Raw genomic sequence first — 56,402 nt, forward strand, 5'->3', positions numbered from 1 at the left:
CCGACGTCGGGGTCGCCCCACGGGGTGGGCCGCGACGGCACCGCCGCCACTGGCCGTCGCACCCACGTCCAGGGCGGTGTCGACCGATGTCACCGGGCCACCCTCGGCGACCGCGGTGCCCAAGTCCAGGTGTTGCGCAACCCCCGCGGTGCGGCGGGGTTCACCGGTTCGGCGCAGGCGGGGTGGGCGTCGGCGGCGGGCCGCGCGCCGGGAGACTGGACGCGGAGCCGGGCCGTCCTCGCCGCGCGGCACGTCCGGGCCGGGGCGGTCGGGTGGCGGTCCGGCCGGTGGGCGGCCCCGGCGCGACGCCGGTACCCCCAGGTCGGGTGCGTGGAGGAGCCCGCAACGGTCACTACAGCGTCGGCCGTGGCGCACCGGCGGGAGAGTGTCATGGACGGCGTCTCCTGTTCGCAGCCATACTGTTCATATATGTGAAGTGCGGTCGTACTTGTGAACGTGTTGGGCGGACTGTAAGAATCGGCGCAGCGACGTGTCAAGTGCGTGTTGCCGGAACGTTTCCCGTGGAGGATTTGGTGACTGGATCCGCGTCACCCGCTCGGCCGAACGCGGTCAAGTCGGCCGATCGGACTGTGGAACTGCTCGAAGTGCTGTCGGCGTCGGACCGCCCGCTGACGCTGACCGAACTGCACCGCGAGCTGAGCTACCCGAAGTCGAGCCTCTACATGCTCCTGCAGACGCTCGTCGCCCGCGGGTGGGTCGAACTCGACCCGACGCGCGGCACCTACGGCATCGGCGTGCGCGCCCTGCTCGTCGGCACGTCCTACCTCGACCACGACCCGGTGGTGCAGGTCGCCATCCGGGTGATGGAGCAGGTGCGGCGGGAGATCAACGAGACGGTCCACCTGGCCCGCCTCGACGGCGCGGACGTGGTGTACCTCGCCAGCCGCGAGTCCGAGCACCACCTGCGCGTGGTGTCCCGCGTCGGCCGCCGCCTGCCCGCGCACTCGACGTCGCTGGGCAAGGCGCTGCTGGCCGCGCGCACGCCCGCCGAGGTCGACGCGATCCTGCCCGCCCGGCTGACGCCGTTGACGCCGAACACCGTCGTCGAACGGCCCGCGCTGCACGCGCAGCTCGCCGGGTTCCGCGCGGTCGGCTACGCCCACGAGCGCGAGGAGAACACGCCCGGCCTGGGCTGCTTCGCCGTCGCCCTCCCCTACCGCAACCCGGTGCTCGACGCGATGAGCTGCTCGGTGCCGCTGGGCAGGCTCGACCCCGACCACGAGCGCCAGGTCGTCGAGGCGCTGCTGCACGCCGCGCGCACGATCACCGAACTGCTGCGCCAGTTCGGCCGCTGATTCCGCAATCGCGAAAGGGCTCGATGTGACCGCACGAATCCTGATCACCGGCGCCGCCGGGATAGTCGGCACGCTCATGCGCACCCGACTGGCCGCGCCGGACCGGACCCTGCGCCTGCTCGACATCGCGCCGCTGCCGCCCGCCGCCGACGGCGAGCGGGTGGAGCCGGTCACGGCGTCGGTCACCGACCAGGCCGCGATGGACGAGGCGTGCGCGGGCGTCGACGCGGTGATCCACCTCGGCGGGCACAGCCTGGAGCGGCCGTGGGCGGAGATCCTGGACGTCAACATCAACGGCACGCACGTGGTGCTGGAGGCGGCGCGGCGGGCGGGCGTCCGCCGGGTCGTGCTGGCCAGCTCGAACCACGCGGTCGGGTACTACCGGCGGTCGTCGGGCGAGGCGGGCGACTACCTGTTCCCGCAGCCGGACACGTACTACGGCGTGAGCAAGGTGGCGTTGGAGGCGTTGGGCAGCCTGTACGCGTCGCGGTACGGGATGGACGTGATCGCGGTGCGGATCGGGTCGTGCTTCGAGAAGCCGCGCGACGCGCGGATGCTGTCGACGTGGCTGTCGCCCGACGACGGGGCGCGGCTGTTCGAGGCGTGCCTGTCCGCGCCGTCGCCCGGGTTCCGCGTGATCTGGGGCGTTTCGGACAACACGCGCCGGTGGTTCTCGCTGAGCGAGGCGGAGGCGTTGGGGTACAAGTCGGAGGACGACTCGGAGGTGTTCGCCGAGGAGGTGCTGGCCGCCGCCGGCGAGCCGGCCGCCGATTCCCCCGCCATGACCTACCTCGGTGGCGCGTGGTGCACGCCCGAGTTCGACACCGCGGTGAAGGAGGCCGGTCGATGAGCGAGCAGGGTTACGACCCGCGGACCGGGCAGCCGGTCGGCGAGGCCGTGCCGGAGACGTCGGCGGTCGAGGTCGACGCGGTGGCGCGGGCGGGTGAGGCGGCGTTCCCGGCGTGGGCGGCGTTGCCGGCGGCCGAGCGGGCCTCGGTGCTGGAGGCCGTGGCGGACGCGTTGGACGCCGCTTCCGGGCCGTTGGTGGAGATCGCGGACGCGGAGACGGCGCTGGGCGTGCCGCGGCTGACGACGGAGCTGAAGCGGACCACGAACCAGTTGCGGCTGTTCGGCGAGGTGCTGCGCGAGGGCAGCTACGTCGAGGCCACGCTGGACTCGGCGAACCCGGACATCATCCCGCCGCGGCCCGTGCTGCGGCGCATGCTCCGTCCACTCGGGACGGTCGGGGTGTTCTCGGCCTCGAACTTCCCGTTCGCGTTCTCCGTGGCGGGCGGCGACACGGCGTCCGCGCTGGCCGCCGGCTGCCCCGTGGTGGTGAAGGCGCACCCGTCGCACCCCGGCACGTCGCAGGCGACCGCGCGCATCGTGGCGTCGGTCGTGCCGGCGGGGGTGTTCGGCATCGTGCACGGCCAGGAGGCCGGCGTGGCGCTGGTGAAGCACCCGGCGATCAAGGCGGTGGGCTTCACGGGCTCCACCGCCGGCGGCCGCGCCCTGTTCGACCTGGCCAACGCCCGCCCCGACCCGATCCCGTTCTACGGCGAGCTGGGCAGCGTCAACCCGACCGTCGTCCTGCCCGACGCCGCCGCCGCGCGCCCCGAGGGGTTCGCCGCGGAGTTCGTCGGCTCGCTGACCCTCGGCGTGGGCCAGTTCTGCACCAACCCCGGCCTGCTGTTCGCCCCGTCCACCCTGGTCCCGGCCCTGGCCGACGCCGTCAAGGCCGCCACGGGCGGGCCGATGCTGAACGAGCGCATGTGCGACTCGTACCGCTCGGGCACCTCCGCGCTGGCGGCGTCGGGCCTGGTGGACCTGGTCGCCGAGGGCACCGCCCCCGCCGAGGGCTGGAGCGTCGAGCCGCGCCTCTTCCAGGTGCCGCTCACGACGTTCGCGGACAACCTGGAGAAACTCACCGAGGAGCACTTCGGCCCGGCGGCGATCGTGGTGACCTACACCGATCCGGCCGAGCTGGACCCGGTGCTCCGCCGCCTGCCGGGTTCGCTCACCGGCACCGTGCACGCGGCCGGGAGCGAGCACGGCCAGGCGGGTCGGGTGGCGGAGGCGCTGCGGCCGGTGGTGGGTCGGCTGATCTTCAACGGCTGGCCGACCGGGGTGGCCGTGGCGTGGGGCATGCACCACGGCGGGCCGTGGCCGGCCACGACGAACCCGCTGCACACGTCCGTCGGCGCGACCTCGATCCGGCGGTGGGTGACCCCGGTTACCTACCAGTCCTGGCCGGACGAGCTGCTGCCCGCCGAGCTGCGCGAGGGCAACCCGCTGGGCATCCCGCGGCGCGTGGACGGGGTGCTCGGCGTCCACTGACCGCGGTCGCCCGACGCGTTCGCCGACCGCGGTCGCCCGACCTGTCCGCTGACGGCGTTCGCCCCGACCGAGCCCGGCGTTCGCCCCGACCGAGCCGGCCCGCAACGCGTTCGCCGACCGCGGTCGCCCGGCCCGTCCGCTGACGGCGGGTGCTCACCCCGACGCGTTCGCTGATCGTGGTCGCCCAGCGCGTTGGCTGACGGTGGGCGTTCGTCGGTGGCGGTCGCCGAGCACGGTCGCCCGGAGGTTCGCTGGTGTGACCGGGCAGCTGCGAGGCTCGTGCGGGGGCGGACGGCCGGTCGGGGCGGCACCGGGTTGCCGGCCGATGGTTGGCGGTGTGGGTGGTGAGGGTCGCCGGTCGGGTGGTCCTCCTGTGGGGGTCACTGGTCGGCCTCCTGTCAGGGGTCGCTGGTCGGGTGGTCCTCCCTGTGGGGGTTGCGGGCCGGCTCGGTGGTTGCCGGGTGGTGGGGTGCGGTGGCCGTCGGGCCGGCTCAGGCGTGCGGGGTTGCTCGGGTTTCCTCTTCGTTTCAACCGACGTTCGAGGCCGTGGATAACGGCGTTTTGGTTGATGGCGATTGCGAAGTTCACCCGGTAGTGGTCCGATGATCTTCGGGGCCGAGGTCGGGGTAGTGGTGTGGGAGAGTGTCCGACACTCGGGGAAACCGCTGGTCAAGCGCCCAGACGGGCCACCGCCGAGGCACCTGGCTCCCCACGCGCGGTGAAGTCGGTGAACTGGTCGGCGGTCGGGCTCATGGTGTTCAGAGCCCTCGCCTCGCGGAAGCGGCGCTCCACCGTCGCCCTCGTGCTCGGTCCCAGGTCCGCGGCCAGGGCCAGCGCCTGGTCCGTGACCACGACCAGCGCCTCGGCGGTGTGCACGGCCAGGTGGCACAGCTTCCGCCTGGCCCGGTCGGGTTCCCAGTCGACCGCGGCCACGGCGTCCTCGCGCAGCACCCGCACCGCGTCGGCGCGCAGGCGGAGGCGCAGCGAGTCGGAGGGGCCGACGTGCGGGGCCACGGCTTCGATCGCCCCCGCCATCACGCCCAACGCCGCCGACGCGCCCAGCACGACCCACCACGGCAGCACGTGGTGGACGACGGTGTCGAACGACCGCCCGTCCTCGCCCAGCAGGCAGTCCACGGGCACGTGCGCGGGATCCGCCCACACCGTGTTGGCCGCCACCCCGCGCAGTCCGAGGCCCGGCCGGTCGACCGGGACGAACAGCCCCGGCGCGTTGCCCGGCACCGACCACAGCGTGGTGGTGCCGGGCGCGCCGAGGGGTGTGCTCGACCAGACGTGGCTGTCGGCCTCCCCCGCCGCGACGACGCCGCTCTTGCGGTCGCGCAGGTCCACCACGTCGCCCCGCCGCACGGCCGTGCCGGAGGGCAGCGCGAAGTGCGCGCCGGGCGAGAACACGGCGATCGTGCCCAGGTGCCCGCCGGCCGCGACGGTGGTCCGCAGCGCCCGGCGGCCCAGCCGGTCCACCGCGGTCGCGGCGGCGAAGTGCGACCGCAGCACCACGGCCGTGCTGCCGCACGCGGCGGCGACGTGTTCCACCACGTCGGCCACCTCGGCGAGGCCGCGGCCGTGCCCGCCGACGCCGCGGGACATGCTCGTGCCGAGCAGTCCGCCGAGCGCCGCGACCGCGGCCCTGGGGAAGGCGCCGTCCCGGTCGACGGCCGGCGCGGCGGGGGCGACCACGTCGCGGACGATCCGGTTCACACCAGCGGGCATCCGTGCCTCCGCGTCAGGTGGGCGGGTAGAGGGAGTAGGACGGGAAGTTGCCGTGGAGGCGTTCGCCGGGCGGGCCTTGGGTGACGGCGTGCACGAGCAGTTCGCCGCCGACGAACGCGCCGCGCCAGGACGCGCCCCGGCCGCCGAACACCTCGGCGCGGTCGCCGCGCGACCGGGCCCGGTTGTGCCCGAACTTGAACGCGTTGACCTCTGGCGCGAGCCGTCGTGCGGTGGCTTCGTCGTCGCACGACAGGGACGCGACGAGCGCGCCGTTGCCGGCGTTCATGGCGGCGAGCAGTTCGGCTTCGGTGTCGACCAGCACGACGGTGTCGACGGGGCCGAACGGTTCGGCGTGGTGCAGCGGGGAGGACGGGGGTGGCGCGAGGACGGCGACCGGCGGGAAGTAGGCGGACGTCCGCTGGTCGGGCAGGAACCGGCCGTCGTCGAGCGAGCCGCGGTGCAGGGGCACGCCGCCCTTGGCGATCGCCTCGTCCACGACGTCGGCGAGTTCCTTGGCCTTGGCGTCGGTGATCAGCGGGCCGTAGTCGAGGTCCGGCGGGTCGTCGTCCGGTGAGGACACGGCGAGCGGGTGGCCGAACGTCACCTCGCGCACGGCCTCCAGGTACACCGCGAGGAACGCGTCGAACAGCGACCGCTGCACCACGTACCGCGGGTAGGCGGTGCAGCGCTGCTTGCCGTAGTCGAACGACTTGCGCAGTTGCGGTCGCAGCGCGTCCCAGTCGCCGAACTCCCAGACGCCCCAGCAGTTCAGCCCTTCCAGTTCGAGCACGTGGCGCCGGGTGGGGTCGAGCGCGGTGACGATCTCGGCGCCGGCGCCGCGCCCGCCGACGAACGACACACAGCCGAGGTCGGGTGAGCCGACGAGCACGGGCGACAGCTCGCGGCCGCCGCCGCTGACGAGGGTGAGCGGCAGGCCGTGGCGGACGGCGAGGGCGCAGGCCAGCGTCAGGCAGGCCACGCCGCCGTCGGTGGGGGCCTTGGCGATGACGGCGTTGCCGGCGAGCGACTGCACGAGCATGGCGTGCAGGAGGACGCTCATGGGGTAGTTCCAGCTGGCGATGTTGCTGACCGGGCCGGGCAGGGGTGTGCGGCCGTGGAGCATGGGGTCGATCCGCTCGACGTACCACTCGACGCCGTCGATGCACCGGTCGACGTCGGCGGTGGCGAGCCGCCAGGGTTTGCCGATCTCCCAGACCAGCAGCAACGCGAGCAGGTCGCGGTGGGCGCGCAGGTCGGCGAGCGCGGCGAGCGTGCGGGCTTTGCGCTCGGGCAGCGGCACGCCGGCCCACGTGCGGTGCCGGTCGGAGGCGGCGGCGACGGCGTGGGCGGCCTGGGCCGCGTCGAGGCGGGGTGGTGCGGCGATGGCGGAGCCGTCCACGGGTGAGGTGGCGTGGCCGGGTGTGCCGAGGCGCTGCCACCGGCCGTCGACGTGGTTGAGCAGCCGGTCGGGGTGGAACGCCTCGGGTGCGGCGTGCGCGCACCGGTCGTACAGCTCGGGCCACGAGGTGCCCGGCTTGAGGATCGGGGTCATGTCGGTCCTCTCAACTGGCGGCGGTGAGGGCTTGGCGCGCGAGCAGGTCGACGGCGGCGTGGACGCTGCGCAGGGTGGGCGCGGCGACGCCGGTGAGCCGGGCGATCTCGACGACGGCGCCGATGATCGCGTCGGTTTCCAGCGCCTTGCCGGCTTCGAGGTCCTGGAGCATCGAGGTCTTGTGGTGGCCGACGCGCCGGGCGCCGTCGATGCGCTTCTCGATGGAGACGCGGGGTGCGCAGCCGACGGCGCGGGCGACGGCGACGGTCTCGGCCATCATGAGGGCGACCAGTTCGCGGGTGTCGCGGTGCTCGCAGATCTCGGCCATGGTGGCGCGGGTGAGGGCGCTGAGCGGGTTGAAGGCGACGTTGCCCATGAGCTTGACCCAGATGTCGTCGCGCAGGTCCGGTTCGACGGGGGCTTTGAGGCCGCCCGCGACGAGGGCGTCGCTGAGGTCGCGGCACCGGGTGGAGACGGTGCGGTCGGGTTCGCCGAGGGAGAAGCGGGTGCCTTCGACGTGCCGGACGACGCCGGGCGCCTCGATCTCGGTGGAGCAGTAGACGACGCAGCCGATGGCGCGGCGGGTGTCGAGGACGGCGCTGACGCGGCCGCCGGGGTCGACGGCTTCGATGCGGGCGTTCTCCAGGGGGTGGCCGGCGAGGCCGTGGAAGTACCACCAGGGGATGCCGTTCTGGGCGGCCACGATGGCGGTGTCCGGGCCGAGCAGGGGCGTGATGAGCGGGCCGCAGGTGGCGTATTGGTGGGCTTTGAGGCCCAGGAACACGTAGTCGACCGGGCCGATGTCGGTCGGGTCGTCGGTGGCGTGGGGTGCGGCGGTGAAGTCGCCGCGGGGGCTGTGGACCCGGACGCCGTGGCGGCGCAGGGCGTCCAGGTGCGCGCCGCGGGCGACGAGGTGCACCTCCGTCCCGGCGCGGTGCAGCGCCGCGCCGACGTAGGCGCCGATGGCCCCGGCTCCGAGAACTGCGACTTTCATGTCGTCCCCTCACCTTCCGAGTAATTGCATACAGTATGTTGTATGAAGCTTGCCGGCGATAGCCCGTCCGGGCCGGCACGGCGAGGAACCCGAAAGGTCGGGACGGTCAGGCCGAGCACGCGGTTGACGTGCGGCGACACGACCGGGCGCGGCAGATTGCTTTTTGCATACGAAAATCTGTATGCTGAGCATCGGGCATTCCAGACATCATCCCCACCCGTGCCCGAGGAGGCGACCGTGAGCCAGTCCAACACGCCGCTGATCGGCGCGGGCGGCGCCCGTCGCGCCGGCCGCGAGTCGCTGAGCGGCGCGGCCACGCGCAAGGTCGAGCGGCCCGCCCCGTTGCGCCAGGCGGTCTACGAGGCGCTGCTCGACCTGATCGTCAACCGTACCCTCAAGCCGGGTCAGCACCTCGTCGAGATCGAGCTGGCCGAGCACCTGGGCGTGAGCCGGCAGCCGGTGCGCGAGGCGCTGCAACGGCTGCAGACCGAGGGGTGGGTGGACCTGCGCCCGGCGCAGGGCGCGTTCGTGCACACGCCCACCGACGAAGAGGCCGACCAGCTCCTCGCCGTGCGCAACGTGCTGGAGACCTACTCCGCGAAGCTCGCCGCCGAGCACGCCGGCGAGGACGACGTCAAGCAGCTCAAGAAGCTCCAGCAGGAGGGCGTCGCCGCGCTCAAGGCCAAGGACGTGGAACGGGTCGTCGCCGCGAACGCCGCGCTGCACACGTTCATCACGCGGCTGTCCGGCAACGCGGTGCTGTCCGAGATGATCGCGACGGTGGACCGCCGCGTCCGCTGGTACTACGCCCCGCTCGCGCTGACCCGCGGCAAGGACGCCTGGACCGAGCACGCGGAGATCATCGACGCCATCACGCGGCGGGAGCCGGAGCGGGCGGCCGAGCTGATGAGCCGGCACACCGAGCGCACGCGCGCCGCGTACCGCGAGCACCTGGACGCCGCGCGGTCGACGTGACCGGGACCGCCGGTGGACGTCGCCGGCCGATCCGCCGAGGTCCAGCTCAGGGCGCCTGGATCGAGTCCACGTGACAGGGCTCACCTCGCGGGCCTTTTGTATACGATAGTCTGTATTCTGGATGTAGCACCTCCGGCCGGTGGTCCACTGGACGAGCGAGTCCCGCCCCGACGACGCGGGCGGGCACCCCGCCCGAGAACGAGCGAGGAAGGCAAGCCCATGCCTGGATGGCAACAGCTCAAGCACACCCTGACCCGCCCCGCCGGGTTCTCCGCCGACGGACGGCGCCTGGGCCTCGGCCTCGACGCCGCGATGGACGCCCAGCGCCGGCGGACCGACCACGCCGTCGCCGACATCGAGCGGTACGCCAACGACCGGCGCAGCCGGGGCGAGGAGACCAGCACGGTCTCCTGACCCCGACGACGAGCCGGTCACGATGCGGCGGCCACGGCGAACCGGTCCACGCGAACACCCGACGACGGGCCGGACGGAGCCCGCGGCACCGCCCGGCCCGCGGGTCACGCCCCCGTGCCGTCCCGCTCGGCGCGCTGCCGGGCCTGGCGCGACGCGAGCAGGCTCGCCGCGGTCGTGATCAGCAGCACCACCACGATGACCCCGAGCGACAGCAGGATGGGGATCTCCGGCGCCCAGGCCACGCCGTGGTGGTGCAGCGCTTCGAGGACGAGCTTCACCCCGATGAACGCGAGGATCACCGCGAGACCCTTGCCGAGGTGGACGAGCCGGTCGAGCATCCCCCCGACCAGGAAGAACAGCTGGCGCAGCCCCATCAGCGCGAACGCGTTGGCGGTGAGCACCAGGTAGGGCTCCTTGGTCAGGCCGAAGATCGCCGGGATGGAGTCGACGGCGAACAGCAGGTCGGTGGTGCCGACCGCGATCATCACGATGAACATCGGCGTGACGACCCGCCTGCCGTCCACCCGCGTGGTGAGCGCCGCCCCGTCGTACCGCGACGACGTGGGCAGGACACGGCGCACCGCGCGCAGCGCCGCGGTCTCCCGGAACTCGTCCTCGTCGCCGCCTGGTCCTTCCCTGAGCAGCTTCCACGCGGTGAAGACGAGGAACGCGCCGAAGACGTAGAACAGCCAGTCGAACCGGGAGATGGCGCCCGCGCCGAGGGCGATGAACACCGCGCGCAGCAGCAGCGCCAGCACGACGCCGACGACGAGCACCTTCTGCCGGTACTCGCGCGGCACCGCGAACCGGCCCATGATCAGCACGAACACGAACAGGTTGTCCACGCTGAGCGAGTACTCGGTGATCCACCCGGCGAAGAACTCGCCGCCGTACCGGGGACCCGCGAGGACGAGGACGCCGAGCCCGAACAGCACGGCGAGCGCGACGTACGCGGTGACCGCCACGAGCGATTCCCGGAAGGACGGGTCGCGCGGGTTGCGGGCCACGAGGTGGAAGTCGAACGCGATCACCAGGGCGATCCCGGTCAGGGTCGCGATCCACACCCAGGTGGGGAGAACCATCTGTGCCGCCCTTCGGTCACGGTCGCTTGGTGGCGGTCGCACGCCGGCGGCGCGCCCGGACGGACGCGTCCCGCAGCACGCGGGCGTGCGCCGCGTAGCGCTCGTGCCACCGCTGTGCCAGCGGGTTGCGGGCGCGCAGCCGGTCGAGCCAGTGGGGTGCGATCCGCTCGTGCAGCCACAGGAAGCCGATGGCCCACCCGAAGCTGACGATGCCCTGGTAGGCGAGGAAGCCGGGCACGTCGTCGGGCGGGGTGGGGCCGCCGCCGAGCAGGAGCCCGGTGGAGGTCTCGGCGACGAGCCGGGCCAGGGGGAAGCCCGCGAGCCAGTACAGGGCCGCCGGGGCGAACACGCCGAGCCGGACGCGCCCGGTGCTCGCGAGGAGCGCGTAGCCCGCGCCGAGCAGGCCGAGCGGCACGGCCATGGCGAGGGCCGTGGCGGCCGCCCAGCCGTAGGGGTGCCCGACGAGCGCCGAGAGGGCGCCCGCGATGAGGCCGCCGGTGGCCCCGACGACCGCGCCGGGCACGGCCAACTCCAGTCGGTCGCGCATCAGCCCACCACCACGCCGAACCTGAGCAGGCTGTAGAGCAGCATGCCGAGGTAGAACACGGCGCCGAAGCCGATGACGAGGTTGGTGACGAGCCGGGGTCGGATGGGTTTGGGCAGCATGCGGTTGTTCACCAGGAGCAGGACGACGCAGTAGGCGCCCATGGCGAAGGTGGACAGGAACGCGAGGACGTCGAGGATCGCGCCGGGGCCGTCGGCGGGGCCGAACAGCAGGATGACGATGCCGAACGCGATGACGCCCCAGAGGAACCCGGCGTAGAGGTGGGACATGCGGAACCGCTTGGCGCCGGGCACGAAGTGGTAGGTCATGTCGGCCTGGCCGCGGGAGAACGAGTCGAACAGGCCGAGGGTGGCGTTGAGGCCGATGAGCGCGATGAAGCCGAGGAACGCGCCGCCGAGGACGGGTCCGCCCGCCGCGGCGAACGAGTCGGACATGGCGTTGAGCGCGGCTTCCCGCTCCCCCTCCCGCAGCAGCGCCGTCACGTCGGGGCTGGTGCGGGAGGCGGCCTGCGCCAGCACGGTGAACGACACGGTGACGAGCATCGTGACGCCCCAGAACAGCAGCAGCGCGTCGAAGGTGACCCACCGCCGCCAGCCGCGCCACTTGCGCATCTCGTCCTGGTCGTCGGTGTCGAACATGAACCCGCGGGACGGCATGGCCTCCTCTTCCCCGGCGTGCCGCAGGCCGCGGATGCGGGGGATGTGGGCGCCCATGCCGGCGCCGCTGTCGCGTAAGTGCAGCGTGTACCACATCTGCTGCATGCCGGACGGGCCGGCGAACGCGATGGAGCCGACGACGATCGGGAACCAGGCGGCGCTGAGCGCTTCGGGCGGCAGGTAGCCGAAGTGGAACATGCCGGTGACGGTGGACACGACGTCGGACCAGGTGCCGACCATCGCGGCGACCACGGCCGTGCCGACGACGAGCAGCCCGATGAGCAGGGACAGCACGTTCTCCAGCAGGTTGTAGATCACCTTGGCCAGGCTGAACACGACGCCGACGAGGACGAGGCCGACGCAGGCCGACACCGTCCACGGGATGCCGGTCAGCTCTTCGAGCGCGGCGGCGCCCGCGGAGAGGTGGCCGGGCCAGATGTAGACGAGGATCGCGACGGTGAAGAAGAACCACATGATCGGTTTGAACACGCGGGCCGCGCCGAAGAAGATGCTCTCGCCGGTGGCCATGGCGTAGCGGGCCATCTCCAGCATGACGACGGCCTGGAGCGTCACGCCGATGAGGAACAGCCAGCGGATCTCGGGGCCGAACAGCAGCACGAGCCGCGGCCACATGTAGGACTCGCCCATGCCCACGCCGAGCGCGACGAGGAAGACCGTCGGGCCCAGGAGGTGGATGGACGGCGGGGCGTCGGGCAGTTTCCTGATGGGCATCGCTTCCAGCCGCCCCGCCCGCCAGACGCGGTCCTCGGGCGGTGGCGCGGTCACGTCCGCGCCGGACCGCGGTTCGGCGGGTGAGTTGGGTGTATCCACAACGGACCTCCCGGTGGGTTGGTGCTTGCTGAGGCGTCCTTCCCTTCCGTGCCGCCCGCTCACAGCCGCCCGGCGGAGCGGGCCCAGCGGTACTTGGCGCCCAGCACGGCGACCGGCTTCTCCGTGGTGTACGGGTAGGCGACGATGCCGTGCCGGTACAGGTGCTCGCTCGCCCGTTCGACCTCCACGTCGCCGGCGAGGGAGGCGACGACGGGTTTGTGGATGCCCCGGTCCCGGTAGTGCCGGACGACCTCGACGACCAGTTCCGCGAACACCATCGGCGGGGTGACGATGGTGTGCCAGTAGCCGAGGACCAGGGCGTGCACGCGTTCGTCCTCGAGGCCGAGCGCGATGGTGGCGCGGTAGGTGGAGGGTGGTTCGCCGCCGGTGATGTCGACGGGGTTGCCCGCCGCGCCGAACGGGGGGATGTGCTCGCGGAACGCGGCGTCGAGGTCGGGCGGTATGCGCATGAGGGTGAGGCCGTGGTCGACGCAGGCGTCGGACAGCAGCACGCCCGAGCCGCCCGCGCCGGTGATGATGACGACGTTCTCGCCCCGGGGGGTGGGCAGCAGGGGCACGCCGCGCGCGTACTCCAGCATGTCGTTGAGGCCGGGTGCGCGGATGACGCCGCTCTGCCGCAGGACGTCGTCGTAGACCTTGTCGTCGCCGGCCAGCGCGCCGGTGTGGGAGCCGGCGGCTTTCGCGCCCTGGGCGGTGCGTCCGGCTTTGAGGACGACGACGGGTTTGCTCGCGGAGACCCGCTTGGCGGTCTCGGCGAACGCACGGCCGTCCTTGAGGTCTTCCAGGTGCATGGCGATGAGCTGGGTGTTGTCGTCCTGCTCGAAGAACGTGAGCAGGTCGTCCTCGTCGATGTCGGCCTTGTTGCCGACGCCGACGATGGCGGACACACCCATGTGGGCGGAGCGGCTGAACCCGAGGATGGCCATGCCGATGCCGCCGCTCTGCGAGGACAGGGCGACCCCGCCGCGCACGTCGTACGGGGTGCAGAAGGTCGCCGAGAGGTTTTCCGGTGTGTAGTAGTAGCCGTAGATGTTCGGGCCGAGGATGCGCACGCCGTGCTTGCGGGCGATGGCCACGACCTCGTCCTGCAGCTCGTGGTCGCCGGTCTCGGCGAAGCCGGACGGGATGAGGATCGCGCCCGCCACGCCTTTCGCGCCGGCTTCCGCCAGCGCGGCCGGCACGTGCTTCGCCGGGATGGCGAAGATCGCCACGTCCACCTCGCCGGGCACGTCGCCGATGCTCCGGAACGCCTTGCGGTCGAATATTTCGTCCGCTTTGGGGTTGATCGGGTGGATCTCGCCCCGGTAGCCGCCGTTCACCAGGTTGCGCATCACCGAGTTGCCGATCTTGCCGGGCTCGTTGGACGCGCCGATCACCGCCACCGCGGCCGGTTTCATGATCCGGTCCATGGCGGCGAGGATCTCCTCGCGGGTGAACCGGGCGGGCTCGGGCGCGGCGGCCGGGTCGACCAGGATCCGCACGTCGACGGCGGTCGCGCCGTCCGGGGTGGCCAGCACGGGGTTGAGGTCGACCTCGGCCAGCTGCGGGAAGTCGGTGACGAGGTCGCCGACCCGCCGGATCAGGTCGGCGAGCGCGTCCCGGTCGATGGGCGGCGCGCCGCGCACGCCGCGCAGGACCTCGGCCGCGGCGATGCCGTCCACCATGGACGCGGCCTCCTCGGCGGTGGTCGGCGCGAGGCGGAAGGTGACGTCCTTGAGCACCTCGACCAGGACGCCGCCCAGGCCGAAGGCGACGACCTTGCCGAACGTGCGGTCGGTGGTCGCGCCGATGATCACCTCCTGGCCGGCGGGCATCAGCCGCTGCACCTGCACGCCGACGATGTCGGCCTCGGCGTTGTGGGCGACGGCGTTGGCGACGACGGTGTCGAAGCCCTCCGCGACCTCGCGGTCGGTGCGCAGGCCGACGAGCACGCCGCCGGCCTCGGTCTTGTGCAGGATGTCCGGTGAGACGATCTTGAGCACGACGGGCGGGCCGAGCCGCCCGGCGAGCGCGACCGCCTCGTCCCGGGACGCGGCCAGCCCTTCGGCCGGGGTCGCGATCCCGTACGCCTCGCAGATTTCCCTGCCCTCCGGGGCGGTCAGCGAGGCGCGCCCCTCGGCGGTGACCGCCGCGATGATCCGTTCGACCGCTGCCCGGTCGTAGTCCGGCATGACGTCTCCTTGCGGTTCGCGGTGGTCAGATGGCGCCGAGGGCCCTGAGGTCCCGGAGCTGCCCCGGCAGGTAGCCGAGTTCGGCCAGCACCTCGTCGTTGTGCTCGCCCAGCAGCGGGGACCGCTGGACGTCGACCGGCGAGTCGGACAGCTTCAGCGGGCTGCCGACGGTCTTGTAGGAGCCGCGCTCGGGGTGCTCGACCTCGACCACGACGCCCAGTTCGGCGAGCGTCTCGTCCTCGATCAGCTCGCGGGTGGACAGGATCGGGCCGCACGGCACGTCACGGGCGTTGAGCGCGTCCATGACCTCCCACTTGGTGTGCCGCTCGGTCCACTCCTCGATCAGGGCGAACGCCTTGTCGAGCTTGTCCAACCGGGCCTCCGGGGTGGCCCACGCGGGGTCGTCGGCCAGCTCGGGCCTGCCGATCAGCTCGGTGATCGGCCGCCAGCCGACCGGCTGGATGATCACGTAGAGGTAGTCGTTGGGACCGCCGGGCGCGCAGCGCACCGCCCAGCCGGGCTGCCCGCCGCCGGAGGCGTTGCCCGACCGGGGCACCTCGTCGCCGAACGCCTCGTTCGGGTACTCGCCGAGCGGGCCGTGCGCGAGCCGCTGCTGGTCGCGCAGCTTCACCCGGCACAGGTTGAGCACGGCGTCCTGCATGGCGACCTGCACGCGCTGGCCGCGGCCGGTGGACGTGCGCTGGTAGAGCGCCGCGAGGATGCCCGCGACGAGGTGGATCCCGGTGCCGGAGTCGCCGATCTGGGCGCCGGTGGCGAGCGGCGGCCCGTCCTCGAAGCCGGTGGTGCTCATCGAGCCGCCCATCGCCTGCGCGATGACCTCGTACGCCTTGAAGTCGGCGTAGCGGCCCGGCCCGAAGCCCTTGATCGACGCGTACACCAGGCCGGGGTTGAGCTGCCGCAGCCGGTCCCAGGTGAACCCGAACCGGTCGACCACGCCCGGCCCGAAGTTCTCCACCAGCACGTCGGCGGTCGTGACGAGTTGGCCGAACACGGCCTTGCCCTCGGCGCTCTTCAGGTTCAGCGTGACGCTGCGCTTGTTCGCGTTCAGCATCGTGAAGTAGAGGCTGTCCACACCGGGCAGGTCGCGCAGCTGGCCGCGGGTGATGTCGCCGCGGCCCGGCGCCTCCACCTTGATCACGTCGGCGCCCAGCCACGCGAGGATCTGCGTCGCGGACGGTCCGGACTGGACGTGCGTCAGGTCCAACACCCGCACGCCCTCGAGAGCCTTGCCCATCGCACCGCTCCTCTACTTGTACATGGTCTGATTCACGGTTCCCGGCGCGTACGCGTCGGGGTCGATCCAGACGTTGATCAGCGACGGCAGCCCGGACTCGCGGGCGCGCCGCAGCGCGGGGGCGATGTCCTTCGGGTCGCGCACCTCCTCGCCGTGGCCGCCGAGCATGCGGGCGAACTCGTCGTAGCGGACGTCGCCGAGGGTGTTGCCGACCCGTTCCCGCGCCACGCCGTACTTCTGCGCCTGGCCGTAGCGGATCTGGTTCATCGACGAGTTGTTGCCGACGATGCCGACGAACGGCAGGTCGTAGCGCACCAGCGTCTCGAAGTCCCAGCCGGTGAGGCTGAACGCGCCGTCGCCGAACAGCGCCACGACCTCCTTGTCGGGCCGGGCGAGCTTGGTGGCGAGCACGAACGGCACGCCGACGCCGAGCGTGCCCAGCGGCCCGGGGTCCATCCAGTGGCCGGGCGACTTCGGCTGCACCACCTGGCCGGAGAAGGTGACGATGTCGCCGCCGTCGCCGATGTAGATCGAGTCCTCGGTGAGGAACTCGTTGATCTCGTGCACCAGCCGGTACGGGTGGATCGGGGTGGCGTCGGAGAGCAGCTGCGGCAACCGCTTCTCGCGCGCCTTCTCCTCCACCGCGGCCAGCTCCTCCAGCCACGGTTTGCGCGCCACCGCGCCGGTGTCCGCGCGCCCGGACGCCGCCTGCGTCACGGCGGCCAGCACCAGGTCCGCGTCGCCGACGATGCCGAGGTCGATGTCGCGGTTCTTGCCGACGGTGCGGTAGTCGAGGTCGACCTGCACCACGGTCGCCCGGGCCGACAGCCGGCGGCCGTAGCCCATCCGGAAGTCGAACGGGGTGCCGACGATGACGATCACGTCGGCGTTGTCGAACGCGTAGCGGCGGGAGAGCTGGAAGTGGTGGGGGTCGCCGGGCGGCAGCGTGCCGCGGCCCGCGCCGTTCATGTAGGCGGGGATGTTCAGCGCCCGCACCAGGTCCACCGCCGAGTCGGTCGCCCGCGTGGTCCAGACCTGGCTGCCGAACAGCACGACCGGCTTGCGCGCGTGCACCAGCAGGTCGGCCAGCCGCTCCACCGCCGCCGGGTCGCCCGCGGCCCGGGTGGACGCCCGGTAGCGGCCGGCCTCCGGGATCCGCGCCTGGTGCACCGGCACCGACGCGTCCAGCACGTCGCGCGGGATCTCCAGGAACGACGGGCCGGGCGCGCCGTGGAACGCCTCGCGGAACGCCATGGACACCAGGTCGGCGACGCGCGCGGTCGACGGCACGGTGGCGGCGAACTTGGTGATCGGGGTCATCATGTCGACGTGCGGCAGGTCCTGCAGTGAGCCCATCTTGTGCTGGCTCAACGCGCCCTGGCCGCCGATCAGCAGCATCGGGCTCTCCGCGCGGAACGCGTTGGCCACCCCGGTGACGGCGTCGGTCGTGCCCGGTCCCGCCGTCACCACGGCGCAGCCCGGCTTGCCGGTGACGCGGGCGTAGGCGTCCGCGGCGTGCGCGGCCACCTGCTCGTGCCGCACGTCCACCACCGCGATGCCCTCGTCCACGCACCCGTCGTAGATGTCGATGATGTGCCCGCCGCACAGGGTGAAGATCGTGTCGATGCCCTCCGCCTTGAGGGCCTTGGCCACCAGGTGCCCGCCGGAGATCAGTTCCGGACCCGCGTCGGGATCGCCCGCGGCTCCCGTGCCGTCGCCCGTGGCCTCGGTCGCTGTCCGCGCCATGTGCTGGTCAACTCCTTCGATCGCGGTCGGACCCGCCCGGCCGGGGGACGTGGGGGCCGGGAAGCCGTCCGTTGTAGATTGCATACCGTATGGGGTAGCCATATAGTGACGCCTTGTTCGGGCCGATGTCCAGAGCCGGCGTCACGGGAAGTCACCTCGCCCGCCATCGGCCCCCACCGCACGGAGAGGACTTCCTGCCGTGGATCTGCACGAACACCAAGCCAGGGACCTGTTCGCGGCGCACGCCGTCCCGGTGCCCCGCGGCCTGCTCGCCGCGACACCGGACGAGGCGGCGGCCGCGGCGGCGACGCTCGACGGGACGGTCGTGGTGAAGGCGCAGGTGAAGACCGGCGGCCGCGGCAAGGCGGGCGGGGTCCGCCCCGCCCGCACCCCGGACGAGGCGCGGGAGGTCGCCGCCGCCGTGCTCGGCATGGACATCAAGGGCCACACCGTGCGCGAGGTGCTGGTGGTCGAGGCCACCGACATCGCCGCCGAGTACTACGCCTCCTCCCTCCTTGACCGGACAAACCGGACATTCCTCGCCATGGCGTCGGTCGAGGGCGGCGTGGACGTCGAGGAGGTGGCCGCCACCAGACCGCACGCGCTGGCCCGCGTGCCCGTCACCGCGGTGGACCTGGCGACCGCGCACGAGATCGTCACGGCGGCCAACTTCCCGCCCTCGGTCGCGGACCGCGTCGCGGACGTCGTCGTGCGGCTGTGGGAGGCGTTCGTCGCCGAGGACGCGACGCTGGTCGAGGTGAACCCGTTGGCGCTCACCGCCTCCGGCGAGGTGCTCGCGCTGGACGGCAAGGTCACCCTCGACGGGAACGCGGCGTTCCGGCACCCCGGCCGCGCCGCCCTGGCGGACGTCGCCGCCGAGGACCCGCTGGAGGCGGCGGCCCGCGCCCGCGGCCTCAACTACGTGAAGCTGGACGGCCAGGTCGGCGTGATCGGCAACGGCGCCGGGCTCGTCATGTCCACTGTGGACGTGGTCGCGCTGGCGGGCGGGCGGCACGGCGGCGTGCGGCCCGCGAACTTCCTCGACCTCGGCGGCGGCGCCTCGGCGCGGGTGATGGCCGACGCGCTGGACGTCGTGGCGGGCGACCCGGATGTGCGGTCGGTGCTCGTCAACGTCTTCGGCGGCATCACCGCGTGCGACGCCGTGGCCGACGGGATCGTGACCGCGCTGGGGCTGCTCGGCGACACCAAGCCGCTGGTGGTGCGGTTGGACGGCAACAACGGCGAGGAGGGCAGGCGCATCCTCGCCGAGGCCGCGCACCCCTCGGTGACCGTGGTGGCCACCATGGAGGAAGCGGCCGACCGGGCCGCCCGGCTCGCCGCGACGGGGGTGTGACGTGGCCGTCTTCCTCACGTCGGGCAGTCGCGTGATCGTCCAGGGCATGACCGGGGCGGAGGGCGCGAAGCACACCAGGCGGATGCTCCGGGCGGGCACCCGGGTCGTCGGCGGCGTGAACCCGCGCAAGGCCGGGGAGGTGGTCGACTTCGACGGCCACGTGCTGCCCGTGTTCGGCACCGCGGCCGACGCCGTCGCCGCCACGGGCGCGGACGTGACCGTCGTCTTCGTGCCGCCCGCGTTCACCAAGGACGCGGTGGTCGAGGCCGTCGACGCCGGGATCGGCCTGGCGGTCGTCATCACCGAGGGCGTGCCGGTGCACGACACGGTCGCGTTCCTGGCGCACGCGGCGGCGTCGGGCGGCCGGACCCGGATCATCGGGCCGAACTGCCCCGGCGTGATCAGCCCCGGCCGGTCGAACGCGGGCATCATCCCCGACGACATCTGCGGACCCGGCCCGATCGGCCTGGTGTCGAAGTCGGGGACGCTGACCTACCAGCTCATGCACGAGCTGCGGGACATCGGGTTCAGCACCGCCGTCGGCATCGGCGGCGACCCCGTGGTCGGCACTACGCACATCGACGCGCTGGCCGCGTTCGAGGCCGACCCCGGGACGGGGGTGATCGTGATGATCGGCGAGATCGGCGGCGACGCGGAGGAGCGCGCGGCCGACCACATCCGCGCGCACGTCACCAAACCGGTCGTGGCGTACGTGGCCGGCTTCACCGCGCCCGAGGGCCGGACCATGGGGCACGCGGGCGCGATCGTCTCCGGGTCGACGGGGACGGCGCGGGCCAAGAAGGAGGCGTTGGAAGCGGCGGGCGTGCTGGTCGGCAGGACGCCCGGCGAGACGGCCGGGCTGCTGCGCGACCTGCTCGGCCGGCTCTGACCGTCACCACGCGACCGTGAGCGGCACGCCGTGCCGTACCGCCGCCCCTCGGTGACCGGGGGCGGCGGTACGGCACGGCCATGCCGCGCACGGCCGCGACCCGGCCGACCAGGACCCGGCCGTCCCCGCGACCGCGAGCCCGGCGACGGGTGCACCGCGAAACCCGCCGCCCGCACGACCGCGCGTCCGCCGCGAAGCCCGTGCCGGCGGACGCGACCGCCGCCTCCACGCCGTGCACGAGCACACCTCCGCGCACGGCGTGGAGGTGCCCGTGCACCGCGATGCCGAACCGGAGGCGCGCAGCAGGTGGCGGCGCGCCTCCGGGCCCAGCCGGGCGCCCGGCCCGACGTCACCGCCCGATCAGGCGGTGGCGGGCGGTGTAGACGTTCATCGACGTGCCGCGCAGGAAGCCGACCAGGGTCATGCCCACCTCCGCGGCCAGGTCCACGGCCAGCGACGACGGCGCGGACACGGCGGCGAGCACCGGGATGCCCGCCATCGCCGCCTTCTGCACCAGCTCGAACGACGCCCGGCCGCTGACCATCAGCACCGTGCCGGCGAGCGGCAGGCCCCGGCCCCGCAGCGCCCAGCCCACGACCTTGTCGACCGCGTTGTGCCGGCCCACGTCCTCCCGCAGGCACAGCAGCCGGCCCCGCGCGTCGAACAGGCCGGCCGCGTGCAGGCCGCCCGTGCGGTCGAAGACCCGTTGGGCGGCGCGCAGCCCGTCCGGCAGGGTGGCCAGGGTCTCCGCGTCGACCGCCAGCGGGTCGTCCGCCACCGGCCAGGTGGTCCTGGTGCGCACGGCGTCCAGGCTCGCCTTGCCGCACAGCCCGCACGACGAGGTCATGTAGAAGTTGCGCTCGATCGACGGGTCGGGCGGCGGCACGCCCTCGGCCAGGCCCACGTCGAGCACGTTGAACGTGTTCGAGCCGTCGGCGGTCGCGCCCGCGCAGTACCGGATCGAGGTCACGTCACCGGCGCCGCGCACCACGCCCTCGCCGACCAGGAACCCGGCGGCCAGGTCGAAGTCGTCACCCGGCGTGCGCATGGTCACGGACAGGGAGCGGCCCGCGACCCTGATCTCCAGCGGCTCCTCCACGGTGAGGGTGTCGGCGCGGGCGTCGGGCACCCCGTCCACCACCCGCACCACGCGTCGCCTGCTCGTCACTCGTCCCATGTGGACACTCCTCTGCTCGGCACAGGGCGGTGCACTCGGCCAGCAACCGCCGCAACGCCTCGTCGCGCCGCCCGCCCGCGGCCACCGCCACGGCACGCGTCGCCCGGTGCGCGGCGAGCGCCGGCCACCACGTCATCCACCGGGCGCGCGGCAGTCCCGCCGCCCGGAGGCAGTGCTCGACCAGGGCGTGCGTGCGCGGTGCCCGCGCGGTGCCGATCAGCGGCACCGCGAGCGCCGGCAACGCGCGCCGCCCGGTCGGCGTGCTCAGGTCGTTCACGCACCGGGCCACCGCGGCGAGCACCGGGTGCACCGCCGCGGGCCGGTCGGTCCACTCCTCGTCGGCCAGCAGCGACACCAGCTCCAGCAGGCAGCAGCCGTGCGCCGGGGTGACGTGCCGCCCCGCCGCCAAGCGGGGCAGCCGGGTCGTCACGACGCCTCGCGCGGCTGCGGCAACAGCCCGCGCGGGCGTCCCGGCCGGCTGAACCGGCCGCCCACCACCGCACCCGCCACGCCCAGCGCGGCGGCGGCGAGGAACGCGCCGGCATGGCCGTGCGACACGACGGCCGCCGACGCCACCCCGACGCCCAGCACCCCGCCGAGCGCCTTGGCGCTGTAGATGACGGCGAAGTTGAGCGGCGCGGTGTCCTCGCCGAAGTACTCGCGCACGAGCCCCACCAGCAGCGAGTAGCAGCAGCTCGTGCCGAGGCCGGCCACGCCCGCGCCGACCAGCAGGGCCACCGCGTCCTGCCGCTGCGCGCCGACCAGCAGCACCACCTGGGCCACGCCGCCGGTGGCCATGGCCAGCCGCAGCGTGAGCCGCCTGCCGACGGCCTCGGACATCCGGCCCGCCAGGATCCGGCCCGCGCCCGTCGCCACCGCCAGCACCGCCAACGCCACCGCCGCGACCACCCGGCCGCCCGGTACCGCGTTTACCACCAGGCCCGCCAGGAACACCAGGTCGAACAACGACACCGCCGCCGCGAACACCACCGTCACGCACATCAGCGCCAGGACGCCGCTGCGCACCGCCTCGCCCGGCCGGAAGTGGCGGATCGCGGGACGGTTGCTGCGGTGCGCGCCGGTCTCGCGCCGACGCGGGTCCACGTCGGCCGGCCACCAGTGGCGCGGCGGGTCGCGCAGCGGCAGGCCGCACGCCGTCACCACGACGAGCACCACGAGCGCGGCGGCGGACAGGAACACCGCCCGGTCGTCCGGCCGGAACCACAGCCCGGCGGCCAGCGCGAACGGCGCGCCACCGACCGCGAACGCGCCGGTGACCAGGGCGATCCGGCCGGTGACGCGGTCGGGGAACCAGCGGATCACGGTGCCGACGCAGGTCGCGTAGACCAGGCCCGTGCCGGCCCCGCCGACCAGCGAGTAGCCCAGGAGCAGGACGGGCAGGTGCTCGGCGAACCCGAGGGCGAGCAGCCCGACCGCGCCGAGCGCCGCGCCCAGCACGACCGCGGTGCGCGGCGCCAGCAGGCCGCGTTCCCGCAGCCACGCGGCGGGGAACGCGACGCCGGCCTGGCACGCCGTCCAGAGCGCGAACGCCCAGCACAGCGCGACCAGGTCCCACCGCTGCGCCAGGACCGGCACCAGCGCGCCGAACCCGTACTGCGCGGTGCCGGCGGCGAGCATGGCGATGCCGCACAGCCAGGCGATCCGGTCCCGCGAGTGGCCCAGCAGTTCCCGGTCCGACTCGCCGACCCGGTGGCGGCGACCGTAGACGTCGAGGACTTCCCGCACCCGCATGAGGACCACCCTCCTTGCAGATTGTATACAGTATTACGTAGCCTACTCCCCGCACCCGTTCCCGACCACCCTCGGACGGCGGCAGGCGCGAACCCTCCCCGGAACGAGGCGGCACGTCCGGGAAACGGCCCCGGCGTCGCCCGCCCCGGTCGAACCCGAGCGCCAGGGCTGTCGCGGGAAGCACGACCGGCGTACCGTGAATACGGTATACAGTCTTCTGACTACAGTGGAGGCGCCATGACCGTGGAGGAACGGGTGCTGGCCGTGATCGAGGCGCACCGCGGCGACCGGGGCGCGCTGCTCCCGGTCCTGCACGGCATCCAGGCCGAGTTCGGCTACGTCGACCCGTCGGTGATCCCGCTGGTGGCCCGGGAGCTGAACCTCTCGCGCGCCGACGTGCACGGCGTCGTCACCTTCTACCGCGACTTCCGCGCCGAACCCGCGGGCCGCGTCACGGTGCGGCTGTGCCGAGCCGAGGCGTGCCGCTCGGTCGGCTCCGAACCCCTGGCCGCCCACGCCGAGGCCGCGTACGGCGTGCGGACCGGGCGGACCGGCGCCGACGGCGCGCTGACCCTGGAAGAGGTGTTCTGCCTGGGCAACTGCGCCCTCGGACCCGCCGCCCAGGTCAACGGGCGGCTGCACGGACGGCTCGACCCCGCCCGGCTCGACGGCGTGATCGCCGCCGAGCTCGAGAAGAGGACGGCATGACCACCACCGTGTACGTCCCGCGCGACGCCGCCGCCCTCTCGGTGGGCGCGGACGCCGTCGCCGCCGCGATCACCCGCGAGGCCGCGCTCGCGGGTCGGGCCGTCCGGGTCGTGCGCACCGGCTCGCGCGGCATGCTGTGGCTGGAGCCGCTGGTCGAGGTGGCCACCGACGCCGGCCGGGTCGGCTACGGACCGGTGACCGCCGCGGAGGTGCCCGCGCTGGTGGCGGCCGGGATGCTCGACGGCGCGGACCACGGGCCGCACGTGGGCGTGGTCGAGGAGCTGCCGTGGATGCGCGCGCAGCACCGGCTGTGCTTCGCCCGCGTCGGCGTCACCGACCCGCTGTCGCCCGACGACTTCCTCGCCCACGGCGGCACGGCGGGGCTGCGGCGGGCGCTGGAGATCGGACCGGCGGCCACGGTCGCGGAGGTGACGGACTCCGGGTTGCGCGGGCGCGGCGGCGCGGGCTTCCCGGCGGGCGTCAAGTGGCGGACCGTCGCGGACGCGGCCGGCCCGCTCAAGTTCGTGTGCTGCAACGCCGACGAGGGCGACAGCGGCACGTTCGCCGACCGGATGCTCCTGGAAGGCGACCCGTTCTGCCTGATCGAGGGGATGACCATCGCCGCGCACGCCGTCGGCGCCACCGAGGGCTACGTCTACCTGCGGTCGGAGTACCCCGAGGCGGTGCGGACGTTCCGCCGGGCGATCGAGGTCGCGTACGCGCGGGGGTGGCTCGGGGACGACGTGCTCGGGTCCGGGCTGAGGTTCGACCTGATGGTGCGGGTCGGCGCCGGCGCGTACATCTGCGGCGAGGAGACCTCCATGCTGGAGAGCCTGGAGGGCAAGCGGGGCGTGGTGCGGGCGAAACCGCCGATCCCCGCGATCACCGGGCTGTTCGGCAGGCCGACCGCGGTGAACAACGTGCTGACGCTCGCGTCCGTGCCGCGGATCCTGGCCGACGGCGCCGCCGCCTACCAGGCGCTCGGTGTGGGCCGCTCACGCGGCACGCAGGTGTTCCAGCTCGCCGGGAACATCGCCCGCGGCGGCGTGTTCGAGACGGCGTTCGGGCTCTCGCTGCGAGAGCTGGTCGAGGTGCACGGCGGCGGCACGCGGTCGGGCCGCCCGGTGCGCGCGGTGCAGGTCGGCGGGCCGCTCGGGGCGTACCTGCCGGCGTCGGGCCTGGACCTGGAGCTGGACTACGAGGCGTTCGCCGAAGCGGACGCGATGCTCGGGCACGGCGGTGTCGTGGTGTTCGACGACACCGTGGACATGGCCGCGATGGCGCGGTTCGCGTTCGCGTTCTGCGCGGAGGAGTCCTGCGGGAAGTGCACGCCGTGCCGGGTCGGCGCGGTGCGCGGCGTCGAGGTGGTCGACCGGATCGTCGGCGGCGAGGACGTCGACGACAACCTCGCGCTGCTGGGCGACCTCTGCGAGCTGATGACCGACGGGTCGTTGTGCGCGATGGGCGGCCTGACGCCCAACCCCGTGCGCAGCGCGCTCCGGCACTTCGCCGACGACTTCACGCCAAGGAGGGTCGCCTCGTGACGATCTTGAAGGAACCGGACCTCGGCACACCGGCCTCGACGTCCCCGGTCGAGGTGACGGTGGAGGTCGACGGCGTCCCGGTGACCGTGCCCGCGGGCACGTCGGTCATGCGGGCCGCCGCGACGTGCGGGGTCGACGTCCCGAAGCTGTGCGCGACGGACAGCCTGGAGCCGTTCGGGTCCTGCCGGCTGTGCCTGGTCGAGATCGACGGGCGGCGCGGCACGCCCGCGTCGTGCACCACGCCGGTCGCGGACGGGATGAAGGTGCGCACGCAGACGCCGAAGCTGGAGAAGCTGCGGCAGGGCGTGATGGAGCTGTACCTGTCCGATCACCCGCTGGACTGCCTGACCTGCTCGGCCAACGGCGACTGCGAGCTGCAGGACATGTCCGGCGCGGTCGGGCTGCGGCAGGTGCGGTACGGGTACGAGGGCGAGAACCACCTGTCGCTGGAGAAGGACACCAGCAACCCGTACTTCGACTTCGAGCCGTCCAAGTGCATCTCGTGCTCCCGGTGCGTGCGGGCGTGCGGCGAGACGCAGGGCACGTTCGCGTTGACCATCGAGGGCCGCGGCTTCGAATCGAAGGTCTCGCCCGGCGGTCTGTCGTTCATGGAGTCCGAGTGCGTGTCGTGCGGCGCGTGCGTGCAGGCGTGCCCTACCGCGACGCTGCAGGAGAAGTCCGTGGTGCAGCTCGGGATGCCGAGCCGGACCGTGCTGACCACCTGCGCCTACTGCGGTGTCGGCTGCTCCTTCAAGGCCGAGCTGCGCGGCGACCAGCTCGTGCGGATGGTGCCGCACAAGGACGGCGGCGCGAACGAGGGCCACTCGTGCGTCAAGGGGCGCTTCGCGTTCGGCTACGCCACGCACCCCGACCGGGTGACCACGCCGATGGTCCGGGAGAAGATCACCGACCCGTGGCGCGAGGTGTCGTGGGAGGAGGCGATCGCCCACACGGCGGCGCGGATGCGCGCGCTCCAGGCCGAGCACGGCGTCGGCGCGATCGGTGGCATCACGTCGTCCCGCTGCACCAACGAAGAGGTGTACGTGGTGCAGAAGCTCGTGCGCGCGGCGTTCGGGAACAACAACGTCGACACGTGCGCGCGGGTGTGCCACTCCCCCACCGGGTACGGGCTGAAGCAGACGTTCGGCGAGTCGGCGGGCACGCAGGACTTCCGGTCCGTGGCCGCGGCGGACGTGATCGTGGTGATCGGGGCGAACCCGACCGACGGGCACCCGGTGTTCGCGTCGCGGATGAAGCGGCGGCTGCGGGAGGGCGCGAAGCTGGTCGTCATCGACCCCCGGCGGATCGACCTGGTGCGCTCGCCGCACGTCCGGGCGACCCACCACCTCCAGCTCCGGCCCGGCACGAACGTGGCCGTGGTGAACGCCTTCGCGCACGTCGTCGTGACCGAAGGGCTGGTGGACGCCGACTTCGTCGCGGCCCGCTGCGAGGGCTACGAGGAGTGGGCGGAGTTCATCGCCCGGCCCGAGAACAGCCCCGAGGTGGTGGAGTCGGTCACCGGCGTGCCCGCGGCGGAGATCCGCGCGGCCGCCCGGCTGTACGCGACCGGCGGCAACGCCGCGATCTACTACGGGCTGGGCGTCACCGAGCACAGCCAGGGCTCCACCATGGTGATGGGCATGGCGAACCTGGCCATGGCCACCGGCAACGTCGGCCGGGACGGGGTGGGCGTGAACCCGCTGCGCGGGCAGAACAACGTGCAGGGGTCGTGCGACATGGGGTCGTTCCCGCACGAGCTGCCCGGCTACCGCCACGTGTCCGACGACGCGGTGCGCGCCGTGTTCGAGGGCGTGTGGGGCCGCGACATCCTGCCGACGCCGGGCCTGCGCATCCCGAACATGTTCGACTCGGCCATCGCGGGCACGTTCCGCGGCCTGTTCGTGCAGGGCGAGGACATCGCCCAGTCCGACCCGAACACCGCCCACGTGACCGCGGCGCTGACCGCCATGGACCTCGTGGTGGTGCAGGACCTGTTCCTCAACGAGACGTCGAAGTTCGCGCACGTGTTCCTGCCCGGCACGTCGTTCCTGGAGAAGGACGGCACGTTCACCAACGCCGAGCGGCGCATCAACCGGGTGCGGCCGGTGATGGCCCCGAAGACGGGCAAGCACGAGTGGCAGATCGCGTGCGAGCTGGCCGCGGCGCTGGGCTACGAGATGTCCTACCGCCACCCGCGGGAGATCATGGACGAGATCGCGTCGTTGACGCCGACGTTCGCCGGGGTGTCGTTCGCCAAGCTCGACCGGCTCGGCAGCGTCCAGTGGCCGTGCAACGACGACGCGCCCGAGGGCACGCCGACCATGCACGTGGACTCGTTCGTGCGCGGCAAGGGCCGGTTCGTGCCCACGTCGTTCGTGCCGACCACCGAGCGCACGACCCGCCGGTTCCCGCTGATCCTGACCACGGGCCGGATCCTCAGCCAGTACAACGTGGGCGCGCAGACCCGGCGGACCGCCAACATCGCCTGGCACCCGGAGGACGTGCTGGAGATCCACCCGCACGACGCCGAGGTGCGCGGCATCGCCGACGGCGACGCGGTGACGCTGGCCAGCCGCGTGGGCGCCACGTCGCTGCGCGCGGTGCTCTCCGACCGGATGCCGGTCGGTGTCGTCTACACGACGTTCCACCACCCCGTGACCGGGGCGAACGTGGTCACCACCGACAACTCCGACTGGGCCACCAACTGCCCGGAGTACAAGGTGACCGCCGTGCAGGTGGCGTTGCGCGAGCCCGCGGTGGTCGAGTGACGTGGGCGGCGCGCCCCCTCCCGCGGTGCGGCTGGTGAACGAGATCGCCCGCCAGTTCCACGACCGGCCGCCGGACCTGGCGGCGGCCGCCGTCGCCGACCACGTCGAGCGCTTCTGGGACCCCCGGATGCGCGCCGACCTGAAGCGCCACGTCGCCGAGGCCCCGGAGTCCCTGGACCCGGTGGCCCTCGCGGCGGCCGGGCTGGTCGACCGGGAGACCCACCGGAACGTCCACAATGGACGGTCTTAAGATCACCCGATCAAGTGACATTTTCCATGCGCGCAAGGAATTCCCGCCGCCGACCGGACCGCGTGAGCGCCACACACGCGAGGATGCCTCGCATCGTTCGGCACGGGTTCGCCGGGACCGCCGCCGGCGGGGGACCGGGGAATTGATCACTCGACCGGGTGCCCCGGGAGGACGTCCGGCAGCTCGACATCGAGCTGCCGGACCTTCGTCGTCGTCCGGGCCACGCGCCGGTGTGCGAGGCCCGGACCTGGGGTTGTCGACCGCGTGCCGTCACCGGCCCGTCCCGGTGCGGCGGTGTCCGCCGCACCGGGAGCGGAACGGCTCGACGGCCGCGGTCAGGTTTGCCGCAGGGACGTGAGGAACGCCCGGAACGGGCGTTCCCCGAAGGTCAATCTGGGTTCCGGTCGTTTGCTGTCCCTGACGCTGGTCGTGCTCCGTCCCACGGCCAGCTCGACGCAGTTGTTGCCCGCGCCGGAGTAGGTGCTCTTGCGCCACGTCTTGTCGATGTTCATGTGTCCTTCAGTGCCGTTGCCAGTTTCCTGATCAGCGAAGCCGACTCCTTGGGCGTCAGGGCGACCTCGCTCACCATTTCCTCGAAGTGCAGCAGGTACTTCTGCACGTCGGCGCGATTGTCCACCCACTTCCCGCCACCCGCGTACTCCAGGTACACGGCCGAAGGATCGCTGTCCTCGAAGCGGAGGGCGGTCGCGCCACCACCGGACATGGTTCCGTGTGCACCGGCGCCGAACGGAACCACTTGGATGGTGATGTTGTCCTGCTTCCCCTTCTCGAGCAAATGCGACAACTGCTCGCGCATGACCTCCCGGCCACCCACGATTCGGTGCAGCGCGGCCTCGTCGATCACCGCGTGGAGGCGTAATCCGGGCAGCCTCCGCTGCCGGTTCGCCAGCGCGGCCGTCACCTGCTCCACCGAGACGGACGGGTCCATGAACCGCCGGCCCGCGAGCCTGATCGCGGCCGCGTAGGCGGGCGTCTGGAGCAGGCCCGGGATGACGATCATCTCGATCGTCCGCACCTCGGTGGCGTCGGCCTCCTGCCGGGCGTAGGTGCGCGCCTCCGGGGTGTACGCGGCCGCGTACACCAGGCGCGTCCCGTCCTGCTTCGCGTCCTCCCACAGCGCTTCGGCCTCGCGCCGCTCCGCGTCGGTGGCCCCGTAGAGGCCGAGCAGCGCGCCCAGCTCGGTCCAACTCGGACTGATGTAGCCGTTCTCCATCCGCGACAGCGTCGACTGCGTCTTCCGGGTCAGCGCGTGGTAGTCGGCCTCGGTCTTGCCCGCGCGCTTGCGCAGGCCGTTGAGGAACTGGCCGAGCTTGCGCTTGCGTCGGGTTTGGACGGCTGCCATGCGGATCTCTCCTCGCTGGAAAAGAACTGCGAACACCCTAGTGCGGTCCCGCGTCCTGCCCGTTTTCACTCGATCGTGCACCGTTCTCACGGTGCATATACCCCCCATTGGACGGGTCCGGCCGGTTTCCCCGCCGATCCGCGCCCGCCGTACCATCTCGCCGCGTCCGCCCCGGCACGTCAAGGGGGTGTGACGTGATGATCGGCCGGAGGTTGGAGCGCGCTCCAAGGTTCATCGCGGCCGGCGCCCGCAGCCGGGTCGGCAAATCCGGCTGAAATTGTCGGTCCCCCGGTCCATCATGGCCCGCATGGCAGACGCAATCGTGGCCGAAGGGCTGATCAAGCGCTACGGATCGGTGGTCGCTCTCGACGGCCTCGACCTCGTGGTGCCGGAAGGCACCGTCATGGGCCTGCTCGGGCCGAACGGCGCGGGCAAGACCACGACGGTGCGCGTGCTCACCACCTTGCTGGAGCACGACGAGGGCAGGGCGACGGTGACCGGGCTGGACGTCATCGCCGACGCCAAGGAGCTGCGCCGCCGCATCGGGCTGTCGGGCCAGTACGCGGCCGTGGACGAGAACCTGACCGGGTTCGAGAACCTGGACATGGTCGGGCGGCTCTACCACCTGGGCAAGCGGCGCAGCCGGGAACGGGCGCGCGAGCTGCTGGAGCGGTTCGACCTCGTGGAGGCGGCCGACCGGCCGGTGAAGGGCTACTCGGGCGGCATGCGCCGCCGGCTCGACCTGGCGGGCGCGCTGGTGGCCAAGCCGCGGGTGCTGTTCCTGGACGAGCCGACCACGGGCCTGGACCCGCGCAGCCGGCTGGGGATGTGGGACGTGATCGGCGAGCTGGTCGCGGGCGGCACCACGCTGCTGCTGACGACGCAGTACCTGGAGGAGGCCGACCGGCTCGCCGACCGGATCGCGGTCATCGACCACGGCCGGGTCATCGCGCTGGGCACCGCGAACGAGCTGAAGGACCAGGTGGGCGGCGAGCGGCTGGAGCTGACCGTCGGTTCCGCGCAGGACGCGGAGACGGCCGGGCGGGCGCTCGCGCCATTGGCGATCGGCGACATCGCGCTGGATGACCGCGGGCACCGGCTGACCGTGCCGGTGTCGGGCGGGGCCGACGTGCTGGTGGACGGGATCCGCCGGCTGGACGCCGAGTCGGTCAAGGTGCTGGACGTCGGCCTGCGCAGGCCGACGCTGGACGACGTGTTCCTCGCGCTGACCGGCCACGCGGCCGGGAACGGCGGCGGGGACGGGCAGGCGAAGCAGGGGGAACAGGGAGCATGAGCGCGTTCACGCAGGCGTTGGGCGACGGCGCGGTCGTCGCCAAGCGCAACCTCATCAAGATCAAGCGGGTCCCGGACCTGATCGTGTTCTCGACCCTGTCGCCGATCATGTTCGTGCTGTTGTTCGCGTACGTGTTCGGCGGCTCGATCGCCATCCCGGGCATGGACTACCGCGAGTTCCTGATGGCGGGGATCTTCGCGCAGACCGTGGTGTTCGGCGCGACCATCACCGGCAGCGGACTGGCCGAGGACATCCAGAAGGGCGTGATCGACCGGTTCCGGTCGCTGCCCATGGCGCGGTCCGCGGTGCTGATCGGGCGCACCACGAGCGACCTGGCCAACAACGTGATCGTCATCCTGGTGATGTCGGTGACCGGCCTGATCGTGGGCTGGCGGATCCACTCCTCGCCGCTGGAGGCGCTGGCCGGGTTCGCGTTGCTGCTGCTGTTCGCCTATGCCGTGTCGTGGGGGATGGCGATCGTCGGGTTGATGGTGCGCAGCCCCGAGGTGTTCAACAACGCCTCGTTCATCGCGATCTTCCCGTTGACGTTCATCGCGAACACGTTCGTGCAGGAGAGCAACCTGCCGGGGCCGCTGAAGACGTTCGCCGAGTGGAACCCGGTGTCGGCGGTGACGGCCGCCGCGCGGGAGCTGTTCGGCAACACCAACCCGATGGCCCCGGTGGCGGACGTGTGGCCGCTGCGGCACCCGGTGCTGATGACCCTGATCTGGGTCGTGGTGTTCCTGCTCGTGTTCGTGCCGCTGGCGATCCGGCAGTACCGCAAGGCGGTCGCGCGGTAGCCGAGCGTCACCGCGCCACTTTGTCAAGAGGCGAACAGGTTTCAGCCCGATCGTGGTACGGGTAGCCGGTGGGCAACAGAGCCCGAGGAGGCGCAGATGTCCACCGGTACCACCATCGGCGTGATCGTCGTCGTGCTGGTCGTACTGGCCGCTATCGCGGTGCTGCTGAAGTTCCTGATGCAGCGCAAGAGGTTGCGCTCGAAGTTCGGCCCGGAGTACGAGCGGGCCCTGGAGCGCAACGGCAGCCGGATGGCGGCGGAACGCGAACTGGCGGAACGGGAGCGGGAGCACGCGAAGCTGGAGCTCCGCACGCTCGACGACGCGACGCGCGACAAGTACAGCCGGTCCTGGACGCTGGTCCAGGAGCGTTTCGTCGACGAGCCGAACGAGGCGGTGAGCCAGGCGGACGAGCTGGTGACCGACCTGATGGCCGAACGCGGTTACCCCACCGAGGGGTTCGAGCGCCGCGAGAAGCTGCTGTCCGTCGGCCACGCCCGCACGCTCGACCACTACCGCGAGGCGCACTCGATCACCGAGCGCCGCGAGCGCGGCGAGGCGTCCACCGAGGACCTGCGCGCCGCTATGGTGCACTACCGCACCGTGTTCGAGGACCTGCTCGCCGACGACCGGGAAGGGGCGCGGTAATGACCGACCAACGTCACCACCTCACCACCGAGGACTTCGCCGAGCGCGCGTCGACCGGGTCGGGGCCGGTGGACGGCCGCCGGATCGGGTCCGGCGCGACCGACCGGGACGGCCTCGACCGCGAGCCGACCGTGTTCGACGAGCCGGCGCACGACAAGTCGCTGCACGGCGAGGCCGCCCTGACGGGCGAGCCCTTGGCGCACGGGGAACCGGCGCGCGACGGGGCCGTGCGCGACGAGACGATGCGCGACGGCACCGCTCACGACGAGACCCTGCGTGACGACGCGATGCGCGACGGGACCATGCGTGACGGCGCCGCTCACGGCGACACCGTGCGCGACGAGGCGTGGGCGCAGGACGGCCTGGCGCACGACGGGACCGCGGGCGACGAGCCGGTGCACGACGGGACCGCGTACGACGAGACGGCCCAGGACGACCCGGCGCACGACCGGTCGACGGCGCGCCAGGAGCCGGTGGAGCCGGCCGCGGTCGACACGACGGCCGGTGACGCGCCGCTGTTCACCCCGGACGACGCGGCGGACTACCAGGCCGAGTGGCGCGCCCTGCAGGCCGACTTCGTCGACGACCCGCGCGAGGCCGTGCAGCGGGCCGACGAGCTGGTCGCCCAGGTGATGCAGTCCCTGGCCACCACGTTCACCGAGCACAAGCACTCGCTCGAGGAGCAGTGGCAGCGCGGTGACGAGGCGCAGACCGAGGAGCTGCGGCAGGCCCTCAAGCGCTACCGCACGTTCTTCGACCGGCTGCTGTCGGTCTGATCACCGGGACGTGATCGCCGAGCCGTGCAGGCTCCCCGTTGTGCATCCGGCGACCCGGGTGCACAACGGGTGTTCCACGGCGTCCGGGCCCGGCGGGTGATCAGCCGGGCAGCTCCCGGATCTCCATCTCCAGCACGTCGATCTCGTCGCTGATCGCCTCGTCCAGCATCCGGTCGAGCAGCTGCGAGCAGTCCGACGACCCGACGCCGAACCGGGGCACCTGCTCCCACCACACCGCCGGGTTGTTCCAGAACGAGCCGGAACCCTGGTCGACGCCCTCCAGGCAGCGCAGCCGCGTGTCGTCGTCCGGCAGCCGGCGGACGTAGTCGATGAACCTGGCCAGCGCGTCCGGGTCGGCCACCGGCACCGCGCCGTACCCGCGCAGGCAGTCCTCCAGTTCCGTCAGGAACTCCTCTTTGAACGTCACGCCGCCACCCCCGCTTCCCCCGCGACCTCGCGGGTGAGGAGGACTCACGTCCCAGCCCGTCCACGGTACCTCCGCCGACGCACGGAGAAATTACTGCCAATGGGCGGTTCCAGAACAAGATTCGCTAACATTCGGCCGCCCGACCGCCGACCCGGCCCGCGAACGTCCTCTGTGGACAGCCGGTGACCGGCGGCGGACGCCCTCGGCCGGCGGGCCCGACCGAGGGCGGCGGCGCGGTCCCGGCCGGGGCCGGCGCGCCCGTTCACTCCGCCCGCTGCCGCGCCCGGAAGCTGAACCGGTCGCCCCGGTAGAGCGAGCGGACCCGCTCGATCGGTTCGCCAACGTTGTCATGGGACACGCGGTGCAGCAGCAGCATCGGCAGCGCCGGGTTCGTGCCGATGAGCAACGCCTCCCGCGGCGTCGCCAGCACGGTCTCCACCCGTTCCTCGGCCTCGGCGAACACCACGCCCAACCGGTCGGTCAGGCACGCGTACAGCGACGTGGTCGGGTCCAGGACGTCCAGCAGCGTCGGGAACCGCGCCTGCGACAGGTAGGTCGATTCCAGCCCGACCCGCTCGCCGTCGGCCAGCAGCACCCGTTCCAGGTGGATCACCGGGTCGCCGCGCCCGACCCGCAGGTCCCGCGCCAGCACGTCGTCCGCGGGCAGGTGCTCGACGGTGATCACGCCGCGGGACGGCTCGACGCCCTGGCGGCGCATGCCCTCGGTGTAGCTCAGCAGCGACAGCGGCTGCTCCAGCTTGGGCGGCGCGACGTAGGTGCCGCTGCCCTGGCGGCGTTGCAGCTTGCCCTCGAGCACCAGCTCGCCGACGGCCTGCCGCAGCGTCACCCGCGACACCGAGAACCGCTCGGCCAGTTCCCGCTCCGACGGCAGCGCCGTGCCCTCCCCCAGCGCGTCGACGAGCCACAGCAGCTCCGTCTTGACCGCGTAGTAGCGCGGGATGCGGCCGTGGTCCGGGATGCCGGCGCGGACCGGCCCGTCCGCGCGGTAGTGGGGCGCGTAATACGAGGCATGCACGGTTCGAGCCTACGGGCCGGTCGCCGCCCGTCGGACCGCTGACGGGGTGGGTCGCAGATCACGCCGCGAGCTGCGGCGGATCCGGTATGGCGTAACCGGACGCACCCACGTTGGCCTCCAGCGACCTGCGCCATTCGCCGGTGTCGATCATCTTCCGAACGGCGGCGGCGACCTTCGCCTTGCTGGTCGGATCGCCCTTGCGCAGCCCGATGCCGTACTCCTCCTTGCTGAACGGCTTGTTGACCACCCTCAGCAGCTCGGGGTTCTGCGCGGCGTAGCCCGCGAGGATGACGTCGTCGGTCGTCATCGCGTCCACCTGCTCGGCCAGCAGCGCGGTCACGCAGTCGCTGAAGTTCGGGTACTCCACCAGTTGGACGGACTGCGCGTACCGGTCTTTCACGTGTTGCGCCGAGGTGGTGTTGGCCACCGAGCAGAGCTTGAGGTTGCCGGAGTCGAGCGACTCCGGTCCGGTGATCCGCTCGTCGGTCAACCGGACCAGCAGGTCCTGCCCGGCCACGAAGTACGGACCCACGAAGTCGATGACCTCCTTGCGCTTGTCGGTGATCGAGTAGCTGGACACCACCAGGTCGGCGGCCCCCGAGGTGAGCAGCTTCTCGCGTTCCGAGGGCGTGGCCTCGATGAACCGGACGTCCTCGTCTGCGGCGCCCAGCTCGCGGGCGACGTACCGGGCCACGTCGACGTCGAAGCCCCGGTAGGTGCCGTCCAGGCGGCGCACGCCGAGTCCCGGCTGGTCGTACGCCACGGCGATGGTCAGCCCGGTCGAGCTGTCCGCCTTGCCGGCGACGGTCGTGTCGTCGCCGGAGGAGCACGAGGTGAGGACGAGCGCGGCGGAGCACGCCACAACGAGGGCGCGCGACAGTGCCAGAGCCATTCTTCCCCTTTTCGGGAGGTTCCCTCTCGGATGCGGGAAACCTAGGCGGCGCAAGGGGTCCGGTCCAGGGCCGAGGGGAGGAAACGGGCACCTGATCGGTCAAGCCCGGCGCTGGTGCACCGACCTGAGCTGCCTGGGACCGGTGTCATGCCGCGACGGCGGCGGGCCGAGCGTGACGCGCGCGTTGCCGACGTACGCGCCGGCGGCGCTGGCCAGCACGGGCTCCAGGGACAGCTCCCGCACCTCCGGCAGGTCCTCGGCGAGGGCGGCGAGCCGCAGCACGAGGTCCTGCAACGCGGTCAGGTCCGCCGGCTCGTCGCCCCGGTACCCGGCCAGCAGCGGCGCGGCCTTGGGCGCGCGGACCAGCGCCGCCGCGTCCGCGTCGGTGAGCGGGACCGCCCGGTAGGCGCGGTCCCCGAGCAGGTCGCTGACGAGCCCGGACAGGCCGAACGACACCAGCGAGCCGAACGACGGGTCGTCCTGGAGCCCGAGCACGCAGGAGATCCCCTTGGGTGCCATGCGTTGCACGTACACGTCGGGCCGGTCCGACATGCCGGCGAGCATCGCGTACGCCGTGCGGACGGCTTCCGCGCCGGTCAGGTCGAGCCGGACGCCGACGAGGTCGGTGCGGTGCCGCAGCCGCTCGTCGGTGGACTTCAACGCCACCGGGTAGCCCAGGTCCTCCGCCGCGCGGACCGCGTCGTCCGCCGACGTGACGACCCGGAACGGCACGATCTCCACGCCGTAGCACGCGAGCAGCCGCACGGCGGTGTCGTCGTCCAACCGCCGTTCGCCGTCCAGCTCCAGCGACGCCACGAGGGCGTGCGCGGCGGCGGGGTCGATGCCCTCGGGCCGCGCGAACGTGCCCTGCGGCGCGGACCGCCACCGCGCGTAGCGCGTCACCCGCGCCAACGCGGCCACCGCCCGCTCCGGACTCGGGTACGACGGCACGGAACCGCGTCCGGGCGCGCCGCCGGGACCGGGCACGGCCAGTTCCGCGGGCACGCCCTCCACGGCCAGGAACGTCGAGGCGATCGGCTTGCCCTGCCCGGCCTCCTCCACCACCTCGCGCAACGCGCGGGCGAACGACGCGCCGGGCACCGCCAGCGGCGGCACGAACACCACCACGAGCGCGTCCGCGGCCGGGTTCGCCAACGCCTCCCGCACCGCCGCCGCGAACGCCTCCGGCCCGGCCTGCGAGCCCACGTCCACCGGCTCGCCCGCCAGCTCCAGGCCCTGCGCCAGCGCGGTGTCCGCGGCCAGCAGCCCGATCGCGGTCGAGTTGCCCACCACGGCGACCCGCGGCCCGGCGGGCAGCGGCTGGTGCGCCAGCAGCAGCGCGGTGTCGAACAGCTGCGCCAGCGACTCCACCCGGATCACGCCGGCCCGCTCGAACAACGCCTGCACGCTCGACTCGTCCACCGGCACCGAGGTGGCCGCCAACGCGGGCGTGACCGCGTGCCGCCCCGACTTCACCGCCACGATGGGCTTGGTGCGGCCGAGCCGGCGGGCCAGCCGGGCGAACTTGCGCGGGTTGCCGAACGACTCCAGGTACAGCAGCACCACGTCGGTGGCCGGATCGGTCTCCCAGTACTGGAGCAGGTCGTTGCCCGAGACGTCGGACCGGTTGCCCGCGGACACGAACGTGGACAGGCCGAGGCCGCGTTCGGCGGCGGTGGCCAGGATCGCGGTGCCCAGCGCGCCGGACTGGCAGAAGAAGCCGGTGCGGCCGCGGGCCGGGAGCCGCGGCGCGAGGGTGGCGTTGAGGCGCACGCCCGCGTCGGTGTTCAGCACGCCCAGCGCGTTCGGGCCGACCACCCGCATGCCGTGCGCGCGGGCCTCGGCGGCGAGCCGGCGCTCCGCGCTCAACCCGCCCGGCCCGGTCTCGCCGAACCCGGACGTGACCACGACGAGCGCCTTCACGCCCTTGGCGAGGCAGGCGTCCATCACCTCGTCCACGCCCGCGGCGGGCACCGCGACCACGGCGAGGTCCACGTCGTCGGGGATGTCCAGCACGGACGGGTACGCGCGCACCCCGCGCACCGACCGGTGCTCGGCGTTGACCGGGTACACCGGCCCGGCGAAGTCGGCGCCGAGCAGGTTCGTCAGCACCGCGTGGCCGATCTTGGTCTGGTCGGTGGACGCGCCGATCACCGCCACCGACCTGGGGTGCAGCAGGTTGTGCACGCTGCGCGCCTCGGCGGCCTGCTCGCGGGCGCGGGCCACCGCCACCGACTCCTCGGTGGGGTCGATGTCGAACTCCAGGTGCACCACGCCCTCCTCGAACGCGCGGCTCACGCCGTAGCCCGCGTCCCGGAAGATCCGCACCATCTGGCCGTTCTCGGCGAGCACCTCGGCGGTGAACCGGCTCAGCCCGCGTTCCCGCGCGGCGGCGGCGAGGTGCTCCAGCAGGATCGAGCCCAGGCCGCGGCCCTGGTGGGCGTCCTCGACCACGAACGCGACCTCCGCCGAGCCGCTCGTGCCGAGCCGGTCGTAGCGGCCGACGGCCACGATGTCGTCGCCGAGCAGCGCGGCGAACGCGACCCGGTCGGCGTGGTCGACGGTGCTGAACCGCTCGAGGTCCCGCCGGGGCATCCGCGGGTAGGGGCCGAAGTAGCGGAAGTAGCGGGTGCGCTCGGACAGCCGGCCGTGGAACGCGAGCAGCTTGTCCGCGTCGTCGGGGGTGATCGGCCGCAGGTGGACCGTGCCGCCGTCGCTGAGCACGACGTCGGCCTCCCAGTGCCTCGGGTAGTCGAACGGGTCCACGGCTTCGCTCAGTCCCTCGGGTCGTCGGGGTCCAGCCCGTGCAGCGGGAACACCGCGCGCCGGGTGTCCCGGACCGCCAGGTCGACGGGCGTGTCGAGCTGGCCGCCCCAGGGCTCGAACGCGGTGTCGGCCGCGTCGGTCATGGACGACGGCAGCGGCCGGTTCGGGGCCAGGCCCGACGCGTGGGCGACCCAGTCGGCGGGCAGCGGCGCGTCCGGGTCGACGTCCCGGTCCAGCACGGTGGCCAGCAGGTGCGTCCAGCTGCGTGGCACGACCCGCAGCAGCTCGTACCCGCCGCCGCCGAGGGCGAGCCAGCGACCGCCCGCGGTCTCCCCGGCCAGCTCGCGCAGCCTGCGGTAGATCGCGCGGTGGCCGTCCACGGTGAGCGCCAGGTCGGCCAGCGGGTCCTCGCGGTGGGTGTCCACGCCGCACTGCGTGACCAGCACCCGGGGCCGGAACGCGCGCAGCAGCGACGGCACGGTCGCCTCGAACGCCCGCAGCCAGGCCCGGTCGCCGGTCCCGGGCGGCAGGGCCAGGTTCACGCTCGTGCCCTCCGCGCCCGGACCGCCCACCTCGGCGGGCCGCCCGGTGCCCGGCCACAGGCTCAGCGGGTTCTGGTGCACCGAGATCGTCAGCACGCGCGGGTCGTCGTAGAAGGCGGCCTGCACGCCGTCGCCGTGGTGCACGTCGGTGTCGACGTAGGCGATCCGGTCGAAGCCGTGGTCGAGCAGCCACGAGATCGCCACCGCGCAGTCGTTGTAGACGCAGAACCCGGCGGCGTGGTCGCGCATCGCGTGGTGCAGCCCGCCCGCGATGTTGACCGCCCGGTCGGCCTCACCCGACGCGATCCGCCGGGCCGCGGCCAGCGAACCGCCCACGACCAGCGCGGACGCCTCGTGCATGCGGTCGAAGACCGGGTTGTCAGCGGTGCCCAGGCCGTGCCCGACGTCCCAGCCGGCCATCGGCGCGGCCCGCACCGCGTTGAGGTAGGACGGCTCGTGGACGCGTTCGATCTCCGCCTCCGACGCCGGGTCGGGCGTGACGAGGTCCACCCCGTCCAGCACGCCGAGCCCGGCGGCGAGCCGGACGGTCAGGTCCAGTCGGACCGGGTTGAGCGGGTGGTCCCCGCCCAGGTCGTAGCCGAGGAAGGACTCGTCCCAGACCACGGCGGCTGCCTTGCCCATGTCGGCAACCTAACCCACCGGGCGGGTGGGGGTGTGATCACAGCTTGGTCGCCCCGCACGCCCGGGGGTCCGGGGTGGACTTAGAGTCTGCCGAGACGCGGCGGGCCAGGATTGCGGCCATCGAGGATGGAACCCCGCACGTCGGAACGGGGTCAGAGAAGACATGCAGCTGCGACGAGTCCCCGCCCTGACCGCTGTGCTGGCCTTGGCGCTCACGCTCGGCCTCACCGGGTGCGCCACCAAGGTCGTCGGCAGCCCCGTCGCCGCGGCGGGCGCGGACTCCGGCACCACCTCGGGCGAGCCGTCGTCGACCAGGACGTCGTCGCCGAAGTCCTCGAAGTCCGCCGACAAGCCGACCGCGCCCAAGACCACGGACGCGAAGAAGCCGAACGGCGACATCAAGATCACGACCAAGAAGAAGACCGAGGGCTACGAGGACTGCGACCTCCTCACCCCCGAGGAGGTCGGCGCGGCCGTCGGCGCGGCGAAGGTCGGCGAGAAGGGCTGCGTGCAGAGCACCGAGGAGCCGTACTCGGTGGTGCTGTTCATGCTGAACTTCGCCGAGTACGAGGGCGAGGCGCGGGCCATCGAGGTGGGCGGCAACACCGCGTACGAGGTGAAGTCGGACGGCGAGTGCACGGTGCTGGTCATGCTGACCGACGACCCCGACGAGATCACGCCCGCGTTCCAGACCACCGTGACGCCGATCGACGAGTTCGAGCCGTGCGCGGTCGCGCTGAAGCTCGCGACGAAGGCGTTCGAGAAGATCCCCAACGCCTGACCGGCCCCGCGGGGTGGCCCCGACGGGTTCGGCGACCCCGGTCACGCCCCTTGCCGCCGGACGACACGGGTCCGGCGGCAACGGTGTCGCGTCCCCCTTCGCCGGCGGCCGGGACGGGGTAGGCGGCAACGGTGTCGCGTCACCCCTCGCGGACGGCCGGGACGGGGTCGGCGGCAAAGGTCAGGCGTCGCCCCTCGCGGGCGGCCGGGACGGGGTCGGCGGCAAGGGTCAGGCGTCGCCCGTCGCCGCCGGGCGGGACGGGTCCGACGACCACTGCGACCAGGAGCCCGCGTAGAGCGGCGCGGGGCGGTCCGGGGTGGTGACGCCCGCCACCTCCAGGGCCAGCACCACCGACGACGCGGTGACGCCCGACCCGCAGTAGGCCGCCACCGGGCGGTCGGGCGTGACGCCGATCGCGGCGAAGCGCTCGGCCAGCGCCGCGGCCGGCCGCCAGCGCCCCTCGGCGGTGTGGCCCGACGTCGGCGCGTTCAGCGCGCCCGGGATGTGCCCGGCCCGCGGGTCGACCGGCTCCGTCTCGCCCCGGTAGCGCTCGGGCGCGCGGGCGTCCAGCAGCACGCCGGCCGCGGGGAACGCGGCGGCCTCGTCGGCGTCCAGCACCGGCATGCCGCCGGGCCGCACCACGATGTCGCCGGGAACAGGCGTCGGCGTGTCGGCGTTGACCGGGTAGCCGTCGGCGGTCCACGCCGCGTAGCCGCCGTCCAGGACCGCCACCTCCGGGTGACCGGCCCAGCGCAGCAGCCACCAGGCACGGGCCGCGACCGAGCCGTCACCCGCGTCGTACGCCACGACCGGGTGATGCGCGCGGACGCCGGCGGCCCGCAGCACGGCCTGCAGCGCCGAGGGGTCGGGCAGCGGGTGCCGGCCGCCCGCGCCGGGCGGCGCGGACAGCTCGGTGTCGAGGTCGACGTACACGGCGCCGGGAACGTGCCCGACCTCGTAGTCTTGACGTCCCGGTGGTCCGCCCAGCCGCCAGCGGACGTCGAGCACGACCGGTGGTTCGGCGCCGTCCAACGCGGTGGCCAGGGCTTCGGTGCTGATCAGTGGATGCACGGCACCATCCTGCACCCGTGACCGGCCGACTAGCATTGACGCCATACGAAGGGGAGCGGGTGTGAACGACCTCATCGACACCACCGAGATGTACCTCCGCACGATCTACGAGCTGGAAGAAGAAGGCGTGGTGCCCCTGCGCGCCCGCATCGCCGAGCGGTTGGGCCAGAGCGGCCCGACGGTGAGCCAGACGGTCGGCCGGATGGAGCGCGACGGCCTGGTCGTCGTGGCCGACGACCGGCACCTGGAGCTGACCGAGCAGGGCCGCAACCTGGCCGTGGCGGTCATGCGCAAGCACCGGCTCGCCGAGCGCCTGCTGGTCGACATCATCGGCCTGGAGTGGGAGCACGTGCACAGCGAGGCGTGCCGCTGGGAGCACGTGATGAGCGAGGCCGTCGAGCGCAAGCTGGTCAAGCTCCTCGGCAACCCCACCACCTCGCCCTACGGCAACCCCATCCCCGGGCTGGACAAGCTGGGCGACGGCGAGCCGGCCCCCGCCGCCGAGGCGGACCTGGTGCGCGTGGACGAGGTGGCCCGCCGCGGCGGCGGCCGGGTGGAGGTGCGGCGGATCGCCGAGCACGTGCAGCTCGACCCCGACCTGATGGCCGAGCTGAAGGCCGCGGGCGTGGTGCCGGGCGGCACGGTCGAGGTCGACTCGCTCGGTGGCGCGAAGGTCGTCCAGGTGCGCGGCAACGGCACGGTCGCCGAGCTGGACCCGGCCGTGGCGCACGCCGTCCTGGTGCAGGCCCGGTGAGCCCTACGCGGCGCGCGGCCGCGGCGTTCGCCCGGCTGCACGGCGTCGCGCCGGCCGGCGTGTGGTCCGCTCCCGGACGGGTGAACCTGATCGGGGAGCACACCGACTACAACGACGGCTTCGTGCTGCCGTTCGCGCTGCCGCACCGGACCGCGGTGGCCGCGTCGCCGCGGGACGACGGGCGGCTGCACGTGACCACGGTCGGTGACGACGGCGTGGCGCAGCAGGCGTCCCCGCTCGTGGTCGCCGACCTCGAACCGGGTGTGGTGGGCGGCTGGGCCGCCTACCCGGCCGGCGTGGCGTGGGCGCTGCGCGACCAGGGCGTGACCGGCGGGGCGAACCTCGTCATCGCCGGGGACGTGCCCGCGGGCGCGGGCCTGTCGTCGTCGCACGCGCTGGAGTGCGCGGTGGCGCTCGCGCTGCTCGGGCTGGCCGGGCGGCCCGCCGACGACCTGCCCCGGATCGCGCGCTGGGTGCAGCGCGCGGAGAACGACTTCGTCGGCGCGCCCACCGGCCTGCTGGACCAGACCGCGTCCCTGTGCTGCACCGAGGCCCATGTGCTGTTCCTCGACGTGCGGTCGTTCGAGGCCGAGCAGGTGCCGTTCGACGCCTCCGCGCACGACCTGGAGGTGCTGGTCATCGACACCCGGGCGAGCCACTCGCACACCGACGGCGGCTACGGCGCGCGTCGGGCCGGGTGCGAGGAGGCGGCCGGGCTGCTGGGCGTGCCCGCGCTGCGCGACGTCGCGCCGGACGGCCTCGACGGGGCGCTGGACCGGCTGCCCGACCGGCTGCGGCCGCTGGTGCGGCACGTGGTGACGGAGAACGCCCGCGTGCTGCGGGCGGTGGAGCTGCTGCGGGCCGACGAGCTGGCCGCGCTGGGTCCGCTGCTGGACGCGTCGCACGCGTCGCTGCGGGACGACTACCGCGTGTCCGCGCCGGAGCTGGACGTGGCCGTGGACGCGGCGAAGGCGGCGGGCGCGCTGGGCGCGCGGATGACCGGCGGCGGCTTCGGCGGGTCGGCGATCGCGCTGGTGCCCGCGGCGGAGCACGACGAGGTGGTGCGGCGGGTGCTCGCCGCGTTCGCCGAGCGCGGCTGGACCACGCCGCGGACCTTCACGGCCGTGCCCTCGGCGGGCGCGGGCCGTGACGAATGACGTTCTAGTCGAAAGCGGGGATGCAGGGTGAAGTTGCTCGTCACGGGCGGCGCCGGGTACGTGGGCAGCGTCTGCGCGGCCAGGCTGGTCGAGTCCGGGCACGAGGTGGTCGTGCTGGACGACCTGTCCACCGGCCACGCCGACGCGGTGCCCGACGGCGCGCGGCTGGTGGACGCGAACATCGACGACGTGATCGGCGAGGTGCTCGCCGACGGTTTCGACGGTGTGCTGCACTTCGCGGCCAAGTCCCTGGTGGGCGAGTCCATGCAGGACCCCGCGAAGTACTGGCAGGGCAACGTGGTCACGTCGCTGCGGCTGCTGGACGCGATGCGCGAACACGGCACGCCGCGCCTGGTGTTCTCCTCCACGGCCGCGACCTACGGCGAGCCGGACGAGGTGCCGATCGCCGAGACCGCGCCGACCCGCCCGACCAACACCTACGGCGCGACGAAGCTCGCGATCGACCACGCGATCACGTCCTACGCCGCCGCGCACGGCCTGGCCGCGGTGTCGCTGCGCTACTTCAACGTGGCCGGCGCGTACGGGCGGTTCGGCGAGCGGCACGGTGTGGAGACGCACCTCATCCCGATCGTGCTCCAGGTCGCGTCCGGCGTGCGGGACCGGGTGCAGGTCTACGGCGACGACTGGCCGACCGAGGACGGCACGTGCGTGCGCGACTACATCCACGTGGTGGACCTCGCCGACGCGCACCTGCGGGCGCTGAAGCACGCGACCGCGGGCGAGCACCGCATCTACAACCTCGGCAACGGGTTCGGCTTCTCGGTCCAGCAGGTCATCGACGCCTGCCGCGAGGTGACCGGGCACCCGATCCCCGCCGACGTCGCGCCCCGCCGGGCGGGCGACCCGGCCGTGCTCGTCGCCTCCAGCGAGAAGGCCCGCACGGAGCTGGGGTGGAAGCCCGAGCGCGTGGACCTGGCCGGCATCGTGCGCGACGCGTGGGACTTCACCCGGTCGCGGCAGGGGGCGTGATGGCAGGCAAGATCACCGAAGCGGCGTTCGGGGACCTGACGGCGTTCACCGAGATGCCGAGGCTCTCGTCGCTCGCGCTGTCCCCGGACGGGACGCGCCTGGTCACCGCGGTGGCGACGCTCTCGCCGGACGGCAAGGCGTGGCAGGCGGCGCTGTGGGAGGTCGACCCGGCGGGCGAGCGCCCCGCGCGGCGGTTGACGCGCGGCGCGAAGGGCGAGTCCGCGCCCGCGTTCACGCCCGACGGCGCGCTGCTGTTCCTCTCCGCGCGGCCCGACCAGGAGGCCAAGCCGGCGGACGGCAAGGCCAAGGACAAGACCGCGCTGTGGCTGCTGCCGCCCGTCGGCGAGGCGCGCGAGCTGTACCGGCCCGCGGGCGGGGTGTCGGAGTTCGCGGTGGCGCGGGACGCCGGCACGGTGCTGTTCGCGGCGGGCGCGCACCCCACGGTGGAGTTCGGCGAGCAGGACGAGGAGCACCGCAAGGCCCGCGAGGACGCCGGGGTGACCGCGATCCTGCACGAGTCGTACCCGGTCCGGTACTGGGACGCCGACCTCGGGCCGAGCTACCCCCGGCTGCTGGTGACCACCGCGCCGGTCGACGTGGACCGCGAGCGCGTGGACCAGGCCGAGGACCTGGTCGACCTGACCCCGCACGCGGCGTCGCGGCTGGACGACTCCCCCGCGATCAGCCCGGACGGGCGGTGGGTCGTGCACACCGAGGGCGTCGTGGTGAGCGCGTCGTACGGCAAGCGGGTGCGGCTGCGGCTGACGTCGACCGACGGCGCGGTGGACCGCGTGCTCGCCGACCGGGAGGGGCACTCGTTCCTCCAGCCGGTGTTCCTGCCGGACTCGTCCGGGGTGGTCGCGGTGCGGGCGTTCGACTCCACGCCGGAGAGCCCGTGGCGCAACACGCTGGTGCGCATCGACCTGGAGTCGGGCGCGGTCGAGGAGCTGGCGGCCGACTTCGCGGAGGAACCGGAGCACCCGGTCGTGAGCCCGGCCGGTGACGCGGTGTACTTCACCAGCAGCCACCGGGGCCACCAGCCGATCTGGAAGCTCGACCTCGCGTCCGGCTCGGTGGTGAAGCTGACCGCGACCGGCGCGTACACCGACGTGCGGGTCAGCCCCGACGGCACGACCGTGTACGCGCTGCGCAGCGCGTGGGACCACCCGCCGCAGCCGGTGCGCCTGTCGGCCGACGGCGTGGACCAGCAGGCCACCCCGCTGCCCGCGCCCGGCGCGGTGGAGTCGCTGCCCGGCACGCTCACCGAGATCGACACGGTGGTCGAGGACGGCCGGACCGTGCGCGCGTGGCTGGTGCTGCCCGCCGGCGCGTCGGCCGACCGGCCCGCGCCGCTGCTGCTGTGGGTGCACGGCGGGCCGGTGATGAGCTGGAGCGGGTGGAGCTGGCGCTGGAACCCGTGGCTCATGGCCGCGCGGGGTTACGCGGTGCTGCTGCCGGACCCGGCGCTGTCCACCGGGTACGGGCACGACTTCGTGCGCGCCGGGTGGGCCTCGTGGGGCGGCAAGCCGTACACGGACCTGATGGCGATCACGGACGTGGCCGTGCGGCGCGACGACATCGACGACTCGCGCACGGCCGCCATGGGCGGGTCGTTCGGCGGGTACATGGCGAACTGGATCGCCACGCAGACCGACCGGTTCAACGCGATCGTGACGCACGCGTCGCTGTGGCACCTGGACGCGTTCACCGGGACCACGGACGACTCGTACTACTGGATCCGCGAGATGGGCGACCCGCTGCGGCAGGAGGAGACGGTGCGGGCGAACTCGCCGCACCTGCGGGTGGCCGACATCAAGACGCCCATGCTCGTGATCCACGGCGACAAGGACTACCGGGTCCCGATCGGCGAGGGGCAGCGCCTGTACTTCGACCTCGTGCGGCACGGTGTGCCGGCGAAGTTCCTGTACTTCCCGAGCGAGAACCACTGGATCCTCACGCCCGGCAACGCGAAGGTCTGGTACGAGACCGTGTTCGCGTTCCTGGCCGAGCACGTGCTGGGCGAACCCTGGCGGCGGCCCGACCTGGTCTGACCGGGCTCCGACGCGGTGCCCGCTCGGGGCGGACTCCCCCGGGGTACGGCCTGCCCTTCGGTGCCATCCCGCGGAGGCGTCCCGGGACGCCTCCGCGGAGACGCCTCCTCGGGTGCGCGGCCTCCCAGGGTGGGGCCGGCTGGTCCGGGGTCCGGTCCGGTCGCGTCTCGGGTCGTCGGCAGCGGGTTGGTGACAGCGGGTTGGTCGCCAGGGGCATCACCTCCAAGTGGTGCGTTCGTGTGCCGTGGCAGGTGCGCTGTGAGCGCCTGCCAGGGCGGGGTCGGCGACACCGGGCAGTGACCCGGCACCGTTCAGGCCCGGACCGAGCCGGCCGGTCGGGTGGATGCCGAACACGAGCTGGGTCGGCCATCACGGACAGGCCCGTGACCGACGGCCGGACCGGTGCCGGGTCGAGCGGCCTCGCCCGGCAGCCTGCTAGCGCGTGTTTCAGATGTGGCGTAGCCAGATGTCGATGGTGGCCTGGTAGCGGACGGCGAGTTTGTCGTACCGGGTGGCCCCCGCGCGGTGCTGCTTGAGCAGGTTGATGCCGCACTCGACGGCATGGCGCTGCTTGTAGATCTCCCTGTCGATCGTGCGTGGCCACCCGCCGGCGGAGCCTTTGGCCTTGCGGTGGGCGGCCTGGTCACGGGGTTGGTCGATGGTCGCCTTGATCCCGCGTCGGCGCAGGTAGGCGCGGTTGGCCTTGTCGGCCAGGACCCGGTCCGGTCGTGTGCGGGCCCGGCCGGGCCCGACGCGCGGCACCGAGATCCCCTCGATCACCGGCACGAACTGCGGGCTGTCACCGCGCTGTCCGGCGGTGAGCAGGAACGACAACGGCCGTCGTCCCTGCTCACAGGCCAGGTGCAGCTTGCTGGTCCACCCGCCCCGCGAGCGGCCCAGCCCGTGGTCGTCGGACTCCGCCCCGCCCGCGTCGGTGTCGGGCGGCTCGACCTGCAGATCCCTTTTTACGCGCACCCGCCTGCCGTAGCCGCCGCGGGCGCACAGCACCCCGGCCGTGGCCGGGTCGAGCCAGGCCCGTTCCACCGCGCGGGCGCGGTCGGCGTCGTGGCCGGCGAGGTAGCCCACACGATCGACCCGGCGGTGTCGGCCCGGGCCTGCAACGCGGTCAAGATCCGCACCAAGACACCGGTCCGCTGCTGGCACCGGAACAACCCGTAGACGGTCTGCCAAGGCCCGTAGTCGGGAGGGACGTCCCGCCACGGGGCACCGACACGCACCCGCCACCGGATGCCGTCGATCAACCGCCGCTTGCTCCACTTCGGCGGGCGGCCAGGCTTGACGCCGACGGGCAGCGGAGGTTGCAGCATTGCCCACTGCGCGTCGGTCAGGTCGGCCCGCCCCGCTGCCGCCCCGCTGGCCACGAGGTCTCCGGTACCGCAGGTTTGCTTGGTCGCTAACCCACTTACCGGAGACCTCGCCACGTTCCGGCCACCGACACGCCGCCGATCACCTCACCTTGAAACACGGGCGAGGCCGCTCGCCCCGGCAGCCGGCGAAGCCACTCACCCAGCAGCCGGCAAGGCCGCACGCCTCAGCAGCCGGCCAGGCCGCACGCCCCGAGCAACCGGTGAAGCCACTCACCTTCACAGCCGGCAGGCCCTCCCCGGCAGCTGGCAAGGCCGTACCCCTCAGCAGCCGGCGAAGCCGCACGCCTCGGCAGCGGGTGAAGCCGCACGCCCCGAGCAACCGGCAAGGCCCGCCCCGCCCGAGCAATCGGCAGAGCCGGCCCGCCCGAGTAGCCGGCGAAGCCGCTTACCCGGCAACCGGCACGGCCGCACGCCCCGGCAACCGCAGCCGGTGAAGTCGGTCGCCCCGGGAGCCGGGGGCGGTTCGGGTCGCGCCAGCGGCGTTCTAGCCGAACGGGTCGCCGGTGGTTGGTGGGGCGGTCCACTCCGTGGCGGCGGAGCGTTCGGCCAGGTCGCGGATCTGCTCTGGTGGGAGGCCGGTGGTCAGGGCTGTTCGGAGCAGCTCCGCCAGGCGGTGGCCCGGGTTGGCTTCCTCGGCCCGGTCCAGGGCCACGGCGGCCAGGCTGCCCAGGCCCCGCGCGTAGGCGGAGAACGCGAGCAGGGTGGCCGGTTCGGCGCGTTCCGGGACCGGGCTCGCGCGGGTCAGTTCGGTCCACAGGACCTCCGCGCCGCGGGCGTGTTCGCCGACGCAGTAGGCCAGCGCCGAGTCGCGGGTCAGCGGGTGCGACAGGGCGTGGGCCAGGTCGGCCACCTCCTCGTCGGTCAGCAGGCGCTTCCGGGCGGCCGCGCGCACCACCTCGGCGTGCACCAGGTCGCGGTGCCGGGTCGGGACGACGTCCTCCGGGGGCGGGTGGTCGGCGGCCAGGCGGTTGAGCAGCGCGGTCCGGCGGGCCAGGGCCTCCGGCGGGTCCGGGGTCAGCAGGTCGCGCATCGCGTCACGGCTGGCGTAGGTGACGTGGCCGGCCGCGGCCGACGACGCGGCGAGCACCGTGCTCGACGGGTCCGGCACCGTGCCGGAGCCGCCCACGTCGCGGTAGTCGAACCAGCGCTCCCCCTTGGCCGTGGCGCGCGTCCACACGGCCAGCACGAGCGGCACGTCGACGGCGTCCAGGGACGCGCCGACCTCGTCCACCAGGCCGGCGTGCGGCAGGTCCTCGGGCGGGTCGCCCGACCCGCCGCCGACCACGACGATCACGGCGGCATCGCCGCCGTAGCGGGCCAGCGGCGCGAGGAGCTTCCGGGACGACCGGGTCGGCGCGTCCGGCGGCGGCAGGTCGACGCGCAGGGTCACGGCCACGTCGTGGCCCCGCACCAGGAGCACGACGATCGAGTCGTCCGGGTGGAAGCCGAGCAGGTGGGGGACGGCGGCGATCAGGTCGCCCGGGTCGCGCAGGCCGGGGCGGGTGAGCGAGTTGGTCATGGGTCCGACTGTGGCGGACGGCGGCGGTGAGGGCCGGCGGCCGGGGCGGATCTGTGGACAACTCGGGAACGGGTCGCCGCGGCGCGTGCCGCAGCGACCCGTCACCTGGGAAAACTCAGCAGCTCGGTGCCACTTGGCCGTCCGAACCTGTGTACACGTAGGCGTCGGAGATGTACCCGGACCCGATCTTGTCCCACAGGCTGGTGGTGCCGTACTTGCCGGTGATGGTCTCGCCCCGCGTCTGGCAGCTGATCGTCACCGTCGCGCCGTTCGCGACCGACCCCACGGCCGCGTACTGCGTGCCCGGACCCGAGCGGATGGTGACCGACGCGCCGCTGTCGGTGCCCACGGTGCCGGTCACGCTCGTGCCGCACGAGTTGCGGCTGGTGTAGCTGCGCGTGCCCCAGTAGTAGATCTGCGTGCCGTTGAACTTGATCTTCTGGTCGACGCCGTTGAGCCGCTGCTCGTAGTGCAGGTGCGGCCCGGTCGACCCGCCGGTCGAGCCCACGTTGCCGATCCGCTGGCCGATCCGCACGGACTGGCCGACGGACACGCTCTGCGCGGACAGGTGCGCGTACCGGGTGCGCCAGCCACCGCCGTGGTCGATCTCGACCCACCGGCCGTAGCTCGTGCTGCCCTCGTTCGCGACCCGCGTGACGCTGCCCGCCGCCGACGCGACCACCGGGTCGCCGTCGTCGTTCGCGCGGTTGAAGTCGACCGAGTTCGCGGGGCTGTGGTTGGTCCGGGTCTGGCCCTCCCACACCTGGTTGCACGGGAACGGCATCTGGAAGTTGGGGGCCGCCGCGGCCTCGCCCTGCGTGAGGACGAGGCCGATCAGCGGCGCCACCAGGGCCGTGACGAACACGCGTCGGCTCATCTGCCACCTCCTTGACGACTGCGGGTGGTCATCCGATCACGCGCGGCCGCTTCAGTGGAAGACTTACCAGGTTTTGAGTTGGTGAATTAATCCCTAACCAACCCGAACGGAGCAACGCTCAGCAGTTGCGGCTGGTGTAGCTGCGCGTGCCCCAGTAGAGGATCTGCGAGCCGTTGAACGTGATCTTCTGCGCCACGCCGTCCAGCCGCTGCTCGAAGTGCAGGTGCGGCCCGGTCGACCCGCCGGTCGAGCCGACGTCGCCGATGCGCTGCCCCTTCGACACCGCCTGCCCGACGCTGACCCGCTGCACGGACAGGTGCGCGTACCGGGTGCGCCACCCGCCGCCGTGACCGATCTCGATCCACCGTCCGTAGCTGGTGCTGCCCTCGTTCTCCACCCGCGTCACGGTCCCCGCCGCGGACGCCACGACGGGGTCGCCCAGGTCGTTGGCGCGGTTGAGGTCGACCGCGTTGGCGGGGCTGTGCCCCGTCCGGGTCTGCCCCTCCCACACCTGGCCGCACGGGAACGGCATCTGGAACGCGGGCGCCGCGGCGGCCTCGCCCTGCGTGAGGACGAGGCCGACCAGCGGCGCGACCAGGGCCGTGACGAACGCGCGCCGGACTCGGCTCATCTGCCACCTCCTTGACGGCTGTGGCGCAGATCCGACCACACCCGCACCGTTCAGTGGAAGACTTTCCGAGTAGACGCTTCGTGGATTACTTTCTAACCCACCGATCGGCGCAACGCGGCGACCCCGCCGACCACGGGCAGCTCCACCACCGTCGCGGTGAGGTCGAGCGACAGGCCCGTGCCCGGCGCCGGCCGCAACGTGTAGTCGTGGTCAGAAGAGATCAGCACGAACTCGACGCGGTGACCAGCCGGGACCACGTAGTCGTTCGGCTCCAGCTCGACCTCGACCCGGTACCGCTTGCCGGGCTCGATCGGCTTGGTGCGCGACGGCGACACCCGGTTCTGCGGGTCGGTCCACCCGCGCGTGATCACGTGGGACGTGCCGTCCGGGGCCCGGTCCACCAGCAACGCGGTCACGTTGGCCGCGGGCCGGTCGAACGACAGCGCCAGGTCGACCCGCGCCGTGCCGGAGAACCGCACCGGCTCGGACGTCGGCCGGGTCGCGTACGACAGGCGGTTGCCGGAGCCGGGCAGGTCGATCAGGTCCTCGGCGAGCTTGGTCGCGTCGTCGCGCAACGACTCCACCACCGCGGTGCCGGGCACCTGCTGGAACCGCAGCGCGCCCCGTTCCGAGCCGCCCGCCCACGGGTAGACCCGCGCGGTCGACGTGCCGGGAGCGGGCCAGTCGGCCTCGTCCACCCACGTGGTCTTGTCCTCGCGCTGGATCGTGGCCTTGGGCTCGCGCTCCACGCCGTTGTCCACGCCGTACAGGTAGTGGCTGAACCAGCGGTTGACCGTGCGCCGCCACTCCGCCGACCGCAGCGTGTCGGGGTCGGTGTGCCCGGACTGGTGCAGCCAGATCTTGTGCTCCACGCCGTGCCGCCGCAGCGCCTCGTACCACTGCGCCACGTGCTTGACCTTGACGTTCCAGTCGCTCAGCCCGTGCACGGCGAGCACCGCGGCCCGGACCTTGGACGCGTCCTTGACGTAGTTCCGCTCGTCCCAGAACGGGCTGTAGTCGCCGGTGACGCGGTCCTGGCGGGCCGCCACGTCGGCGATCACGGGCTTGCAGATCTCCCGGTCCGCGCGCGTGTAGACGTACTCCGCCAGCACGTCGAGGTCCTCGCCCTGGAACGTGCCGGGCGCGACCACCGCGCCGTCGGCCCGGTAGTAGTCGTACCAGCTGGAGATCGCCGCGATGGGCACGATCGCCTCCAGGCCCTCGACGCCGGTCGCGGCGACGGCGTTGGGCAGGGTGCCGTTGTACGACACGCCCATCATGGCGACCTTGCCGGTGGTCCAGCCCGCCACGACCGGCGCGCCCGCGGCGTCGCGCGCGGTCGCGCGGCCGTTGAGCCAGTCGACCACGGACTTCGAGCCGATGGTCTCGTTGCGCCCGCCCGAGGTGGGGCAGCCGGTCGACTGGCCGGTGCCCAGCGACTCGGCGTACACCATGGCGAAGCCGCGGGCGAGGAAGTAGTCCTCGTAGCGGCCGGACCGGATCGGACCCGGGTTGGGCCCCACGGCCGCCGCGATCCGCTCGTCCGCCTCGGCCTTGAGCAGCGACCCGTCGCGCTTGTCGTACCCGCCGCGGCGGTTCGGCACGTACAGCTCCACGTCGACGTCGTGGTTGGCCACGTCGTTGCCGCCGGAGAAGTACGGGCTGTTGAAGAACACCACCGGGACCTTCAGCCCGCGGTCGGTGGCCTTCTGGCGCACGACCTCGGTGTAGACCTCGTCGTCGCGCCCGTCCCGGTCGCTGTCGACCGGGGCGCGCACCCACAGGCTCTCGCGCACCACGTCCTTCGGGTCGAAGACGGGTTGCGCCTCGCCGCCGACGAACACGGGCCCCTCCGCCGCGGCGCCGGCCACCGCCGGGGTCACCCCCAGCGGCAGCGTCACCAGAGCGGCGAGCACCGCGGCTCTCCGTGCACCCTTCACGACCGAACCCCCATCATGTGTAGGACAGGTTTGGCGCTGACCATCCCCCGCGCCACCACCCCTGTCAAGGGCGGTCCGAGTCCACTGTGGACAGAGATCAAGACCCGACGATCGGCCCCTTGACCAGCGGCGGAGACCTGTGCACGCGCGCGACGCGCCGCCCGGCCGCGCTCCCGCCGCGCCGCCGAGGTCGAACGCGGCGATGCCCTCCGCCGACGCCGCCCGCGCGGCGCGGGGCCTCCGGCCGGGCGCACCGGGCAGCCCTCCGCCGCGCCCGTGGCGACCGCGTCCGGGCTCGGCCCCGCGCCGGTGCCCGCCACCATCACGGCGCGGTCCTGCGCCCGGACCCTCGTCGCCCACGCCCACCGCGAGCCGCACCGGCGCACGGCGGCCTTCGTGATCTTGCAGGCCCGGGCAGGATGGCACGCATGAGGCTGGTCATCCTGGGCGGCGGCGGCTTCCGCGTGCCGCTCGTGCACAAGGCGCTGGACGAGCACATCACCGAACTCGTGCTGCACGACGTGGACGCGCGCCGGCTGGAGGCGATCCGCCGGGTGCTGCGCGGCGGCCCGCCGGTCACCGCCACCACCGACCTGGACGAGGCGCTGCGCGGCGCGGACTTCGTGTTCTCCGCGATCCGGGTGGGTGGCCTGGCCGGGCGCGCGATCGACGAGGAGGTGGCGCACGCGCACGGCGTGCTGGGCCAGGAGACCGTCGGCGCGGGCGGCATCGCGTACGGCCTGCGCACCGCGCCCGTGGCCGACGCGCTCGCGCGGCGGATCGCCGAGGTCGCGCCGCGGGCGTGGGTCGTGAACTTCACCAACCCGGCCGGGCTCGTCACCGAGGTCATGGCCCGCCACCTGGGCGACCGCGTCATCGGCATCTGCGACTCGCCGGTGGGCCTGTGCCGCCGCGCCGCCCGCGCGCTGGGCCTCGACCCGGACGAGCCGACGTTCGACTACGCGGGCCTCAACCACCTCGGCTGGTTGCAGGGCGTCCACGTGGGCGGGGAGAACCTGCTGCCGACCCTGCTGGCCGACGACCGGGCTCTGGAGGGCTTCGAGGAAGGGCGGCTCTTCGGCGCGGAATGGCTGCGCGCGCTCGGCGTCATCCCGAACGAGTACCTGCACTACTACTACTCGACCCGTGAAGCGCTCGGTGACAACCGCGGTGCGTTCCTGCTCGACCAACAACGGCGGTTCTACGACGGCGAAGTGGACTGGGAGACCACGCGGCTGGAGCGCGAGGCCACCTACATGGCCCAGGAACGCGAGCGCGACACCCTCGAAGGCGGCGGGTACGAGCACGTCGCCATGGCGCTCATGCGCGCCATCGCGGACAACGGGACGACGACGCTGATCCTCAACGTGCCCAACGGCTCCACACTGTCGACCCTGGACGACACGGCGGTCGTCGAGGTGCCGTGCGAGGTGGACGCGGCGGGAGCGCGCCCGCTGCCGGTGAGCCCGCTGCCCGACCACGCGGCGGGTCTCGTCACGTCGGTCAAGGCCGTGGACCGGCTGGTCATGGAGGGCACGCGCGCGGCCGCCCTCAAGGCGTTCGCGCTGCACCCGCTGGTCGACTCGGTGGCCACGGCCCGGAGCCTGCTGGACACCTACGTCCGGCGGCACCCGGAGCTGGCCTACCTGAGCTGAGCCCGGCCCAGCGCGTCGGAGCGCCGCGTCGTCTCCGGCAGCCGCGTCACGCACAGCCGCAGCACCTCGGCGCACGCCCGGTCGAGGTCGATGCGGTGCCCCACGGACACGAACACCGGCTTCACGCCCTCCCGCGTCCGCAGCGCCCGCCCCACGACCTCGCCGTCGTCCACGAGGTCGGTGTGCGCGCCCCGCGCGTCGTCCGGCATGGCGTACGGCCCCATGGGCGTCTTGGCCACGCCGAGGCTCGGCAGGTCCGTCACCACGCCGAGGTGGCAGGCCAGCCCGAACCGGCGCGGGTGCGCCAACCCCTGCCCGTCGCACACCAGCAGGTCCGGCGTCACGGTGAGCCGCTCCACCGCCTCCAGCAGCGGCGGCAGCTCGCGGAACGCGAACAGCCCGGGCACGTACGGGAACTCCGCCCGACCCGTCACCACGGCCGAGTCGACCGTCCGCAACGTCTCCGCCTCCAACACCACGACCGCCGCCGCGAGCCGGTCGTCGTCCGCGTAGGACACGTCGAGCCCGGCGACGTGCCGCACCACCAGCCCGGGGTCCGTGCGCGTGGACACCAGCGGGCGCAGCCGCTCCTGCTCCGCGATGGCCTCCTCGGGCGTCACCCGTGGCTCACCGCCGCCCGGTGGGCCGCCAGCAGGTCCTCGCCGAAGTCCCCGGAGCGCCGCCGCCACACCGTGTGCGCGTGGTTGGCGTCGTTGTCCGTGTTGTCGTACTCGATCAGCAGCTCCGGGCCCTGGATGCGGTAGTAGTGCCCCGCGCCGCGCTTGTCCGAGCCCTCCCACGCGAAGTGCAGCCGGTCGAGGTCCAGCGCGTCGAACTCCTCGTCGGCCAGGTCGCCGGTCAGCCGGTCGAGGTAGTAGCGCACCAGCCCGACCAGCAGCCCCCGGGACGACCGGTCGAGCTGCGCGGGCGTCACCCCGACGGGGTCCGGCTCGCCGACCCGGCGCGCGGTGCCGGTCCTCAGGTCCGCCGGCGGGGCGTCGGCGACCACGGCCAACCCGCGCGCCGTCCGGCCCATCCGGTCCAGCAGCTCGCGGGCCAACTCCTCCTCCAGCCGCAACGGCTGCGACACCGTGCGGCCCCGGTAGGTGACGCGGGCCGGGTGCGCGCCGAGGAACAGCGGCGTGGCCGACACGCGGCCCTCGGCCACCACGACGTTCACCGACAGGTGGTGGCCCTCGATCCGCCACCCCCACGGCTCGTCGCCCGGCTCGCCCAGCAGCACGGTCCAGAAGTCGCCCTGGTGCCGGTCGCGGGTTCCGCCCTCGCGGTCGTCCAGCACGTCCTCCAACGCCATGATCGCGGTGGCCTGCGCGTAGGCGTGCGGGCTGAGCACGCACGACAGCAACCGGTGCACGGCTTTGCGCTGGTCACGCGTGAGGTCGCCGTAGCACGCGCCCGGTCGCGGACCCGGTGTGTACGCCCATCGGGTGCGCAGGTCGTCGTCCGCCATGCTCCGCAGGGCGGCCGCGCGCTGCGCGTCGTCCAGCAGGTCGAGGAAGCCCCGGGTGGCTTCCGCCAGCTCGTGCAGCATTCTCCCGAATCTACGCGCCGGCCGGGCTGACATGCTGTCCTGGTGTGGAATGGTGAACTCCTCGACCTGGACGCCTACCTCGACCGCGTCTCCTTCACCCCCGACCCCGCCGCCGACCCGGCGACCACGCTGCGCGGCCTGCACCGCGCCCACCTGGCCGCCATCTGCTTCGAGAACGCCGACGTGCGCGACGGCGTGCCGATCGCGCTGGACGTGCCGTCGTTGCAGGACAAGCTCGTGGCCCGGCGGCGCGGCGGGTGGTGCTTCGAGCAGAACCTGCTGTTCGCCGCCGTGCTCGAACGGCTCGGTCACGAGGTGACAGGGCTCGCCGCGCGCGTCCTGCTCGGCCGCACCGGCGACCTCCCCCGCACGCACGCCGTGCTGCGCGTGGACCGGCGCTGGCTGGTCGACGTCGGCTTCGGCGGCGGCGGGCTGCTGGAGCCGCTGCCCCTGGTCGACGGCGCGTCCGAGCGCCAGGGCGACTGGACGCTGCGGCTGGACCACGCCGACGGCGTGTGGACGCTCCGGTCGTTCCAGAACGGCGGCTGGCTGCCGCTGTACGACTTCACCGAGGACGCCCGCACGCGCGCCGACTACGAGATCGTCAGCTACTACCTGGCCAACCACCCGGCGTCGCCGTTCGTCGGCAGGCTGCTGGTGCAGCGCACCGACGACCACGCCCGCCACAACCTCACCGACCTGGAGCTGACCGAGACCCGCCCGGACGGCGCCGTGGCCAAGCGCGGCCTGACCCCCCGGGAGCGG

General features: G+C 73.2%; 49 protein-coding genes and 1 pseudogene (1 of these 50 running past the window's edge). 22 read left to right on the forward strand and 28 right to left on the reverse strand.

Annotated features, from left to right (window positions below; genetic code table 11):
* Positions 1-533: 533 nt before the first annotated feature.
* From ACWEFJ_RS32360 to ACWEFJ_RS32370, 3 genes are read left to right on the forward strand one after another with little or no spacing between them, the layout of a single operon-like run.
* Complete coding sequence (locus tag ACWEFJ_RS32360; RefSeq protein WP_449716065.1) at positions 534-1,316, forward strand: IclR family transcriptional regulator; 783 nt, start codon at positions 534-536, stop codon at positions 1,314-1,316.
* 25 nt (positions 1,317-1,341) lie between these two features.
* Positions 1,342-2,166, forward strand: a complete 825-nt coding sequence (locus ACWEFJ_RS32365; protein ID WP_449716066.1) for an NAD-dependent epimerase/dehydratase family protein — start codon at positions 1,342-1,344, stop codon at positions 2,164-2,166.
* Entirely contained in the window at positions 2,163-3,653 is a 1,491-nt protein-coding gene (locus ACWEFJ_RS32370) for an aldehyde dehydrogenase (NADP(+)) (protein ID WP_449716067.1), read from the forward strand. The genes ACWEFJ_RS32365 and ACWEFJ_RS32370 overlap by 4 nt, the downstream gene beginning before the upstream one ends.
* A 669-nt stretch (positions 3,654-4,322) precedes the next feature.
* Here the strand turns inward: ACWEFJ_RS32370 and ACWEFJ_RS32375 are convergent.
* From ACWEFJ_RS32375 to ACWEFJ_RS32385, 3 genes are read right to left on the reverse strand one after another with little or no spacing between them, the layout of a single operon-like run.
* A complete protein-coding gene (locus ACWEFJ_RS32375; RefSeq protein ID WP_449716068.1) occupies positions 4,323-5,384 on the reverse strand; it encodes an acyl-CoA dehydrogenase family protein in 1,062 nt (353 codons plus the stop codon).
* A gap of 13 nt (positions 5,385-5,397) precedes the next feature.
* Positions 5,398-6,936 carry an aldehyde dehydrogenase family protein gene (locus ACWEFJ_RS32380; protein WP_449716069.1) on the reverse strand — a complete coding sequence of 513 codons (1,539 nt, stop codon included), beginning with the start codon at positions 6,934-6,936 and terminating at the stop codon, positions 5,398-5,400.
* Between the two features lie 10 nt (positions 6,937-6,946).
* Positions 6,947-7,930 carry a 2-dehydropantoate 2-reductase gene (locus ACWEFJ_RS32385; RefSeq protein ID WP_378094690.1) on the reverse strand — a complete coding sequence of 328 codons (984 nt, stop codon included), beginning with the start codon at positions 7,928-7,930 and terminating at the stop codon, positions 6,947-6,949.
* Positions 7,931-8,167: 237 nt separating this feature from the next.
* On the opposite strand from ACWEFJ_RS32385, the gene ACWEFJ_RS32390 reads away from it, so the two are divergent.
* Together ACWEFJ_RS32390 and ACWEFJ_RS32395 are read left to right on the forward strand one after the other, a co-directional pair.
* Entirely contained in the window at positions 8,168-8,905 is a 738-nt protein-coding gene (locus tag ACWEFJ_RS32390; RefSeq protein ID WP_378094688.1) for a GntR family transcriptional regulator, read from the forward strand.
* Between the two features lie 219 nt (positions 8,906-9,124).
* Positions 9,125-9,319 carry a hypothetical protein gene (locus ACWEFJ_RS32395; RefSeq protein ID WP_378094686.1) on the forward strand — a complete coding sequence of 65 codons (195 nt, stop codon included), beginning with the start codon at positions 9,125-9,127 and terminating at the stop codon, positions 9,317-9,319.
* A 104-nt stretch (positions 9,320-9,423) separates the two neighbouring features.
* On the opposite strand, the gene ACWEFJ_RS32400 is transcribed toward ACWEFJ_RS32395, so the two are convergent.
* From ACWEFJ_RS32400 to ACWEFJ_RS32425, 6 genes are read right to left on the reverse strand one after another with little or no spacing between them, the layout of a single operon-like run.
* Entirely contained in the window at positions 9,424-10,401 is a 978-nt protein-coding gene (locus ACWEFJ_RS32400; protein WP_378094684.1) for a TerC family protein, read from the reverse strand.
* A 16-nt stretch (positions 10,402-10,417) separates the two neighbouring features.
* Positions 10,418-10,948 (reverse strand): hypothetical protein, encoded by a 531-nt coding sequence (locus ACWEFJ_RS32405; protein WP_449716070.1) that lies wholly within the window; start codon positions 10,946-10,948, stop codon positions 10,418-10,420.
* Positions 10,948-12,453 carry an Nramp family divalent metal transporter gene (locus tag ACWEFJ_RS32410; protein ID WP_378094680.1) on the reverse strand — a complete coding sequence of 502 codons (1,506 nt, stop codon included), beginning with the start codon at positions 12,451-12,453 and terminating at the stop codon, positions 10,948-10,950. The genes ACWEFJ_RS32405 and ACWEFJ_RS32410 overlap by 1 nt, the downstream gene beginning before the upstream one ends.
* A gap of 59 nt (positions 12,454-12,512) precedes the next feature.
* Positions 12,513-14,645: an acetate--CoA ligase family protein gene (locus tag ACWEFJ_RS32415; RefSeq protein ID WP_449716071.1), complete on the reverse strand. Its 2,133-nt coding sequence runs from the start codon at positions 14,643-14,645 to the stop codon at positions 12,513-12,515.
* Positions 14,646-14,670: 25 nt separating this feature from the next.
* Positions 14,671-15,900, reverse strand: coding sequence for a formyl-CoA transferase (frc, locus tag ACWEFJ_RS32420; RefSeq protein WP_449716072.1), 1,230 nt, complete (start codon positions 15,898-15,900; stop codon positions 14,671-14,673).
* 12 nt (positions 15,901-15,912) lie between these two features.
* On the reverse strand, positions 15,913-17,646 hold the full coding sequence (locus ACWEFJ_RS32425; protein ID WP_449716073.1) for a thiamine pyrophosphate-binding protein: 1,734 nt from the start codon (positions 17,644-17,646) through the stop codon (positions 15,913-15,915).
* Positions 17,647-17,845: 199 nt separating this feature from the next.
* Between ACWEFJ_RS32425 and sucC the strand changes: the two genes are divergently transcribed.
* Complete coding sequence (gene sucC, locus ACWEFJ_RS32430) at positions 17,846-19,000, forward strand: ADP-forming succinate--CoA ligase subunit beta (protein WP_449716074.1); 1,155 nt, start codon at positions 17,846-17,848, stop codon at positions 18,998-19,000.
* A 1-nt stretch (position 19,001) separates the two neighbouring features.
* Complete coding sequence (sucD, locus tag ACWEFJ_RS32435) at positions 19,002-19,889, forward strand: succinate--CoA ligase subunit alpha (RefSeq protein ID WP_449716075.1); 888 nt, start codon at positions 19,002-19,004, stop codon at positions 19,887-19,889.
* A gap of 349 nt (positions 19,890-20,238) precedes the next feature.
* On the opposite strand, the gene fdhD is transcribed toward sucD, so the two are convergent.
* The 3 genes from fdhD to ACWEFJ_RS32450 are packed head-to-tail and all read right to left on the reverse strand — an operon-like array spanning position 20,239 to position 22,818.
* On the reverse strand, positions 20,239-21,039 hold the full coding sequence (gene fdhD, locus ACWEFJ_RS32440; RefSeq protein ID WP_378097126.1) for a formate dehydrogenase accessory sulfurtransferase FdhD: 801 nt from the start codon (positions 21,037-21,039) through the stop codon (positions 20,239-20,241).
* Positions 20,921-21,496, reverse strand: coding sequence for a hypothetical protein (locus ACWEFJ_RS32445; protein ID WP_449716076.1), 576 nt, complete (start codon positions 21,494-21,496; stop codon positions 20,921-20,923). The genes fdhD and ACWEFJ_RS32445 overlap by 119 nt, the downstream gene beginning before the upstream one ends.
* Entirely contained in the window at positions 21,493-22,818 is a 1,326-nt protein-coding gene (locus tag ACWEFJ_RS32450) for an MFS transporter (protein WP_449716077.1), read from the reverse strand. Before ACWEFJ_RS32450 ends, ACWEFJ_RS32445 begins: the two co-directional genes overlap by 4 nt.
* A gap of 237 nt (positions 22,819-23,055) precedes the next feature.
* On the opposite strand from ACWEFJ_RS32450, the gene ACWEFJ_RS32455 reads away from it, so the two are divergent.
* The 4 genes from ACWEFJ_RS32455 to ACWEFJ_RS32470 are packed head-to-tail and all read left to right on the forward strand — an operon-like array spanning position 23,056 to position 28,088.
* The gene (locus ACWEFJ_RS32455) at positions 23,056-23,526 is read left to right on the forward strand and encodes an NAD(P)H-dependent oxidoreductase subunit E (RefSeq protein ID WP_378097104.1); all 471 of its coding nucleotides are present in this window, start codon (positions 23,056-23,058) and stop codon (positions 23,524-23,526) included.
* Positions 23,523-25,070, forward strand: coding sequence for a formate dehydrogenase beta subunit (locus ACWEFJ_RS32460; protein ID WP_449716078.1), 1,548 nt, complete (start codon positions 23,523-23,525; stop codon positions 25,068-25,070). The genes ACWEFJ_RS32455 and ACWEFJ_RS32460 overlap by 4 nt, the downstream gene beginning before the upstream one ends.
* A complete protein-coding gene (gene fdhF, locus ACWEFJ_RS32465; RefSeq protein ID WP_378097111.1) occupies positions 25,067-27,838 on the forward strand; it encodes a formate dehydrogenase subunit alpha in 2,772 nt (923 codons plus the stop codon). The genes ACWEFJ_RS32460 and fdhF overlap by 4 nt, the downstream gene beginning before the upstream one ends.
* A 34-nt stretch (positions 27,839-27,872) precedes the next feature.
* Positions 27,873-28,088 (forward strand): formate dehydrogenase subunit delta, encoded by a 216-nt coding sequence (locus ACWEFJ_RS32470; protein ID WP_378097114.1) that lies wholly within the window; start codon positions 27,873-27,875, stop codon positions 28,086-28,088.
* 335 nt (positions 28,089-28,423) lie between these two features.
* Here the strand turns inward: ACWEFJ_RS32470 and ACWEFJ_RS32475 are convergent, their stop codons facing one another.
* Together ACWEFJ_RS32475 and ACWEFJ_RS32480 are read right to left on the reverse strand one after the other, a co-directional pair.
* A complete protein-coding gene (locus ACWEFJ_RS32475) occupies positions 28,424-28,600 on the reverse strand; it encodes a DUF397 domain-containing protein (RefSeq protein WP_378097117.1) in 177 nt (58 codons plus the stop codon).
* Complete coding sequence (locus ACWEFJ_RS32480; RefSeq protein ID WP_378097120.1) at positions 28,597-29,451, reverse strand: helix-turn-helix domain-containing protein; 855 nt, start codon at positions 29,449-29,451, stop codon at positions 28,597-28,599. The genes ACWEFJ_RS32475 and ACWEFJ_RS32480 overlap by 4 nt, the downstream gene beginning before the upstream one ends.
* 307 nt (positions 29,452-29,758) lie before the next feature.
* Here ACWEFJ_RS32480 and ACWEFJ_RS32485 point away from each other — a divergent pair, with 307 nt between their 5' ends.
* The 4 genes from ACWEFJ_RS32485 to ACWEFJ_RS32500 all read left to right on the forward strand — a co-directional run bounded on the left by ACWEFJ_RS32485 (position 29,759) and on the right by ACWEFJ_RS32500 (position 32,966).
* On the forward strand, positions 29,759-30,745 hold the full coding sequence (locus tag ACWEFJ_RS32485) for an ATP-binding cassette domain-containing protein (RefSeq protein ID WP_449716079.1): 987 nt from the start codon (positions 29,759-29,761) through the stop codon (positions 30,743-30,745).
* The gene (locus ACWEFJ_RS32490; protein WP_449716080.1) at positions 30,742-31,545 is read left to right on the forward strand and encodes an ABC transporter permease; all 804 of its coding nucleotides are present in this window, start codon (positions 30,742-30,744) and stop codon (positions 31,543-31,545) included. Before ACWEFJ_RS32485 ends, ACWEFJ_RS32490 begins: the two co-directional genes overlap by 4 nt.
* Before the next feature lie 96 nt (positions 31,546-31,641).
* Positions 31,642-32,190, forward strand: coding sequence for a hypothetical protein (locus ACWEFJ_RS32495; protein ID WP_378091035.1), 549 nt, complete (start codon positions 31,642-31,644; stop codon positions 32,188-32,190).
* Positions 32,190-32,966: a hypothetical protein gene (locus ACWEFJ_RS32500; RefSeq protein WP_449716081.1), complete on the forward strand. Its 777-nt coding sequence runs from the start codon at positions 32,190-32,192 to the stop codon at positions 32,964-32,966. Before ACWEFJ_RS32495 ends, ACWEFJ_RS32500 begins: the two co-directional genes overlap by 1 nt.
* A 100-nt stretch (positions 32,967-33,066) precedes the next feature.
* Here ACWEFJ_RS32500 and ACWEFJ_RS32505 read toward each other — a convergent pair whose 3' ends face one another.
* From ACWEFJ_RS32505 to ACWEFJ_RS32525, 5 genes are all read right to left on the reverse strand, one after another.
* Complete coding sequence (locus ACWEFJ_RS32505) at positions 33,067-33,393, reverse strand: hypothetical protein (protein ID WP_378091031.1); 327 nt, start codon at positions 33,391-33,393, stop codon at positions 33,067-33,069.
* Between the two features lie 262 nt (positions 33,394-33,655).
* A complete protein-coding gene (locus ACWEFJ_RS32510; protein ID WP_378091029.1) occupies positions 33,656-34,429 on the reverse strand; it encodes a GntR family transcriptional regulator in 774 nt (257 codons plus the stop codon).
* Positions 34,430-34,487: 58 nt separating this feature from the next.
* A complete protein-coding gene (locus tag ACWEFJ_RS32515; RefSeq protein WP_449716082.1) occupies positions 34,488-35,321 on the reverse strand; it encodes a glutamate ABC transporter substrate-binding protein in 834 nt (277 codons plus the stop codon).
* Positions 35,322-35,420: 99 nt separating this feature from the next.
* A complete protein-coding gene (locus ACWEFJ_RS32520; RefSeq protein WP_449716083.1) occupies positions 35,421-38,087 on the reverse strand; it encodes a bifunctional acetate--CoA ligase family protein/GNAT family N-acetyltransferase in 2,667 nt (888 codons plus the stop codon).
* A gap of 8 nt (positions 38,088-38,095) precedes the next feature.
* Positions 38,096-39,271 carry an acetoin utilization protein AcuC gene (locus ACWEFJ_RS32525; RefSeq protein ID WP_449716084.1) on the reverse strand — a complete coding sequence of 392 codons (1,176 nt, stop codon included), beginning with the start codon at positions 39,269-39,271 and terminating at the stop codon, positions 38,096-38,098.
* Between the two features lie 163 nt (positions 39,272-39,434).
* Here ACWEFJ_RS32525 and ACWEFJ_RS32530 point away from each other — a divergent pair, with 163 nt between their 5' ends.
* Complete coding sequence (locus tag ACWEFJ_RS32530) at positions 39,435-40,052, forward strand: DUF3558 domain-containing protein (protein WP_378091021.1); 618 nt, start codon at positions 39,435-39,437, stop codon at positions 40,050-40,052.
* 228 nt (positions 40,053-40,280) lie between these two features.
* Here the strand turns inward: ACWEFJ_RS32530 and ACWEFJ_RS32535 are convergent, their stop codons facing one another.
* Positions 40,281-41,123 (reverse strand): sulfurtransferase, encoded by an 843-nt coding sequence (locus ACWEFJ_RS32535; protein ID WP_449716085.1) that lies wholly within the window; start codon positions 41,121-41,123, stop codon positions 40,281-40,283.
* A gap of 61 nt (positions 41,124-41,184) precedes the next feature.
* Here ACWEFJ_RS32535 and ACWEFJ_RS32540 point away from each other — a divergent pair, with 61 nt between their 5' ends.
* The 4 genes from ACWEFJ_RS32540 to ACWEFJ_RS32555 are packed head-to-tail and all read left to right on the forward strand — an operon-like array spanning position 41,185 to position 46,075.
* Positions 41,185-41,877, forward strand: a complete 693-nt coding sequence (locus ACWEFJ_RS32540; protein WP_378091017.1) for a metal-dependent transcriptional regulator — start codon at positions 41,185-41,187, stop codon at positions 41,875-41,877.
* Entirely contained in the window at positions 41,874-43,034 is a 1,161-nt protein-coding gene (gene galK, locus ACWEFJ_RS32545; RefSeq protein WP_378091015.1) for a galactokinase, read from the forward strand. Before ACWEFJ_RS32540 ends, galK begins: the two co-directional genes overlap by 4 nt.
* Positions 43,035-43,061: 27 nt before the next feature.
* Positions 43,062-44,024 (forward strand): UDP-glucose 4-epimerase GalE, encoded by a 963-nt coding sequence (gene galE, locus ACWEFJ_RS32550; protein WP_378091013.1) that lies wholly within the window; start codon positions 43,062-43,064, stop codon positions 44,022-44,024.
* On the forward strand, positions 44,024-46,075 hold the full coding sequence (locus ACWEFJ_RS32555) for a prolyl oligopeptidase family serine peptidase (protein WP_449716086.1): 2,052 nt from the start codon (positions 44,024-44,026) through the stop codon (positions 46,073-46,075). The genes galE and ACWEFJ_RS32555 overlap by 1 nt, the downstream gene beginning before the upstream one ends.
* Before the next feature lie 447 nt (positions 46,076-46,522).
* Here ACWEFJ_RS32555 and ACWEFJ_RS32560 read toward each other — a convergent pair whose 3' ends face one another.
* The 6 genes and pseudogenes from ACWEFJ_RS32560 to ACWEFJ_RS32585 form a co-directional block, all read right to left on the reverse strand.
* Entirely contained in the window at positions 46,523-47,161 is a 639-nt protein-coding gene (locus tag ACWEFJ_RS32560) for a transposase (RefSeq protein WP_449716087.1), read from the reverse strand.
* A 104-nt stretch (positions 47,162-47,265) separates the two neighbouring features.
* A pseudogene (locus tag ACWEFJ_RS32565) lies at positions 47,266-47,403 on the reverse strand (transposase); the annotation flags it as partial.
* A 544-nt stretch (positions 47,404-47,947) separates the two neighbouring features.
* Positions 47,948-48,982 carry a DUF4192 domain-containing protein gene (locus ACWEFJ_RS32570; protein WP_449716088.1) on the reverse strand — a complete coding sequence of 345 codons (1,035 nt, stop codon included), beginning with the start codon at positions 48,980-48,982 and terminating at the stop codon, positions 47,948-47,950.
* A gap of 115 nt (positions 48,983-49,097) precedes the next feature.
* Positions 49,098-49,859: a peptidoglycan DD-metalloendopeptidase family protein gene (locus ACWEFJ_RS32575; RefSeq protein ID WP_378091005.1), complete on the reverse strand. Its 762-nt coding sequence runs from the start codon at positions 49,857-49,859 to the stop codon at positions 49,098-49,100.
* 118 nt (positions 49,860-49,977) lie between these two features.
* Positions 49,978-50,490, reverse strand: a complete 513-nt coding sequence (locus tag ACWEFJ_RS32580; protein WP_449716089.1) for a M23 family metallopeptidase — start codon at positions 50,488-50,490, stop codon at positions 49,978-49,980.
* A gap of 92 nt (positions 50,491-50,582) precedes the next feature.
* Positions 50,583-52,430 (reverse strand): Xaa-Pro dipeptidyl-peptidase, encoded by a 1,848-nt coding sequence (locus ACWEFJ_RS32585; RefSeq protein ID WP_378091001.1) that lies wholly within the window; start codon positions 52,428-52,430, stop codon positions 50,583-50,585.
* A gap of 428 nt (positions 52,431-52,858) precedes the next feature.
* Between ACWEFJ_RS32585 and ACWEFJ_RS32590 the strand changes: the two genes are divergently transcribed.
* Positions 52,859-54,085, forward strand: coding sequence for a 6-phospho-beta-glucosidase (locus tag ACWEFJ_RS32590; protein WP_378090999.1), 1,227 nt, complete (start codon positions 52,859-52,861; stop codon positions 54,083-54,085).
* Here ACWEFJ_RS32590 and ACWEFJ_RS32595 read toward each other — a convergent pair.
* Both ACWEFJ_RS32595 and ACWEFJ_RS32600 read right to left on the reverse strand, forming a co-directional pair.
* A complete protein-coding gene (locus tag ACWEFJ_RS32595) occupies positions 54,073-54,705 on the reverse strand; it encodes an endonuclease V (RefSeq protein WP_378090996.1) in 633 nt (210 codons plus the stop codon). The genes ACWEFJ_RS32590 and ACWEFJ_RS32595 overlap by 13 nt on opposite strands.
* A complete protein-coding gene (locus ACWEFJ_RS32600) occupies positions 54,702-55,637 on the reverse strand; it encodes a DUF3500 domain-containing protein (protein ID WP_449716090.1) in 936 nt (311 codons plus the stop codon). The genes ACWEFJ_RS32595 and ACWEFJ_RS32600 overlap by 4 nt, the downstream gene beginning before the upstream one ends.
* A gap of 42 nt (positions 55,638-55,679) precedes the next feature.
* Here ACWEFJ_RS32600 and ACWEFJ_RS32605 point away from each other — a divergent pair, with 42 nt between their 5' ends.
* A protein-coding gene (locus ACWEFJ_RS32605) for an arylamine N-acetyltransferase family protein (RefSeq protein WP_378090992.1) crosses the window boundary here: on the forward strand, positions 55,680-56,402 show its 5' portion. Its footprint extends 63 nt past the window's final position; 723 of the gene's 786 nt are visible here — the first part of the coding sequence; the start codon lies at positions 55,680-55,682; its stop codon lies off the right edge, out of view.

This window comes from Actinosynnema sp. NPDC004786, from assembly GCF_053601135.1.

Bases quoted from the DNA above. Each gene is read 5' to 3' on its own strand.
- ACWEFJ_RS32425 (WP_449716073.1), bottom strand. From the start codon at position 17,646: ATGGCGCGGACAGCGACCGAGGCCACGGGCGACGGCACGGGAGCCGCG.
- ACWEFJ_RS32385 (WP_378094690.1), bottom strand. From the start codon at position 7,930: ATGAAAGTCGCAGTTCTCGGAGCCGGGGCCATCGGCGCCTACGTCGGC.
- ACWEFJ_RS32405 (WP_449716070.1), bottom strand. From the start codon at position 10,948: ATGCGCGACCGACTGGAGTTGGCCGTGCCCGGCGCGGTCGTCGGGGCC.
- ACWEFJ_RS32460 (WP_449716078.1), top strand. From the start codon at position 23,523: ATGACCACCACCGTGTACGTCCCGCGCGACGCCGCCGCCCTCTCGGTG.
- ACWEFJ_RS32380 (WP_449716069.1), bottom strand. From the start codon at position 6,936: ATGACCCCGATCCTCAAGCCGGGCACCTCGTGGCCCGAGCTGTACGAC.
- ACWEFJ_RS32375 (WP_449716068.1), bottom strand. From the start codon at position 5,384: ATGCCCGCTGGTGTGAACCGGATCGTCCGCGACGTGGTCGCCCCCGCC.
- ACWEFJ_RS32495 (WP_378091035.1), top strand. From the start codon at position 31,642: ATGTCCACCGGTACCACCATCGGCGTGATCGTCGTCGTGCTGGTCGTA.
- ACWEFJ_RS32480 (WP_378097120.1), bottom strand. From the start codon at position 29,451: ATGGCAGCCGTCCAAACCCGACGCAAGCGCAAGCTCGGCCAGTTCCTC.
- ACWEFJ_RS32490 (WP_449716080.1), top strand. From the start codon at position 30,742: ATGAGCGCGTTCACGCAGGCGTTGGGCGACGGCGCGGTCGTCGCCAAG.
- ACWEFJ_RS32525 (WP_449716084.1), bottom strand. From the start codon at position 39,271: ATGGGCAAGGCAGCCGCCGTGGTCTGGGACGAGTCCTTCCTCGGCTAC.
- ACWEFJ_RS32450 (WP_449716077.1), bottom strand. From the start codon at position 22,818: ATGCGGGTGCGGGAAGTCCTCGACGTCTACGGTCGCCGCCACCGGGTC.
- ACWEFJ_RS32580 (WP_449716089.1), bottom strand. From the start codon at position 50,490: ATGAGCCGAGTCCGGCGCGCGTTCGTCACGGCCCTGGTCGCGCCGCTG.
- frc (WP_449716072.1), bottom strand. From the start codon at position 15,900: ATGGGCAAGGCTCTCGAGGGCGTGCGGGTGTTGGACCTGACGCACGTC.
- ACWEFJ_RS32485 (WP_449716079.1), top strand. From the start codon at position 29,759: ATGGCAGACGCAATCGTGGCCGAAGGGCTGATCAAGCGCTACGGATCG.
- ACWEFJ_RS32570 (WP_449716088.1), bottom strand. From the start codon at position 48,982: ATGACCAACTCGCTCACCCGCCCCGGCCTGCGCGACCCGGGCGACCTG.
- ACWEFJ_RS32575 (WP_378091005.1), bottom strand. From the start codon at position 49,859: ATGAGCCGACGCGTGTTCGTCACGGCCCTGGTGGCGCCGCTGATCGGC.
- ACWEFJ_RS32530 (WP_378091021.1), top strand. From the start codon at position 39,435: ATGCAGCTGCGACGAGTCCCCGCCCTGACCGCTGTGCTGGCCTTGGCG.
- ACWEFJ_RS32500 (WP_449716081.1), top strand. From the start codon at position 32,190: ATGACCGACCAACGTCACCACCTCACCACCGAGGACTTCGCCGAGCGC.
- ACWEFJ_RS32590 (WP_378090999.1), top strand. From the start codon at position 52,859: ATGAGGCTGGTCATCCTGGGCGGCGGCGGCTTCCGCGTGCCGCTCGTG.
- ACWEFJ_RS32415 (WP_449716071.1), bottom strand. From the start codon at position 14,645: ATGCCGGACTACGACCGGGCAGCGGTCGAACGGATCATCGCGGCGGTC.
- ACWEFJ_RS32370 (WP_449716067.1), top strand. From the start codon at position 2,163: ATGAGCGAGCAGGGTTACGACCCGCGGACCGGGCAGCCGGTCGGCGAG.
- ACWEFJ_RS32515 (WP_449716082.1), bottom strand. From the start codon at position 35,321: ATGGCTCTGGCACTGTCGCGCGCCCTCGTTGTGGCGTGCTCCGCCGCG.
- ACWEFJ_RS32475 (WP_378097117.1), bottom strand. From the start codon at position 28,600: ATGAACATCGACAAGACGTGGCGCAAGAGCACCTACTCCGGCGCGGGC.
- ACWEFJ_RS32455 (WP_378097104.1), top strand. From the start codon at position 23,056: ATGACCGTGGAGGAACGGGTGCTGGCCGTGATCGAGGCGCACCGCGGC.
- ACWEFJ_RS32555 (WP_449716086.1), top strand. From the start codon at position 44,024: ATGGCAGGCAAGATCACCGAAGCGGCGTTCGGGGACCTGACGGCGTTC.
- ACWEFJ_RS32395 (WP_378094686.1), top strand. From the start codon at position 9,125: ATGCCTGGATGGCAACAGCTCAAGCACACCCTGACCCGCCCCGCCGGG.
- ACWEFJ_RS32400 (WP_378094684.1), bottom strand. From the start codon at position 10,401: ATGGTTCTCCCCACCTGGGTGTGGATCGCGACCCTGACCGGGATCGCC.
- ACWEFJ_RS32600 (WP_449716090.1), bottom strand. From the start codon at position 55,637: ATGCTGCACGAGCTGGCGGAAGCCACCCGGGGCTTCCTCGACCTGCTG.